The 57,671-nt window shown below is 38.6% G+C and carries 53 protein-coding genes and 1 other RNA gene (1 of these 54 cut by a window edge); 30 read left to right on the top strand and 24 right to left on the bottom strand.

From position 1 onward, the window contains the following. The 3 genes in view from ABS766_RS05155 to ABS766_RS05165 are tightly spaced (at most 45 nt apart) and all read right to left on the bottom strand, a layout consistent with a single transcriptional unit that may run on beyond the window. Positions 1–504: the 5' portion of a hypothetical protein gene (locus tag ABS766_RS05155; protein WP_408084054.1), read on the bottom strand. 222 nt of this gene lie to the left of the window's left edge; the window shows 504 of its 726 coding nt (coding positions 1–504); it begins with the start codon at positions 502–504; its stop codon lies off the left edge, out of view. Between the two features lie 45 nt (positions 505–549). Further along, positions 550–3,039 (bottom strand): TonB-dependent receptor, encoded by a 2,490-nt coding sequence (locus ABS766_RS05160; RefSeq protein ID WP_408084055.1) that lies wholly within the window; start codon positions 3,037–3,039, stop codon positions 550–552. Beyond that, entirely contained in the window at positions 3,023–4,753 is a 1,731-nt protein-coding gene (locus ABS766_RS05165; RefSeq protein WP_408084056.1) for a M23 family metallopeptidase, read from the bottom strand. Before ABS766_RS05165 ends, ABS766_RS05160 begins: the two co-directional genes overlap by 17 nt. 155 nt (positions 4,754–4,908) lie before the next feature. Here ABS766_RS05165 and ABS766_RS05170 point away from each other — a divergent pair, with 155 nt between their 5' ends. From ABS766_RS05170 to rny, 4 genes are all read left to right on the top strand, one after another. Then, a complete protein-coding gene (locus ABS766_RS05170) occupies positions 4,909–5,223 on the top strand; it encodes a hypothetical protein (RefSeq protein WP_408084057.1) in 315 nt (104 codons plus the stop codon). 11 nt (positions 5,224–5,234) lie between these two features. Then, positions 5,235–5,525: a cell division protein ZapA gene (locus tag ABS766_RS05175; protein WP_408084058.1), complete on the top strand. Its 291-nt coding sequence runs from the start codon at positions 5,235–5,237 to the stop codon at positions 5,523–5,525. A 57-nt stretch (positions 5,526–5,582) separates the two neighbouring features. Then, positions 5,583–5,689, top strand: a non-coding RNA gene (ssrS, locus tag ABS766_RS05180) — 6S RNA. An 88-nt stretch (positions 5,690–5,777) separates the two neighbouring features. Beyond that, on the top strand, positions 5,778–7,343 hold the full coding sequence (gene rny / locus ABS766_RS05185; protein ID WP_408084059.1) for a ribonuclease Y: 1,566 nt from the start codon (positions 5,778–5,780) through the stop codon (positions 7,341–7,343). Positions 7,344–7,422: 79 nt separating this feature from the next. On the opposite strand, the gene ABS766_RS05190 is transcribed toward rny, so the two are convergent. After that, a complete protein-coding gene (locus tag ABS766_RS05190) occupies positions 7,423–9,339 on the bottom strand; it encodes an ABC-F family ATP-binding cassette domain-containing protein (protein WP_408084060.1) in 1,917 nt (638 codons plus the stop codon). 54 nt (positions 9,340–9,393) lie between these two features. Between ABS766_RS05190 and ABS766_RS05195 the strand changes: the two genes are divergently transcribed. Then, a complete protein-coding gene (locus tag ABS766_RS05195) occupies positions 9,394–9,801 on the top strand; it encodes a DUF983 domain-containing protein (RefSeq protein WP_408084061.1) in 408 nt (135 codons plus the stop codon). Here ABS766_RS05195 and ABS766_RS05200 read toward each other — a convergent pair. From ABS766_RS05200 to topA, 7 genes are all read right to left on the bottom strand, one after another. Then, a complete protein-coding gene (locus ABS766_RS05200) occupies positions 9,773–10,816 on the bottom strand; it encodes an NAD(P)/FAD-dependent oxidoreductase (protein WP_408084062.1) in 1,044 nt (347 codons plus the stop codon). The two genes, ABS766_RS05195 and ABS766_RS05200, sit on opposite strands and share 29 nt — an antisense overlap. A gap of 64 nt (positions 10,817–10,880) precedes the next feature. Further along, complete coding sequence (gene porN, locus ABS766_RS05205) at positions 10,881–11,807, bottom strand: type IX secretion system ring subunit PorN/GldN (RefSeq protein ID WP_408084063.1); 927 nt, start codon at positions 11,805–11,807, stop codon at positions 10,881–10,883. A gap of 43 nt (positions 11,808–11,850) precedes the next feature. Then, positions 11,851–13,404 carry a type IX secretion system motor protein PorM/GldM gene (gene porM, locus ABS766_RS05210; protein WP_408084064.1) on the bottom strand — a complete coding sequence of 518 codons (1,554 nt, stop codon included), beginning with the start codon at positions 13,402–13,404 and terminating at the stop codon, positions 11,851–11,853. A gap of 56 nt (positions 13,405–13,460) precedes the next feature. Further along, on the bottom strand, positions 13,461–14,096 hold the full coding sequence (porL, locus tag ABS766_RS05215; protein ID WP_408084065.1) for a type IX secretion system motor protein PorL/GldL: 636 nt from the start codon (positions 14,094–14,096) through the stop codon (positions 13,461–13,463). Positions 14,097–14,172: 76 nt separating this feature from the next. Beyond that, entirely contained in the window at positions 14,173–15,558 is a 1,386-nt protein-coding gene (porK, locus tag ABS766_RS05220) for a T9SS ring complex lipoprotein PorK/GldK (RefSeq protein ID WP_408084066.1), read from the bottom strand. 148 nt (positions 15,559–15,706) lie between these two features. Further along, positions 15,707–16,858, bottom strand: a complete 1,152-nt coding sequence (locus ABS766_RS05225; RefSeq protein WP_408084067.1) for a formimidoylglutamase — start codon at positions 16,856–16,858, stop codon at positions 15,707–15,709. A 3-nt stretch (positions 16,859–16,861) separates the two neighbouring features. After that, complete coding sequence (topA, locus tag ABS766_RS05230) at positions 16,862–19,366, bottom strand: type I DNA topoisomerase (protein ID WP_408084068.1); 2,505 nt, start codon at positions 19,364–19,366, stop codon at positions 16,862–16,864. Between the two features lie 206 nt (positions 19,367–19,572). On the opposite strand from topA, the gene ABS766_RS05235 reads away from it, so the two are divergent. The 9 genes from ABS766_RS05235 to ABS766_RS05275 all read left to right on the top strand — a co-directional run bounded on the left by ABS766_RS05235 (position 19,573) and on the right by ABS766_RS05275 (position 29,640). Next, entirely contained in the window at positions 19,573–20,265 is a 693-nt protein-coding gene (locus tag ABS766_RS05235) for a hypothetical protein (RefSeq protein WP_408084069.1), read from the top strand. Positions 20,266–20,349: 84 nt separating this feature from the next. Beyond that, positions 20,350–21,798: a tRNA (N6-isopentenyl adenosine(37)-C2)-methylthiotransferase MiaB gene (gene miaB, locus ABS766_RS05240; protein WP_408084070.1), complete on the top strand. Its 1,449-nt coding sequence runs from the start codon at positions 20,350–20,352 to the stop codon at positions 21,796–21,798. A 150-nt stretch (positions 21,799–21,948) separates the two neighbouring features. After that, positions 21,949–23,235, top strand: a complete 1,287-nt coding sequence (locus ABS766_RS05245) for a sigma-54 interaction domain-containing protein (RefSeq protein ID WP_408084071.1) — start codon at positions 21,949–21,951, stop codon at positions 23,233–23,235. 22 nt (positions 23,236–23,257) lie between these two features. Next, a complete protein-coding gene (locus tag ABS766_RS05250) occupies positions 23,258–23,752 on the top strand; it encodes an LptE family protein (protein WP_408084128.1) in 495 nt (164 codons plus the stop codon). 82 nt (positions 23,753–23,834) lie between these two features. Next, positions 23,835–24,689: a tetratricopeptide repeat protein gene (locus ABS766_RS05255; RefSeq protein ID WP_408084072.1), complete on the top strand. Its 855-nt coding sequence runs from the start codon at positions 23,835–23,837 to the stop codon at positions 24,687–24,689. A gap of 6 nt (positions 24,690–24,695) precedes the next feature. Then, positions 24,696–25,064, top strand: a complete 369-nt coding sequence (secG, locus tag ABS766_RS05260) for a preprotein translocase subunit SecG (RefSeq protein WP_408084073.1) — start codon at positions 24,696–24,698, stop codon at positions 25,062–25,064. 148 nt (positions 25,065–25,212) lie between these two features. Further along, complete coding sequence (locus ABS766_RS05265; RefSeq protein ID WP_408084074.1) at positions 25,213–25,488, top strand: co-chaperone GroES; 276 nt, start codon at positions 25,213–25,215, stop codon at positions 25,486–25,488. A gap of 35 nt (positions 25,489–25,523) precedes the next feature. Next, on the top strand, positions 25,524–27,158 hold the full coding sequence (groL, locus tag ABS766_RS05270) for a chaperonin GroEL (RefSeq protein ID WP_408084075.1): 1,635 nt from the start codon (positions 25,524–25,526) through the stop codon (positions 27,156–27,158). Positions 27,159–27,279: 121 nt separating this feature from the next. Further along, positions 27,280–29,640: a hypothetical protein gene (locus tag ABS766_RS05275; protein ID WP_408084076.1), complete on the top strand. Its 2,361-nt coding sequence runs from the start codon at positions 27,280–27,282 to the stop codon at positions 29,638–29,640. 389 nt (positions 29,641–30,029) lie between these two features. On the opposite strand, the gene ABS766_RS05280 is transcribed toward ABS766_RS05275, so the two are convergent. From ABS766_RS05280 to xrtF, 6 genes are all read right to left on the bottom strand, one after another. Beyond that, on the bottom strand, positions 30,030–30,410 hold the full coding sequence (locus ABS766_RS05280; RefSeq protein ID WP_408084077.1) for a hypothetical protein: 381 nt from the start codon (positions 30,408–30,410) through the stop codon (positions 30,030–30,032). Positions 30,411–30,516: 106 nt separating this feature from the next. Further along, the gene (locus tag ABS766_RS05285) at positions 30,517–30,858 is read right to left on the bottom strand and encodes a heavy-metal-associated domain-containing protein (RefSeq protein ID WP_408084078.1); all 342 of its coding nucleotides are present in this window, start codon (positions 30,856–30,858) and stop codon (positions 30,517–30,519) included. A 34-nt stretch (positions 30,859–30,892) separates the two neighbouring features. Continuing rightward, positions 30,893–33,142, bottom strand: coding sequence for a TonB-dependent receptor (locus ABS766_RS05290; RefSeq protein WP_408084079.1), 2,250 nt, complete (start codon positions 33,140–33,142; stop codon positions 30,893–30,895). Positions 33,143–33,212: 70 nt separating this feature from the next. Beyond that, entirely contained in the window at positions 33,213–33,638 is a 426-nt protein-coding gene (locus ABS766_RS05295) for an HYC_CC_PP family protein (RefSeq protein ID WP_408084080.1), read from the bottom strand. Between the two features lie 37 nt (positions 33,639–33,675). Further along, complete coding sequence (locus tag ABS766_RS05300; RefSeq protein WP_408084081.1) at positions 33,676–34,116, bottom strand: exosortase F system-associated membrane protein; 441 nt, start codon at positions 34,114–34,116, stop codon at positions 33,676–33,678. Continuing rightward, positions 34,094–34,645 carry an exosortase family protein XrtF gene (gene xrtF / locus ABS766_RS05305; RefSeq protein WP_408084082.1) on the bottom strand — a complete coding sequence of 184 codons (552 nt, stop codon included), beginning with the start codon at positions 34,643–34,645 and terminating at the stop codon, positions 34,094–34,096. The genes ABS766_RS05300 and xrtF overlap by 23 nt, the downstream gene beginning before the upstream one ends. A gap of 74 nt (positions 34,646–34,719) precedes the next feature. On the opposite strand from xrtF, the gene ABS766_RS05310 reads away from it, so the two are divergent. The 9 genes from ABS766_RS05310 (at position 34,720) to rpe (ending at position 43,747) form a co-directional block, all read left to right on the top strand. Then, entirely contained in the window at positions 34,720–35,175 is a 456-nt protein-coding gene (locus ABS766_RS05310) for a GAF domain-containing protein (protein WP_408084083.1), read from the top strand. Between the two features lie 198 nt (positions 35,176–35,373). Continuing rightward, entirely contained in the window at positions 35,374–35,643 is a 270-nt protein-coding gene (gene rpsO, locus ABS766_RS05315) for a 30S ribosomal protein S15 (protein ID WP_408084084.1), read from the top strand. A gap of 126 nt (positions 35,644–35,769) precedes the next feature. Next, the gene (locus tag ABS766_RS05320; protein WP_408084085.1) at positions 35,770–38,076 is read left to right on the top strand and encodes a polyribonucleotide nucleotidyltransferase; all 2,307 of its coding nucleotides are present in this window, start codon (positions 35,770–35,772) and stop codon (positions 38,074–38,076) included. A gap of 65 nt (positions 38,077–38,141) precedes the next feature. Further along, complete coding sequence (locus tag ABS766_RS05325) at positions 38,142–38,504, top strand: TlpA family protein disulfide reductase (RefSeq protein WP_408084086.1); 363 nt, start codon at positions 38,142–38,144, stop codon at positions 38,502–38,504. Positions 38,505–38,632: 128 nt separating this feature from the next. Then, positions 38,633–39,511: a hypothetical protein gene (locus tag ABS766_RS05330; protein ID WP_408084087.1), complete on the top strand. Its 879-nt coding sequence runs from the start codon at positions 38,633–38,635 to the stop codon at positions 39,509–39,511. Positions 39,512–39,550: 39 nt separating this feature from the next. Then, the gene (locus ABS766_RS05335; RefSeq protein ID WP_408084088.1) at positions 39,551–40,102 is read left to right on the top strand and encodes an RNA polymerase sigma factor; all 552 of its coding nucleotides are present in this window, start codon (positions 39,551–39,553) and stop codon (positions 40,100–40,102) included. Continuing rightward, positions 40,092–41,786, top strand: a complete 1,695-nt coding sequence (locus ABS766_RS05340; RefSeq protein WP_408084089.1) for a hypothetical protein — start codon at positions 40,092–40,094, stop codon at positions 41,784–41,786. The genes ABS766_RS05335 and ABS766_RS05340 overlap by 11 nt, the downstream gene beginning before the upstream one ends. A 104-nt stretch (positions 41,787–41,890) precedes the next feature. Continuing rightward, on the top strand, positions 41,891–42,754 hold the full coding sequence (locus ABS766_RS05345; RefSeq protein WP_020212501.1) for a sigma-70 family RNA polymerase sigma factor: 864 nt from the start codon (positions 41,891–41,893) through the stop codon (positions 42,752–42,754). A gap of 330 nt (positions 42,755–43,084) precedes the next feature. Next, positions 43,085–43,747 (top strand): ribulose-phosphate 3-epimerase, encoded by a 663-nt coding sequence (gene rpe / locus ABS766_RS05350; RefSeq protein ID WP_408084090.1) that lies wholly within the window; start codon positions 43,085–43,087, stop codon positions 43,745–43,747. 89 nt (positions 43,748–43,836) lie between these two features. Here rpe and ABS766_RS05355 read toward each other — a convergent pair whose 3' ends face one another. Together ABS766_RS05355 and ABS766_RS05360 are read right to left on the bottom strand one after the other, a co-directional pair. After that, positions 43,837–44,019: a hypothetical protein gene (locus ABS766_RS05355; RefSeq protein ID WP_408084091.1), complete on the bottom strand. Its 183-nt coding sequence runs from the start codon at positions 44,017–44,019 to the stop codon at positions 43,837–43,839. 86 nt (positions 44,020–44,105) lie between these two features. Next, a complete protein-coding gene (locus ABS766_RS05360) occupies positions 44,106–44,909 on the bottom strand; it encodes a helix-turn-helix domain-containing protein (protein ID WP_408084092.1) in 804 nt (267 codons plus the stop codon). A gap of 170 nt (positions 44,910–45,079) precedes the next feature. On the opposite strand from ABS766_RS05360, the gene ABS766_RS05365 reads away from it, so the two are divergent. Further along, positions 45,080–47,323 (top strand): TonB-dependent receptor, encoded by a 2,244-nt coding sequence (locus tag ABS766_RS05365; protein ID WP_408084093.1) that lies wholly within the window; start codon positions 45,080–45,082, stop codon positions 47,321–47,323. Between the two features lie 5 nt (positions 47,324–47,328). Here ABS766_RS05365 and ABS766_RS05370 read toward each other — a convergent pair whose 3' ends face one another. Beyond that, positions 47,329–48,291: a GlxA family transcriptional regulator gene (locus tag ABS766_RS05370; protein WP_408084094.1), complete on the bottom strand. Its 963-nt coding sequence runs from the start codon at positions 48,289–48,291 to the stop codon at positions 47,329–47,331. A gap of 190 nt (positions 48,292–48,481) precedes the next feature. Here ABS766_RS05370 and ABS766_RS05375 point away from each other — a divergent pair, with 190 nt between their 5' ends. Genes ABS766_RS05375 through ABS766_RS05395 form a run of 5 tightly spaced genes read left to right on the top strand, consistent with a single transcriptional unit; the run spans position 48,482 to position 50,941 of the window. After that, the gene (locus ABS766_RS05375) at positions 48,482–48,931 is read left to right on the top strand and encodes an SRPBCC family protein (RefSeq protein WP_408084095.1); all 450 of its coding nucleotides are present in this window, start codon (positions 48,482–48,484) and stop codon (positions 48,929–48,931) included. After that, on the top strand, positions 48,928–49,494 hold the full coding sequence (locus ABS766_RS05380) for a dihydrofolate reductase family protein (RefSeq protein ID WP_408084096.1): 567 nt from the start codon (positions 48,928–48,930) through the stop codon (positions 49,492–49,494). The genes ABS766_RS05375 and ABS766_RS05380 overlap by 4 nt, the downstream gene beginning before the upstream one ends. A 27-nt stretch (positions 49,495–49,521) precedes the next feature. Beyond that, positions 49,522–49,977, top strand: a complete 456-nt coding sequence (locus tag ABS766_RS05385) for a VOC family protein (RefSeq protein ID WP_408084097.1) — start codon at positions 49,522–49,524, stop codon at positions 49,975–49,977. A gap of 44 nt (positions 49,978–50,021) precedes the next feature. Further along, entirely contained in the window at positions 50,022–50,399 is a 378-nt protein-coding gene (locus tag ABS766_RS05390; protein ID WP_408084098.1) for a VOC family protein, read from the top strand. 20 nt (positions 50,400–50,419) lie between these two features. Next, positions 50,420–50,941, top strand: coding sequence for a DinB family protein (locus ABS766_RS05395; RefSeq protein WP_408084099.1), 522 nt, complete (start codon positions 50,420–50,422; stop codon positions 50,939–50,941). Here ABS766_RS05395 and ABS766_RS05400 read toward each other — a convergent pair. Further along, a complete protein-coding gene (locus ABS766_RS05400) occupies positions 50,926–51,753 on the bottom strand; it encodes a zinc-dependent peptidase (protein WP_408084100.1) in 828 nt (275 codons plus the stop codon). The two genes, ABS766_RS05395 and ABS766_RS05400, sit on opposite strands and share 16 nt — an antisense overlap. A 38-nt stretch (positions 51,754–51,791) precedes the next feature. Continuing rightward, positions 51,792–54,263 (bottom strand): DUF5686 and carboxypeptidase regulatory-like domain-containing protein, encoded by a 2,472-nt coding sequence (locus ABS766_RS05405; RefSeq protein ID WP_408084101.1) that lies wholly within the window; start codon positions 54,261–54,263, stop codon positions 51,792–51,794. 207 nt (positions 54,264–54,470) lie between these two features. On the opposite strand from ABS766_RS05405, the gene ABS766_RS05410 reads away from it, so the two are divergent. Then, entirely contained in the window at positions 54,471–54,749 is a 279-nt protein-coding gene (locus ABS766_RS05410; RefSeq protein WP_408084102.1) for a hypothetical protein, read from the top strand. Positions 54,750–54,751: 2 nt separating this feature from the next. On the opposite strand, the gene ABS766_RS05415 is transcribed toward ABS766_RS05410, so the two are convergent. Both ABS766_RS05415 and aroQ read right to left on the bottom strand, forming a co-directional pair. Continuing rightward, the gene (locus tag ABS766_RS05415; protein ID WP_408084103.1) at positions 54,752–57,229 is read right to left on the bottom strand and encodes a DUF5686 family protein; all 2,478 of its coding nucleotides are present in this window, start codon (positions 57,227–57,229) and stop codon (positions 54,752–54,754) included. Continuing rightward, on the bottom strand, positions 57,226–57,651 hold the full coding sequence (gene aroQ, locus ABS766_RS05420; protein WP_408084104.1) for a type II 3-dehydroquinate dehydratase: 426 nt from the start codon (positions 57,649–57,651) through the stop codon (positions 57,226–57,228). The genes ABS766_RS05415 and aroQ overlap by 4 nt, the downstream gene beginning before the upstream one ends. Positions 57,652–57,671: the final 20 nt, after the last annotated feature.

Below are 57,671 nucleotides of genomic sequence, written 5' to 3' on the forward strand. Positions count from 1 at the left end.
GTATAAAGAGCGTATGTCATTAGAGTCAACTTTGCCATCCTGGTTAGTGTCAGAATCTACCAAGGTATATATAAGCACCTGTTTCCTGGTTTTATCAGCAAAAGTATTAAGGTATGTGGCTGTTTGTATTTGTATCAGTTCATCAGTCAGCGGACGCATTGCTGTAGAATCTATATGCTGAAATTTAAGGTTTTCAAAGTAGCCTGTAATTTCAAAACGATTATAATTTGATATGGCATAACTTATATTGTTGGTACGGCTGCTGCCATAGCTGCGGCTGTAATCGTCATAAATACGTATATCCCCAACAGGATGTATTAAATATTGTGTACCCTCCATAATAACAGGAAGGTCGGCTATTTTAATTTGCGTAGAATCTGTTTTCTTTAAAGGAGTACGTGCAGTTTCCTTATAGCTTACCTTCGGTTTGGGCTTCTCTTTTTCCTTGCATCCAAAACATAACAAACCTATTACGGCAAATGATAGTACAAACGTTTTTTTCATATCAAACATGATGTTACACCAAAAATAAGCAAAATGTTTCAATAATTATATCTTGGCATACAGCTTAAGGCTAAATACACGGCTGGTAAGATAATTGGGTATGCCATACTGGCTTTTGGTATATACATCGCGCACCCAGGTGTTGGTAATGGCATTTTGGTTGTCAAACAGGTTAAAAATTTCTAACCCAATGCTTAACTCCTCAAAAGGCTTAAGCCAGGTGGCCGACACTTTATCTTTCTTTTGGGCATCAACAATTACATACGAAAAGCCTGCATCTGCCCTCCGATAATCATTAAGCCTGGACTGGTACTGGTAACTATCGGCATAAGATGGAGAGCCACCCGGTAACCCTGTATTATATACAAGGTTGAGGTACATTTTAAGGCTTGGTATAGTAGGCACATAATCCTGAAACAGTATACCAAATTTAAGCCTTTGGTCAGTAGGCCTTGCAATATAACCGCGGTCATTAATATTCTCTTCGGTTTTCATATAACCAAAACTCAGCCACGATTCTGTTCCCGGTACAAACTCACCATTCAGGCGCATGTCAAGCCCGTAAGCATAGGCAACCGCATCATTATTGGCGCGGTAGCGTATACGCACATTTTCAAGTGTATAGGTGTTAACATCGTCCAGCTTTTTATAATATGCCTCGCTAACCAGCTTAAAACGCTTGTTATTTACGGTAAAGCTATAATCGTTAGCGGCTACAATATGTATAGACCGCTGCGCTTTTACATCGGGGTTTACCTGCCCGAGTGAATCACGCAACTCCCTGTAAAACGGCGGCTGGTAATACAACCCTCCCGAAAGGCGGAAAACCATATCTTTTTTCCACTTTGGCTTTATGGCAAACTGTGCGCGCGGACTTATTACTACCTGGCTTTTACTCTCTAAATTATCTCCGCTTACCTGCCATTGGTGTACCCTTGCCCCTGCATTCATATACAATTGCACACTATCGCCAACAACCATACGACGGCTCCATTGGGCATAACCCTGCACACGGTTAATGGTTACAAAATTAAGGGCACGCACATTTTGGTAAGGTACTAGCGGCCCGGTGTAGGGTGTATATGGTTGGTTATTAACCGGCAAATCTAAAATAGGTGCATTAAGTGAAAATCCGGCTGAATCTATAACTTCCCATTCCAGTAAACGGTCCCTGAAATCTTCTCGGGTATACTTAATACCCCATTCTACCAGGTTTTTCTTAATATCATGATAGCCTTTTACTTCGGCATTTACTATAAGCGCATCCAAATCATTACGGGCATGGTTAAGCTGAGAGCCTACCCCGCGCGCAAACTGTATATCACCATAAGTATCACTGCCTAAATTAGTATCTACTTCTCCAAGCGCATATTGCGCCAGTATATCAAAATATTCCTGCTCCTGGGTATGGTAAACAGAGCCTATAAATTTCAGGTCAAAATTGTCTGACACTTTATATTTTGATGTCACCGCACCAAAATATGTACGGTATTCATCTTTTTCGCGCCCGTCATAAAAAATCTGCAGTGCAACAGGGTCATCTATGGTACCAAAATTTGTTTGGCGGGTAAGGGGCTGGTAATGGTATTTATTTTGAGATATATTACCCAAAAAGCTAAATTCCCACTTTTGGTTAGGGTTATAGTTTAGCAATGTCTGCACATCAACAAATGTAGGTTTGTAGTTGGTCTGGGTTTCTTTGCTGTTAACCAACAGGCTGTTGTTGCGGTAGCGGCCACCAATTATACCGCTCCACTTTTTATTTTTTGAAATCCCTTCAACAGTAACTGCTGCCCCTAAAAAACTGGCATCTGCCTGTATGGCATTTTTTTCCGGTTTACGGTAGGTTATATTTAATACTGATGATAGTTTATCGCCATATTTTGACTGGAAACCACCCGCAGAAAAATCTACATTTTCTACCATGCTGGTATTGGTAAAACTCAGGCCTTCCTGCTGCCCGCTACGGATAAGAAAGGGACGATATATTTCTATATCATTTACATATACCAGGTTCTCGTCATAATTTCCGCCGCGCACGGCATATTGGCTGCTTAATTCATTATTACTGTTACCGCCAATAATTTTAATAATGTTTTCCACACCGGGCATTGCCCCGGGAATATTGCGAATGGTTTCGGGAGATATCGATATAACCCCTTCTACCCTTTTTGAACCTGTTTCGGCATTTATTATCAGGCTGCCCATCTGCTCTACGTTATTCAGCATTAAAGAACTGAATTCATACGTATCGCCTGCTCCCATTGTAATTTCTATACGCGACAATTTAAACGATATGTGTTCAAACCACACAACTACCTGCCGGTCTGCCGGAAGCTGTATCTGATAAAAACCGTTTTCATTTGTTGTGGTACGTACAGTACCTTCTATATCTGCATAGTAAATATTTACCCCCTCAATAGGATGGTGGTTTTCATCCAGCATTATACCATATAATAATGGTTTTTTCTGGGCAAAGGCAGTAGCGCCCGTTAGTAATACAAAAAGTATAAGCAGTTTAGTTATTGTTTTCAACAGAGGCAGATTTTTGTGTTCTGAAAAAATGCGTTTCAAAGGTAGTAGAATTTCCCACATTATCGGTTACCACAACTTTTAAATCGTTACGGCCATCATCAGCCACGCCATCACTAAAGTTGTGAAAGATAGTACGGGTTTTATAATCATAATGCATAAGTATCCATTTACCGTTCAGCCAGGCATTAAAGGTAGCAATACCAGAAAGGTTATCACTAATTTTAAGGCTAAAGGTTTTATTACTGCTCAGCCATTTGCCCGTGGTAAAGCTGGGGCTGAAGATTTTTGGCGCAGTGGTATCCTGCATTATCTTAAAATCGCCAAGCTGCTTTACTTTGGCAGAGAGCAGGCTCCCCTCGGTATAGCTGCTATTATAAATGATACGTCTGTTAGATACGCACGCTATAAACGATTTTGATAGTTTTTCGGCAGGCATGCCATCAACATTAAACGATACCGTTATAGGGATGTGCACCGGTACTTTAGGCTCATGTAAATGTAATACCGAATCTTTTACATCAAAATCCATATAAAAACTATCGTAAAAAGTGTGGGCGGGTATATAAACCGATACCCCGTTTTTTGAATAGTTATGCTCCTTATTTACATCTACATAATATGGGGTAACCTTTTGTGGGCTTATATTTTTAGCAAGGGCCTCACTAAACACAATGGTGCCGTTTATAACCGTTTTATTACCATGAAAGTCTGATACCTCAATGCGATAAGGGATTGTATTACCTGGGACAACAGTAATCTGCCCATTAGTTTTATTATCGGCTAAAAGCGAAAATCCCTCCTGGGGGGTGGTAATAAAAAGTTTTTGAAAGCGCTGCCCGCTGTCATAGTATTTTTCATAGTCAATAAGGTCGTTTACATAACGGCCTTCGTCAAACGAAAATTTATCAAAAGTATAGCCAAACTGGGGGGCATCATTTACAAAAACCTGTATTTTATATACCCCGTTGTGGCCAAGGCTGCCCACACTTTTATCTGTAGTGTTTACTGAGAGTCCAATGCTACCCTTTGCATATAGTGTGCCGGCAAGCCATGTACCGTCTTTTTGCTTTTTTACTGCTACCCGCACCGGCTGTGCCGACTCATTTATTACGGCACTGTCGCTTATAGCATAAGCCATAAGCCCATATACATCAGGAGCACTTTTATCAATCATTTTATTCCGGAGGCCAAAAAAGAGCGGATTAATGATTTTCTCTGTTTTGGTATCGCGGTATTCAAAGTGCAGGTGTGGGCCGCCGGAGCCGCCCGTGTTGCCCGATAGTGCCACTTCTTCCCCCATAGTTACAGGCAATTCGCCCGGCTGCGGAAAAAGCTCTATATCAAACGATTGTTTTTCGTATTGCTTTGCCCTTACATATGCATCAATTTTCGGGGCATATTCAGATAAATGGCCATATACTGTAGTATAACCATTTGGGTGGTCTATATACAGGCAGGTGCCGTAGCCATAGCTGGATACTTTAATACGCGACACATAGCCGTTGGCAGCAGCATATACCGGGTAGCCTTCTTTCTGGTTGGTGCGGTAATCCAGCCCCGCATGAAAATGGTTGTTGCGCAGCTCGCCAAACGTACCCGATGCATGCACGGGCAAATCCATAGGTGCGCGAAAATAATTTTCAGGATAAGGCTGCCCCTGAGCAAATGCTGTGGCAGAAATAATTAAGCTAACGGCTAAAAAACGAAATATCATACGGCTAAAATATAAAAAAGCAGGCAAAAACTACCTTTTGCTTTTCTTAAACCTATAACTGTTTATAAAGCAAATTATTACTCATAAAAAATAAATTTTCGAAGATTTTTCGGCCTATCTATTGTTTGTATTTAAAGTAATGTTAACTTTGTGCTTTGTGTAATGAAGGTATGGCTGCTATGGGTGGATTATCTGAAATAGTTGATTCTCTTGAAGGTAGGCTTGATGAGCTTTACAAAAAGATGCTGGAGCTCCAAAAGCAGAATAGTGAACTGGAAAGTAAAATATCCCGTTCTGAAGCGGCCATGAAAAAACAGTCTGATGAAATTGCAGCGTTACAGCAGCAAAATGAATCGTTAAGGATTGCCAATTCATTATTAGGCAGTGATGACAATAAACGAGAAACAAAGCTCAAAATAAATTCGTTAATACGGGAAATTGACTTTTGCATAGCACAACTATCCGAATAAAAGGAATATGGATGACAAGCTTAAAGATAAAAATATCCATAGCTGACAGGGTTTATCCGCTAACGGTAGACCCCGCCCAGGAAGAAGGGCTGAGAAGCGCTTCTAAAAAAATTGATGCCATGATAAAGCAATTTGAAGAGAATTATGCCGTTAGGGATAAGCAGGATGTGCTTGCCATGTGTGCGCTACAGTTTGCAGCGCAGGCCGAGCAAAAAAAAATAACTAATTCTGCAGAAACCGAAGATGCCCTTGAAAGGCTGAAAAAAATGGATGAAAAACTGAGTGATATTCTCAAAAAATAAAAAACGTTCTTTGCATACGTCATAAAGATACTGCCTACATTAGTACATATTTGATAAACTCAACGCCAATTTTTTAAACGGGTGAATCGCCGCTACTAAAGCAAGCTGCCTCAGAGCAGATCCTTGAACAGCGGGTTAGCCTAAAACTTGTCCTTTACGAGTTTATACAATACCTTCTGATGTAGGCTTTTTTTATATATTTTTTTAAAAGAAAACCAATTATATATTTATACATAAACATAAAAAACAACTATGGATGCTACATTATTAACTATACTTATTGGCCTTGTGGGGCTGGCAATAGGTTTCGGCGTTGCAAAGATGATTGAAAAGAAAAGCGCAACCAGTGTTACAGCCAATGCAAGAAAAGAAGCCGCCACTATAGTAAAAGAGGCTAAAAACGAAGGAGAGGCTATAAAGAAAGATAAACTGCTACAGGCTAAAGAAAAGTTTTTAGAACTTAAGGCCGAACATGAGCAGGTTATTTTAGGTAAAGACAAAAAGATTTCTGAGGCAGAAAAGAGAACCCGCGATAAAGAATCGCAAATATCTAATGAGCTGGCCAAGGCTAAAAAAGGTAATGAGGAGCTTGATACCAAAATTGCCGATTATAACAACCGCATTGAGTACCTTGATAAAAAACAACAGGAAATAGACCGCCTGCACAAAAGCCAGGTAAACCAGCTGGAGGTAATATCAGGCCTTTCGGCAGAAGAAGCCAAAGAACAGCTTATAGAAAGCCTTAAGGCAGAAGCAAAAAGCAGCGCGATGGCCCATATACAGGAAACCATTGAAGAAGCTAAGCTTACCGCACACCAGGAAGCTAAAAAAGTTATCATTAACACTATACAACGTGTAGGTACCGAAGAGGCTGTTGAAAATTGTGTATCAGTATTCAATATAGAATCTGATGATGTAAAAGGACGTATTATTGGCCGTGAAGGGCGTAACATCCGTGCCCTTGAAGCAGCTACTGGTGTTGAAATTATTGTTGACGATACACCGGAGGCCATTATACTTTCATGCTTTGATCCCGTAAGGAGGGAAATCGCACGCTTATCATTACACAAACTGGTTACTGACGGAAGGATTCACCCCGCGCGTATTGAAGAGGTGGTATCTAAAACCGCTAAACAGATTGAAGAAGAAATTGTTGAAGTAGGTAAACGCGCCGTTATAGACTTGGGCATACATGGACTGCACCCGGAGCTTATAAAAATTATAGGGCGTATGAAATACCGCTCATCTTACGGACAAAACCTGTTACAACACTCGCGCGAGGTAGCTAAACTTTGCGGTATTATGGCAGCAGAATTAGGCCTTAATGTTAAACTTGCCAAAAGGGCCGGTTTATTACACGATATAGGTAAAGTGCCCGATACTGAAAGTGATTTGCCACACGCATTACTTGGTATGCAGTGGGCAGAGAAATATGGCGAAAAAGCCGAGGTTTGCAACGCTATTGGAGCTCACCATGATGAAATTGAAATGAAATCGCTCCTTTCACCAATCGTTCAGGTTTGTGATGCTATAAGCGGTGCAAGGCCGGGTGCAAGAAGGCAGGTACTGGACAGCTATATACAAAGGCTTAAAGACCTTGAAGATATTGCATACGGCTTTCAGGGTGTTAAAAGCGCCTATGCTATACAGGCAGGACGTGAGTTGCGTGTAATTGTTGAAAGCGAAAAAGTAAGCGATGATATGGCCTCTAACCTTTCATTTGAAATTTCACACAAAATTCAAACAGAGATGACCTATCCGGGCCAGGTAAAAATTACAGTAATCCGCGAAACACGGGCTGTAAATATTGCTAAATAATATTAGTAAAATATATAAAATTTAAAAGCCTGAAAGTGTACACTTTCAGGCTTTTTCTTTACAAACTGGTAACTAACGGTTATGGTGTTTCCAGTTCTTCCTGCAGTTTTTCCCACTCTTCCATTAAATCTTCAAGCTCTTTCTTTTTTTGCTCATAGGCTGCAAAAAAAGAAGCATCATGCATCAACTTTTCAGGGTGGGCGGCAAGGTTACGGTCGTCTTTTTGTATGTCATTTTCAAGTTGCTGTATTGTACTTTCTACTCTACTTAACCTGTTTTGCAGTGTCTTATTCTTTTTCTGGTCTTCAAAACTAAGTTGCTGCTTTGGTTTTTCTTCCTTTTTAGATTGGGACTTTACTACATCCCGTTTTTCAACTTCACGCATGTTCTGCAGGTTACGCTGTTCCAGGTAAAAATTAATATCACCCAGGTATTCTTTTATTTTATGATCTTTAAACTCATAAACAATATTCCCCATACCCTGTAAAAAGTCCCTGTCATGGCTAACAATCAATAAGGTACCCTCATACTTTTGCAGCGCGGCCTTCAGTACATTTTTAGATTTAATGTCAAGGTGGTTGGTAGGTTCATCCATTACAAGAACATTTATAGGCTGCAACAACAGCTTACATAAAGCTAAGCGGTTTCTTTCGCCCCCTGAAAGCACTTTTACCTTTTTTTCAACATCATCCCCCCTAAATAAAAAAGCACCCAGCATATCGCGTACTTTACTTCGGTTGGTATCTGTAGCGGCATTCTCCATAGTTTCAAGCAATGTGATTTCCCCGTTAAGGTGTTCTGCCTGGTTTTGGGCAAAATACCCTAACTGTACATTATGCCCTAACTTGATAACACCAGTATAGTCAATCTCATTTACTATAGCCTTTATAAAAGTAGATTTACCCTGGCCGTTCTGGCCCACAAAAGCAATTTTACTGCCGCGTTCCACCAAAAGGTTAAGATCTTCTAATATCAGTTTGTCGCCATATTTTTTTGTAACATGTTCTGCCTCTACCACTACCCTTCCCGGTGTTACCGATACCGGAAAAGAAATAGCCATAACTGAGTTGTCATCTTCATCAACCTCAATACGCTCTACCTTATCCAGCTTTTTGATAAGCGATTGCGCCATAGAGGCTTTGCTTGCCTTGGCACGAAATTTCTCAATAAGCTTTTCGGTATGCTCAATACTCTTTTGCTGGTTACGTTGTGTAGCAAGTTGTTTTTCGCGTATCTCTTCCCTTAAAACCAGGTATTGCGTATAAGGCTTATTAAAATCATACGTTTTACCCAGCGAAATTTCTATAGTACGGTTAGTTACATTATCAAGAAACATTTTATCATGCGATACAATAACCACAACGCCCGGATAATTCTTAAGGAAATTCTCAAGCCATATAATACTTTCAATATCCAGGTGATTGGTAGGCTCATCCAGCAAAAGCACATCATTGCTTTGTAGTAAAAGCTTTGCCAGCTCTATACGCATCCGCCATCCGCCGGAAAATGTATCGGTAAGCTTATCAAAATCATCGCGTGTAAAACCAAGCCCTAAAAGTATCTTCTCTGTATCACCTACATAATTATATCCTCCCAAAATCTCATACCTATGCGTATAGTCACTCAGTTCTTCAATAAGCTTTGAATATTCTTCGCTTTCATAATCAGTACGGGTAGCCAGCAGGTGGTTTATTTCCTCCAGCTTGGCTTCTGTGTGTTTTATATCAGTAAAAGCTTCATAGGCTTCATCAAGCACTGTACGACCCTGCACAAAATCAATATCCTGGCGTAAAAAACCAATACGTACTTCTTTTTCTGTAGCTATAACACCCGAATCAGGTTTTATATCTCCGGAAAGGATTTTCAGCATGGTAGATTTACCCGCACCATTTTTGCCCACAAGGCCTACACGGTCTCCGGCATTGAGCCTGAAGGTTACTTCTTCAAACAAATAGGTCCCGCCAAAAGAAACCGATAAATTATATATGTTCAGCATTATTCTATACTCTTATTTTTACCGTAAATTTGTAATACAATAAATTTTTTGCAAATGTTAAAAAAAGGATCGAAACTATATAGTATTTTAACAGGAACCTGCCCACGTTGCCATCAGGAAAGTATGTATATAGATAAAAACCCATATAACTTAGGTAATGTATACAAAATGCACGAAGAATGCAGCCATTGTGGCCTCCATTATAAAATAGAACCTTCATTTTTTTATGGCGCTATGTATGTTAGTTATGGCTTAGGTGTTGCTTTTAGCGTAGCAGCTTTTATTATCAGCTATGTTTTTTTAGACAGCTCCCTTAAAACAGCATTTTTTGCTATAATTGCCACCCTTGTGCTGCTTATGCCTGTTAACATGAGGCTATCCCGCAATATATGGATTAACTTTTTTATAAAATACCGTAAAAACTGGCGCGAATTTAAGTCCGGGCAACACGGTTCAAATTAATTTCTCTTTTTACCGGCACTCCTGTTTCAATAGATTCGTACAATTCTTTCGCCATAAAAGGTGCCAGCATTACCCCCCTGGTACCTAAACCATTTAACAGATGTACATTTTTAAACTCATGATGTGTACCAATAAGTGGTTTACGGTCTTTTACAGTAGGCCTAATCCCTGCATATTGTTCTACTATTTCATAAGGGCAGGTAATAATATTGGCAAGCTCATCAATTAGCTCATTACGCGCTGATGTAGTAGGTGTGGCTGTCTTATCATCCCATTCATAAGTGGCACCCACCTTATATAGATCACCACCTACAGGCAAAACAAATAAGGCAGACTTAATACAAACATTTAATTTAAGCTGAGGGGCTTTAATTAATAAGAGTTCACCTTTTGTACCGTTAAGGGGCAGATAGCCAAAATAGGGATTTTTTGATAAGCCGAAACCTTCTGCAAAAACTATATGTTTCGCTTTATAGCCTTTATACTCAATATAATCAGGATAGATATCAAGTGCATTATATTCAAAAGTTTCATTTAAAAAATTATCCTGCTTTAAAGCATAGTCCCAATAGGCAGGAATTAATGCAAGAGTATCTATATAACCGGTATGCAAAACTTTACCAAAGCCAAATGGAGAAGGTATACCATCAAACGTATCATGAATAATTTCAGGATGTAAAAATGGCTGAAGCCTGGGTTTATCTAAAGCCTCAAACCACATGTTTTGCTCTTCAACGGACGCAAATTTTCGATATACAGGTAAAGGATAATCTATCTTAATATCCAATTTATTTTCAAGTGATTTATAAAACGGTTTCATATACATAAGATGCTCATAGGCATCCTGTGTAGGAGTCATTCGTTTTAAAACAATACCATTATACATACCTGCAGCTACAAGGCTGGAATTTTGCGATTTGTCCGAAATCATTAAAAATGATTTAACTTGTTTAGAAAGTGTTTCTGCAAAAGCAATACCGGCAAGGTGCCCCCCTACAATTATATAATCAATCATGGTTCAAAAATAAAAAACTCTTACCTGTTACGGTAAGAGTTTTAAAATTTATATTATAAGGGAATTAATAATTCCACATATCTTGCTCAAAATTACGTATCTTTTCCTTAACACGCTCTGCTTCTAAAAGTTGCATCTGTGAGTTTTCCTGTAGATAATCTTTGATCATCCTGTCTCCATAAACATTTTCTTCTTTAACAATAACACCACTAAAGCGCCTCGCATTAAGAAGGTGGTCAAATGTTATAGGGTTCGCAGAATTTTTCTCGTTAAATGCTTTAGCTTCGTGAAGTATATCACGTGCAGCCGGATAAAACACCCAGAAAAGTGGTATTGGCTCAGCTTCAGATCCCTGCCTCATTTTAGTAAGGGCATCTACAGCCATTGGGCAAATACCTAATATTCTGTATTTAAGCTCACCTTGTCTTTTATCAAAGAACCATACACCAACAACTTGGTATTTGGTTACATCAGCGGGTTCAAGCCTTGAAGTGTCATAATGTTCAGCGGTAAGTACACCCTCAGCTCTAAGATCAGCTTCTTCTTTACCAGGATTTTGGTTAAGAATCTGAATACCATAAGAGTTAAGTTCTTCAAAATAAAAAACCGATTTTATATCCTGCTCAGTTTTTTTAGTCTGAAAATAAGAATCTTCATAAACTTCGGTAAGCCTGCCGTCTTCAATAGCCGTAATTAGAACTTTGAATAGCGATCTTCTCTCATCCCCAAGGTCTTCCTCAATTGGAAAATACAGTGGGAAATTAATACGCTGGTCAAGATCAACCACTTCCCATACTTTTTTCGCAAACAGCACATCTCTGTCACCTACATATCCATAAGGCAGTGGCTTATCGTGGTCAAGCGCTTCTTGTTCTGCCGTTTTAACACCTATTTCTTCAGGTGTTTTGGCATTTAAAAGGTTAGACTGGGCAAACGCCGTAGCCGAACCTGCCATAAATAAAGCCGCTGCTATAAAAGTTTTGCTATTCATAATCCAAATTTATTTATAAAGAAAAAACGCTTCTTTAAACTAATTATTGTACTTCCCAGGTAAATGCACCTGATTTTTGAACTCGGTATCCACCAGCACCTGGCAAATCAACTTCAATATTACTAATAATAACAACATCTCCACGTCCAGCACCATTAATCGCTTTTAATGCTGCGGCATTAAACTTGTTACCTTGACAAATAATTGTTGGACTTCCAGGAACAAATACTTCAAAAGATTTAACAATTGGACTAAGGTCAAAGACAAAGTCCGGAAATACTGCATTAATTGTAGAATTAGAAAGGTCATTTTTGTTACCTTTTGCAGAATTACGCTTACCTCTAAGTTCTGGTACTGGTTGTGGTATATCTCTAATTAAAAATTCTTTTTTATCAGCAACTTTACTACCATCTGGTAAAGTAGCAACAACATTAATTGTAGCTTTAGTACCAGAAACACTCGTTACTTTCCAGTTGTATTTTCCAGTACCAGTTCTAGACCAAGAACCAGGAGCTGAAGCATTAACATTATTATCTGATACACCTGCAAAAGAAACCGTCATTGGGTTATCAACACCGCGGTAAACTGAGTTCATTTTATCAGCTGAAATCGTAGCCGAATTTGGTTTAGGAACAACTACATAATTACCTTCAATTGGAATCTTTTTCTGTTCACCACCTTCGGTAAAATAGAAATCACCTCCAATTTTATTTTCACCAAGACTTCCTGCATTAAATTTGAAAACCGCCTGGCCATTCTCAACTTTTTGTTGAGAACCATTAACAACAACTTTATCTGGTACAGTTTTGTCATCATAACGTCCAAGAACAACCCTACCAGTAACGGGTTCGCCAGAAAAGAAAGCTGACTTATCAGCTATCACAATAGCTTTATAATTATCAACAGATGCAGTAGTTAAAGCAGCCTCACCAAGTGCAGAACTGTAAATAGAAGACTCAATGTTTTCAACATCGTTCTGCATTGCAGAAATTTGGGTTACTGATGCAATTGCAGGAAATCCTTTAAAATGGTAATCCAACCACTTTTTAGTTACTCCTTCACCGTCTTTTACATCCGCTGTATTAAACTTACTGTTAACATCACTTATAACACCTTTAAGCTTTTTGTTATCTCCAATAGCAGCAATCATCTGCTTTTTATAGTTCTCAATTGCGTCAACAAAAGCTTGTCCTTCTTGTGAGTAACCGTCCCCTTTAAACCATTTTTCATCAATATAGTCACCCTTATCCATTGCTTCGAAAGGCAATTTACCATTCTCTTTTTCATACTGGGCTACGATATTGTTTTTAGATTCTTCAAGAAATTGGTAGAAAGCTGAAGATATGCTCTTAACTTTATCAGCCACTACTTTTGCAGCGGCATATTCACCCCCACTTTCATCAGCTTTCTCAACTAAAGCATTATATCCTGCTTCATTTGTAGAAACAGCTTTTCTATTAGATTCTTCAAATTGTTCGTTCATTAAGCCGAATGCCGAAAGTACTTCTTTAGACATATTTAGGGCCATCATTGCGATGAAAACCAAGTACATTAGGTTTACCATCTTTTGCCTGGGGGTTAATTTTCCTCCTGCCATTTATATATTTTCTCTATTTTAAGTAATGAAAATTAATTTATTTAATCCTAAAAGGATTAACCCCTGTTGTTACCCATTGCAGACAACATACCACCGTAAACACTGTTAAGTGAAGCAATGTTTTTAGTCATAGCTGTCATTTCCTGCTGTAGCTTAGTAGCATTTTCAGCAATTACAGTATTAGCTTCTGCATTACGCTGGGCACTTTCTAACTGTACTTTATATAAGCTGTTTAAAGATTCCATCTGGGCAGCAGCCATAGACATTTCTTCGCTGTATTTCTTTTGTGAAGCAATAGAATCTACAGTTGGAGAGATACCTTTAGCAGCAGATTCGAAATTTTTGATGCTGTTACCAAGGCTTGCCATAAGCTCACCATCTATTTTAGCTTCTTTTAAAAGGTTATCAAGTTTTTTAGAAAGAAGGCCCTGAGTATCTTCTGCAGTTTCTTTTTTAACCTCTTTTTTCTTTGGGTCGCCGCCTGCTAATTCAGGATAAACTAATGACCAATCCAAATCCTTATGTATTGGTTCAAATGCTGAAAGAGCAAAAATGAAAGCTTCGGTACCCAATCCTGCAATAAGCATTGCACTAGCATATGGCCAATGCATTAATTTAAAAAGTGCTCCAATAATTACAACCGCTGCTCCAAGACCGTAGGCCATATTCATAACTCTTTGTGGTAGTGCCATAATAAAAAATAATTTAGTTTTAGTTAAGTAATAGATTTTTAATTAAATATTTCGCAAAAAATGAATTGGTTTAAAATTAGCGCATTTGGTTAGCTGTGTTTTCAGTACCCATATAATCCTGAACCGTCCTGAAACCTATGTAACTCCTGGCTGAGTCAGCATATTCCCAGTCCCTGGTACTTACCTGAAGGAAATAAGCTACATCTTTCCAAGAACCACCGCGTATTACTTTACGCTCATTAGCCTGGTCTGGCACATTAGGGTTCATTGTAGACACATACTCATAAGATGAAGCATCATAGGAAGAATCAGTCCATTCAGATACGTTACCCGCCATATTATACAGGTTGAAATCATTAGGCTCAAAAGCGTCTGCCTCTACAGTATAAAGTGCTCCGTCAGCAGCATAGTCTCCCCTGTTAGGCTTAAAGTTAGCAAGAAAACATCCTGTATCATTTTTGGTATAAGGTCCACCCCAAGGATAAGTAGCAGACTCATATCCGCCGCGGGCAGCATATTCCCATTCAGCCTCAGTAGGCAAACGGAAAAAGTTAACAAACTGTCTTCCTTTTTCTTTCTGGTAGGCATTTTTATTCAACGTTCTCCAGGCACAAAAAGCTTTTGCCTGATCCCAGCTAACACCCACTACAGGATATTCACCGTAAGCGTCATGCCAAAAATAGTCACTGTGCATAGGGTCGTTATAAGAGTAAGCAAAATCTTTTATCCATACTGTAGTATCCGGATAAATCGGCACCGGTATAGTTTTCAGGTACTTACTCCTTTTATTACGATAGTTTTTAGAATCGTCTTTAGCAGCAGCATCTATATCCATCTGGCTGTATTTATAAACCAGTTTAGAAACATCCATGGTTTTAAGCCCATTATATGATTCTGACTCCGGTAAATACATTGAATCCATAACCTCTACATAATATTCGTCCGGATATTTTTGCGGATCTTTGATTAGCTTTGGTTTATGGTTTAGCTTGCGGCCTGCGTAAAAATCATCATCAGTGCCAAGGCTCCAATAGTTGTCATACATATACTTATCATACGCCGACTGCTCCTCACCTTCGCCTGCCTGATCTTTAAATGCATATTCACCAATGCCGCCACCGCCTGGCTTCAAGCCCTGCTCGTCTGCCAATATAGCTAAACGTGTGCGGATAGTAGAATCTTTAACCCACTCTACAAACTGGCGATACTCACTATTGGTTATTTCTGTTTCATCCATATAAAATGAACGTACGGTTACCGTTTTAGTGGGGGCATCCATAACATTGGCCAAATCATCGTCAGACTTACCCATAATATAAGCGCCTCCGGGAACCAAAGTCATACCGTAAGGCTTCTCAGGCCTCCACTTCTTTCCTCTCACACCTACAAGTTCCCCACGATCACTGGAACCACAGCTGATTAGTAATGATAAAGTTGCTGTTAATGCAATGAACTTCTTCATAAATTCGGGTTATTAAGTAATTCTATTTTTTAAGGGCGTAAACCTATTTATTTATTTTTAAAAAAACAATTTTTTTAATAAAAAATCCTGTTTAAAGAATAAGATTTCGTTAGTTAAGCGTTTTTACTGCTTATTTACAACAAAAATGTTAAATAATATGTTTTCTTTGAGCTTTCCATAATTTTTCCGGGTACTCATTATCACACGCATTCAGGTAATCCTCATAACTACATGGTAATAACGTACTACGCATTATTTTATTATCAGTACCCTGTATTATTGGCAACTCAATCCACCACCTGTCTGTCTTGTCACTTTTAAAAAACACCACATCACCCTCTTCCATCGGAACTATAAATTTAATATAGTTTTCACGGCTTACAAAAGGATATTCGTCAGATCTGTAATGCACTCCTTCTATAAAATACCACAACACCTGTGATATTAATACTGACTCCTGTTTTGTGTCTGCATGGTTAAAGATTCCAAAGGATGTTACCTTGTCACTTATTCCTGCATATCGTGCTAATGTACAAATTTCTTTGCCATCAAAACCGTTTGGGTTAAATTTAACAATATTTCCTGAATCGCCAGACTTTACCGAAGTCATGTCAACAGACACAAAATCAGCATCTCTAAGCACCGGTTCGGCTACTGAAATATTGCGGCATACTTCACCTAACCGATAGGCATCAAAATACAACTTATCCAGTAAATCTATTTCTTCCTGCGAGTTATAATATGTTTGAAAACCTATATTACTGTAATTAAACAAGTTATTAGGCTCGTCTACTATAATGCGTGTAAGATATGAACGCGAGGAAAGCGGCTCATTTTCACTGCCAAGATCAAAACGGCTGTCTATAGAAACATAATTCACCATTTGCTCCAGGCGGTCATAAGCCCGGTATACTCCATATGCCATATCATGAGAGCCTCCTATAATTATAGGTATAATTTTATTTTTTATCAGCTCTGCAACAATTTCTTTTATTGCATAATAAGTATCAGTAAGGGTTTCGCCTGCCGTTATGTTTCCTAAATCAATTATTTTTTTATTCCAGTTGCCCGGATAAAGGCTGTAAAATTCCCTGCGTATATAATTAAGGTGTATGCCCTGCTTTTTTTCTCCCTGCCCCCTGTTATCTAAAACTCCTATAATAGCTATACCGGCACCATCAATATCAGGCACACCGCTCTCATTATGAAAAACAGCCTTAGCTGCCAGTGATTGGACCGAAAGCCCACCGGCATATTCTAAAAAAGATGCATCAAGCGGTTTTAAAAATTCAAAAGCCATAATTTATTTTTTTTTAGCAGGAGCTTTTTTAGCGGTTGTTTTTTTAGGAGCCGCTTTCTTTTTGGCAGGTGCTTTTTGGGCAATCATTTCTTTAACCTGGTCAAGGGTAAGCTTTTGAGCATCTACATCTTTACCAAGTTCTATTTTTGTTTTACCCTTTAAAATTACTGAACGGCCCCAACGTGCTTTTTCTACCTTAATACCTTCTTCTTCCCAGTTATGTATTACCTTATCTTTATCTTTTTGAAGTTTATCTTCAATAAGCGATACAATATCCTGATGCGAAAGGTTATCAAAATCGTATTTTTTACTAACATTGATAAACATCCCGTTCCACTTAATAAAAGGTCCAAAACGCCCAACGCCTTTTTGTACAGGTTCGCCCTGATAGTTATCAATAGGCGCATCTGCCTTTTGCTTTTCTTCAATAAGCTCTTTTGCCCTTTCCAGATTAACATCCATAGGATCTTCGCCCTTTGGCAGGGAAACAAACATTTTTCCAAAGCGCACATAAGGACCAAAGCGCCCGTTGTTTACTTCTACCTCTTCGCCTTTATAAGTACCCAGTGTTTTTGGCAGCATAAACAAGGTTAGCGCTTCTTCCAGAGATATAGTACTTATATTATGCTCCGGCAACAGGCTGGCAAATTGTTTTTCATCGTCTTCTGCATCGCCAATTTGTGCCATTGGCCCAAATTTACCCAAGCGCACACTTACCGGTTTGCCGGATTCAGGATGTGTCCCCAAAATACGCTCGCCCGATTCTCGTTCAGCATTTTTCTCTACATCCTGCACATTGGGGTGAAAGTGGCTGTAAAAATCCTTCATCATTTTAGTCCAGTCCTCATTACCCGATGCTATCTCATCAAAATCCTCCTCAACTTTTGCGGTAAAGTTATAATCCAGTATAGTTTCAAAATGGTTTACCAGAAAATCATTTACAATAATACCTATATCGGTAGGCACCAGTTTACCTTTATCAGAGCCTATATTTTCTGTAAGCTGTGCTTCTTTTATATCTTTTCCTTTTAAAACAAGCTGACTGTAATTTCTTGGTTGCCCCTCAAAAGTACCTTTTTCTACATAATTCCTGTTTATAATGGTAGAAATGGTTGGTGCATAAGTAGATGGGCGACCAATACCAAGCTCTTCCAGTTTTTTTACCAGCGATGCTTCTGTATAACGTGCAGGTGGCCTTGAAAAACGTTCGGTAGCCGTAATACCTTGTAACTGTAATTTTTCTTTTACACGAAGCGCAGGCAGCATACCTTCCTGCTCTTCATCATCGTCATCATGCCCTTCAAGATATACTTTCAAAAAGCCCTCAAACTTTAACACTTCGCCCGAAGCGGCAAACACCTCATTATGGTTGCTTGCTTCTATTTTTACATTGGTACGTTCCAGTTGCGCATCACTCATTTGCGATGCTAATGTACGTTTCCATATAAGGTCATACAGCCTTGCCTGGTCTCTGTCTAAATTTACGGTATGCTGTGTCATATCGGTTGGGCGTATAGCCTCATGCGCTTCCTGCGCACCTTTACTTTTGGTAGCATAGTTACGTGGCCTGCTGTACTCTTTACCATAACTACGGATAATTTCCGCTTCGGCAGCCTGCATGGCTTCCTGAGACAGGTTTACACTATCTGTTCTCATATAGGTAATAAGCCCCGCCTCATATAAGCGTTGCGCTATCATCATGGTAATACCTACCGGCATATACAGTTTACGGGCAGCCTCCTGCTGTAAAGTAGAGGTAGTAAACGGTGCTGTAGGCGATTTTTTAGCCGGTTTGGTCTCCAGGTCGGCTACTGTATAGGCAGAGCCTATATTTTTATTAAGAAAGTCATGAGCCTGATCTTTTGCAGAAAAATTCCTAGGCAGTTTTGCTTTAAACGATTTCCCGGCTTCATTAGTAAATTCTGCCGTTATGGTATATGATGCCTCTGTATTAAAATTTTGTATCTCACGCTCACGCTCAACAATAAGGCGTACAGAAACCGACTGTACCCTGCCGGCCGAAAGCCCGGTTTTTACTTTTTTCCACAATACGGGAGAAAGCTCATAACCAACAAGCCTGTCCAGCACACGGCGCGCCTGTTGTGCATTTACCAGGTTATAGTTTATACCCCTTGGGTTTTCTATAGCTTTAAGTATGGCCGATTTTGTAATCTCATGAAAAACGATACGCTTTGTTTTGCTTTTATCAAGCTTTAATTCTTCCGCCAGGTGCCAGGCAATAGCCTCCCCTTCGCGGTCCTCATCGGAAGCCAGCCATACCGTTTCTGCCGATTTTGAAAGATCCCTGAGCTTTTTAACCAGAGCCCTTTTATCAGGAGACACCTCATAAGTGGGGGTAAAGCTATGCGCTACATCTACCCCTATCTCTTTGCTGGGCAGGTCGGCAATGTGCCCGTAGCTGCTCTCAACCTGGTAGTCTTTCCCTAAAAATTTCTCTATGGTTTTTGCCTTCGCAGGCGACTCAACAATCACTAAATTCTTTGCCATACAACATTTGTTTGGTCGCAAAAGTATAGGATTTTTTTAAATATTAAATTTCCGGCAATTCAAAATATATGTTTTTTTATTAAACCTTAACGTTTAAAAGCCTGCTTTTAAACAATATCCGGGCTGGCTAACGCTGTAATTATTAATTATTTTTATAATTTTATAAATACTCAAAAACAAGAATAAATTTAAATTAGCTAATACAAATGAGAAATCTATATATTAAAACACTTTTCCCTTACAATTGGTGCCACATAAGAAAAATTAAGATATATGATGATAAAGGTACCTTGCTGATAAAAGTAATGCACGGTGAAGAGCCAAAAGTTTTGCTGCCTGAAGATTGCCGCAGTGTTACTATAAAACTGGACTTTTATAAATCAGTCATCCCTGTGCCAGCTAATGGTGAAAATATATTTTTAGGTATTTACATGGACTTTAGGGATAAATTTCCACACAAATATATTGATACACTAAAACGCAAGCTTATTACAGGCCATTTTATGAGTGAGGAGGAGTACAACGCTTTTAACCTTTCATTCTATACCAACGCTATGGAGTTTATACCCATCTCAAAAGTAGATAAGCCTGCTGTACTGTTAGGCATTATTATAGCTTCTGTTTTAGTGATACTATCAGTAATACAACAGCAAAACCCGTATAAAGAAATTGTTTTTCTTATAGGGGCATCCAGCATTATATCGCTTTTAATGATTGCTATAGAAAAACAGAAGATACTGCTTTATGATTACAAAAGCCGTATTATAGCTACAGCGGCAGCATTTGTGCTTGCATTTTTATTTCTTACACCGTTATGGTCTGTAAACATGCTCATGTTTATCTTTATCAGCCTTTTTATACTACGGGCAGTAGCTATCTGGAAAACCATAAAAATTTAATACAACAATATCTGTCAACTTGGCAGTATATTAATTTTATGGCTATCTTTGCCAATTCAAAAAAAGTATATGCAGTAGTGTATTATGGAAAAGATAATGGAAGAAAGTAAACAAGGACAGACCCTTGTACTGGAGCAAAAACAGGAAAATACCAAAAAACTTTTTATAGAGAGTTACGGTTGCCAGATGAATTTTTCTGACAGCGAAATTGTAGCCTCAATTCTTGCTAATGAGGGCTATAATACCACCCAGAACATTGAGGAGGCAGACCTTGTATTGGTTAATACCTGCTCTATTCGTGATAAGGCAGAGCAAACGGTGCGTAAAAGGCTGGACCAATATAACAACATAAAAAAAATAAACCCCGGCATGAAGGTGGGCGTGCTTGGCTGTATGGCAGAACGCCTTAAAAGCAAATTTCTTGAGGAGGAAAAGATTGTGGATATGGTAGTTGGCCCAGATGCCTATAAAGACATACCAAACCTGCTTAAAGAAGTAGACGAGGGCCGCGATGCCGTAAACGTGATACTATCTAAAGAAGAAACCTATGGCGATGTAGCGCCGGTAAGGCTTAACAGCAACGGGGTTACAGCTTTTGTATCTATTACCCGTGGTTGCGATAATATGTGTACATTTTGTGTAGTACCCTTTACCCGTGGGCGCGAACGTAGCCGTGAGCCACAAAGCATTATGGAAGAAATACAGCAGCTTTGGGACAAAGGGTTTAAAGAAGTTACCTTACTGGGACAGAATGTTGACAGCTACCTGTGGTATGGCGGCGGGCTTAAAAAAGATTATGACAAAGCCAGCGAAATGCAAAAAGCAACTGCAGTAGATTTTGCACAGCTGCTGGATATGGTTGCCGGAGCATTCCCTAAAATGCGTTTCCGTTTCAGCACCTCTAACCCGCAGGATATGCATCTGGAGGTAATTGAGGTAATGGCCAAACACCATAATATATGTAAGTACATACACCTGCCTGTGCAAAGTGGCAGCACACGTGTACTTAAAGAAATGAACCGCCAGCACACCCGAGAGGAGTATATGGCGCTGGTAGATAATATTTACCGCATCATCCCCGAAATTTCACTTTCTCAGGATATGATTGCGGGATTCCCGACGGAGACCGAAGAAGACCACCAGGACACCCTTAGCCTTATGGCGCATTGCCAGTATGATTTTGGGTTTATGTTTGCCTATTCAGAGCGTCCCGGCACACTGGCTGCGCGTAAACTGGTTGATGATATTCCGGAAGAAGTAAAAAAACGCAGGCTTACAGAAATTATTAACCTGCAAAGAGATATAAGCCTTGAACGTACCAAGCGTTTTGTAGGGCAAACAGTAGAAGTACTAATAGAAAAAGAATCTAAACGCAGTAATGCCCACTGGAGCGGACGAAACTCGCAAAACACCACCGTGGTTTTTGAAAAAGGCAATTATAAGCCGGGCGACTTTGTAAATGTAAAAATAACTGACTGTACCTCGGCAACCCTTATTGGTGAGGCCGTAGGGTATAGTGAAAAGATGAATTAGTTTACATAGTTTAAGGTTTAAAGTTTCAAGTCTTTCACGAATCATCTTTAAAATCTAAACCGATAGCATAAAAATAAAAGTATCGCTTAAGTAACAGTTTTTAAGAATATACAACTTGAAACCTGAAACTTTAAACTTGAAATAAAAAACATGGAAAGCGTACAAGCCATAAAACAACGATTTGAAATTATAGGGAATGACCCACGCCTGAACCGTGCCATAGAAAAGGCCATACAGGTGGCACCCACCGACATATCAGTACTGGTTACCGGCGAAAGCGGTGTGGGCAAAGAGAGTATCCCAAAAATTATACATGCCCTCTCCCACCGCAAGCATGGTAAATACATTGCCGTAAACTGCGGTGCCATACCTGAGGGAACTATAGACAGTGAACTTTTTGGTCATGAAAAAGGTGCCTTTACAGGCGCAACAGGAGCCCGCGAAGGATACTTTGAAGTAGCCGATGGAGGTACTATTTTCCTGGATGAAGTGGGAGAACTGCCCCTTACCACTCAGGTGCGGCTGCTACGTGTACTGGAAAATGGTGAATTTATTAAAGTAGGCTCCAGCCAGACACAAAAAACAAATGTACGTATAGTGGCCGCCACAAACGTACAAATGTTTGATGCTATAGAAAAAGGCAAATTTCGCGAAGATTTATATTATAGGCTCAGCACTGTAGAAATCACCCTGCCACCGCTGCGTGATAGAAAAGAAGATATTCACCTCTTATTCCGCAAATTTTCTTCAGACTTTGCCCACAAATACAAAATGCCACCTATTAAGCTTGAAGATGATGCGGTACAGGTACTGCAACGCTACCGCTGGGGTGGAAACATCCGCCAGTTGCGCAACGTGGCAGAGCAGGTTTCTGTTTTAGAGACAGACCGTAATATATCGGCTTTTACACTTAACTCCTACCTGCCCGAAGGGGGTAGTAACCTGCCGGCTGTAGTGGGTGCTAAAAAACAGGACAGTGACTTTAGTAACGAACGTGAAATTTTGTACAAGATATTGTTTGACATGCGCGGTGATATTAACGACCTTAAAAAGCTCACTATGGAGCTTATGCAAAACGGCAATAGCAGCAAAGTACAGGAAACCAACAAAGGGTTGATACAGCGTATATATGGCGGACAGGAAGAAAACCGCCGCGAATATGAGCAACTGCCCGGCGGGCCGGTGTATAACAATGCCCCGGCACGGCATGCCGAACCTGTTGTAGAGCATCATCATGAAGAGGAAGAAGATGATGAAAACAATTATCTGTATACCGAAGCCGTTGAAGAAGAGGAAACGCTGCGCCTGGACGAAAAGGAAATTGAGCTTATAAAAAAAGCCCTGGAGCGCAATAAAGGCAAACGCAAAGCTGCTGCAGATGAATTAGGTATAAGTGAACGGACGTTATACCGTAAAATTAAACAATACAATCTATAAACAAATGGGATATTTTAAATATATGAAACGTTTTGCCGTACTCGGGGTATTTTTTATATTCTCCGGTTGTGGTGTTTACAACTTTACAGGTATTGGTACTATAGATGCAGAAACCTTTCAGGTGAATTATTTCCAAAATAATGCTGACCTTATAGAACCCGGTATTGAACGTACTTTTACCAGGAGGCTGCAGGATTTGATACAAGACCAAACCAACCTGAGCCTTACTAACTCAGGAGGTGATCTGGTTTATGAAGGTGAAATTACAGATTACCATATTGCCCCGATGACTGCTACTGCTGACCAGCGTGCAGCACAAAACAGGCTTACCATATCAGTTAACGTACGTTTTACCAACAAAAAAAAGGAGGATGACGATTTTGAAAAGCGTTTTAGCTTTTATTATGACTTTCCAGGCAATAACCTGCCGGTTGGCTCTACATTAAATACAGGGATTGATATAATTTTTGAACGTATAACCCAGGATATATTTAATGCATCGCTTAATAAATGGTAGAATGTTATAGTTTACAGTAAACGGTTGCCAATTTTAAAACCGATTTTTTGTAGACCTAACTATTAACTGTTAACCAATTCATTTGACAACAAAAGACTATACATATTTACTAAATAAGCCTTATTCGCTCACCGAAAAGCAGACCATAGAACTGGAAAACATCCTTAATGAATTTCCTTACCTGCAAAGTGCACGTGCCATATATTTAAAAGGGCTGTATAACCGTGATAGTTTTCGCTATAACAGCGAGTTAAAAAAAACTGCCACCTATACTACAGAACGCCAGGTATTGTTTGATTTTATCACCTCAGAGCATTTTCGGAGTATACAAAAAGATTTTCTAACAGAGGAAGAAAATACCATAACCGGTATAACCGTAAAAGATTCTGAACACATAAAAGAATCGCAGGCGCAAAAGGTACCGGAACAAATAGCCGATAAAAAAGAGCTTTCGGTAAAACGGTCTATAAAAGAGGCTGCAGGCACTTCGGAAGATACAACAGAACATGATATTACCCAAAAAGAAGCCAAACCCGCGGGTACCGGTAAGCCCTTGCAGTTTGATGGCAACGAAAAGCATTCGTTTGCAGAATGGCTGCAACTCTCTAAAATAAAGCCCATAAACCGTAACAACACGCAGGATGAGCAGACTGCACCACTAAAGGCCAAACTGGAACTTATTGATAAATTTATAGATAATAACCCCAAAATTGCCCCGGTAAAAAACAGCCCTTCGCCTACTGCAAATGTATTGCCGCAAAGTGGTGACGCCCCGGCATTAATGACAGAAACACTTGCCCGGGTATACCTCGAACAAAAAAAATATACCAAAGCCATACAGGCTTATGAAATATTAATTTTGAAATATCCGGAAAAAAGTGCTTTCTTTGCACACCGTATTTCAGAAATAAAAGATTTACAACAAAATAATAATTAGACAGCAATGATAAATTTCACTATTTTTTTGGTACTTATAGCCATAGTTTGCTTTTTGCTTGTGGTAGTTATAATGGTACAAAATCCTAAAGGCGGAGGGTTATCGTCTACTTTTGGCGCATCTCAAACATTAGGTGGTGTGCAAAAAACAACCGATTTTCTTGACAAAAGTACCTGGACACTGGCTACCATACTTGTGGTTTTAATCCTGTTATCAAGTTTAAGCTTTTCTTCAGGTTTTGCTAATGACAGCCTGACGGATGATTCTGATGTACCTGCTGCTACAACAGAAACACCAGCGCCAATAAACCCTGCAGATAATACTGCTGCACCTGCAACTAATGAGGTTGCACCTGCCACACCCACCGCAGAATAATTTTGAGAATATCATAATAGTAAGCATATAAAATGCCAGCCTGTCAGTAGTGCTGGCATTTTTTTTACCTCAAAATGTCAGTTTATTCAATTGGCATAGTTTCTGACAAAAACAAAGCAATCAAATTTTAAAATTAAAACGAATTAATATGGCTTTAAACATTAAACCACTTTCAGACCGTGTTCTTGTTGAACCGGTAGCTGCAGAAACACAAACTGCTTCAGGGCTTTTTATACCCGACACTGCTAAAGAAAAACCTCAAAAAGGTGTGGTGGTTGCCGTGGGTAACGGCACTAAGGACCATGAAATGACTGTAAAGGTTGGCGATACAGTATTGTATGGTAAATATGCAGGCACTGAACTTAAATTTGATGGTAAGGATTATCTTATCATGAAAGAAGATGAAATATTTGCAGTTATCTAAAAAAAGTTTAATAGTAAAGTAAAAAAACAAACAAAATGGCAAAAGAAATAAAATTTGATATTGAAGCACGCGACGGTTTAAAACGTGGTGTTGACGCTTTGGCTAATGCCGTAAAAGTAACCCTGGGCCCTAAGGGCCGTAATGTTACTATCAGCAAATCATTTGGCGGCCCAACCGTAACTAAAGACGGTGTAACTGTTGCTAAAGAGATAGAGCTTGAAGATACCCTTGAAAATATGGGTGCACAGATGGTTAAAGAAGTAGCCAGCAAAACCAACGACCTTGCGGGTGATGGTACTACAACTGCTACTGTACTTGCACAGGCTATTGTAAAAGAAGGCCTTAAAAACGTTGCAGCGGGCGCTAACCCTATGGATCTTAAGCGTGGTATAGACAAAGCTGTTGAAGCTATTGTAGCTAACCTTAGCGAACAAACCAAAGAGGTTGGTACATCAACCGAAAAAATAAAACAGGTTGCTTCTATATCAGCTAATAATGATGAAACAATAGGCGAGCTTATTGCTGAAGCTTTTGGTAAAGTAGGTAAAGAAGGTGTTATTACAGTTGAAGAAGCTAAAGGTACTGATACGTATGTAGACGTTGTTGAAGGTATGCAGTTTGACCGTGGTTATCTTTCGGCTTACTTTGTAACTAATTCAGAAAAAATGGAGGCTGAACTAGAGAGGCCATACATTTTATTATATGATAAAAAAGTATCTTCTATGAAAGATTTGCTTCCGGTTCTTGAGCCTGTAGCACAATCTGGAAAACCGTTATTGATTATAGCAGAAGATGTAGACGGTGAGGCTCTTGCTACACTGGTAGTAAACAAACTTCGCGGTGCACTTAAAATTGCTGCTGTTAAAGCCCCTGGCTTTGGAGACAGGAGAAAAGCACTTCTTGAAGATATTGCCATACTTACCGGCGGTACCGTAATAGCTGAAGAGCAGGGATATACCCTTGAAAATGCTACAATTGACATGCTTGGAACCTGCGAGAAAGTGACTATCAATAAAGATAACACTACTATTGTAAATGGTGCAGGTAGCGAAGACATGATTAAAAACCGTGTTAACCAGATTAAGTCTCAGATAGAAGCTACTACATCTGATTACGACAAAGAAAAACTTCAGGAGCGCCTTGCCAAACTTGCAGGCGGTGTAGCTGTACTTTATGTAGGTGCTGCCAGCGAGGTAGAAATGAAAGAGAAAAAAGACCGTGTAGATGATGCATTACATGCAACGCGTGCAGCTGTAGAAGAAGGTATTGTTGCTGGTGGTGGTGTAGCTTTGCTTAGGGCAAAATCAACATTAGCCAATATTAAAGCAGAAAATGCCGATGAGGCAACCGGTATACAAATTGTAGCCCGTGCTGTTGAAGCTCCATTACGTACTATTGTAGAAAATGCCGGACTTGAAGGCAGTGTTATAGTAGCTAAAGTAGGCGAAGGTGAAGGTGCTTTTGGTTATAATGCCAAAACAGATGAGTATGTAGATATGCTTGCAGCAGGTGTTATAGACCCTAAAAAAGTAACCCGCGTAGCGTTAGAAAATGCTGCTTCGGTTGCAGGTATGATACTTACTACAGAATGTGCTTTAATTGATATTAAAGAAGATTCCCCTGCCGGTGGCGGTATGCCAATGGGAGGCGGTATGCCTGGAATGATGTAATAAAAGATCATTAGATATACGAAGGAGCGCAATTGCGCTCCTTTTTTTGTTAAAATTGGTTTTGTATATAGAGAAAAAGAAGAAAAAAAATATATTTACAATACTAACCAATAATTGCAAAATGAAATCACTACAATTTAGGAGTTTTTTACTCCTGTGTTTTACTATGTTTTTTTGTGTAATCTCCACAGCACAAAACGACAAATTAAAAATTGAAAAAGCCCTTACAGATTACTTTTTTCTTGAGCGGGAAAACATACACGTGCAATTTGATAAAACCACTTTTATGACCAGCGAAGAGGTTTGGTTTAAAGGTTATGTGTTTCATCGCAAAAAAAATGTTCCCTTCTTTAGTACCATAAATATATTTGCCTCACTTATGGATGAAAAAGGCACTGTTATAGAAACAAAATTATTATATGGTAATATAGGGAGTTTTTCAGGCAGCTTTAAATTAAAAGATACATACAAATCCGGTCATTATTACTTACAGTTTTATACCAACTGGATGAATAATTTTACCGAAGATGAATCGGCAGTGTATCATATTACTATTATCAATAGCGAAACAGGTGCCGGGAACATATTGGCCAAAGCGCCTGCCGACAGTATTAAAATTTCATTACATCCCGAAAGCGGTATACTGCTGGAGGACAATAATAATGTTTTGGGATTAAAAATTGCCGATTGCAACAATGAACCCCTACCTGTTACTTTTGCTGATATTGTGGATCCTTCAGGAAATAAAATAAAAACAATACCGGTAAATAGTTTAGGCTATGGGCGCATAGAAATACCTATGGGTACACCACCAGGGTGTAAAGTAACGGTAACTATAGATGGTAAAGAATATAATGAACCCTTGCCTGAAGCTAAAAAAACAGGGTTTATTATTTCAACCAACAGTTATGCGCTTACTGATAAAACACTGGTAACTTTAAAAACCACCCCACTTACCCTTAAAGGTAATGGAAATCAGCCTTTATACTTAATGGTACACCAAGATGATAAAGCAGTAATTTATGATGTTGATTTTGCTAATAATACAGAACTTAAACTGCTTTTACCCAATACTGACCTGGTAGAGGGTTTAAATACCATACGGCTGTTAGACAGTTCTATGAAGCAACTTGCAGAAAGGTTAGTGTATGCCTATCCTGCTGCAGATATGCCCCATACCGAGGTTAAAGCGGAGAAGCAGTACAGCGCCCTAACCCTTAACGGTAAAGCAGGCGCACCTTTTATGAACCTGAGTATATCTGCCTTGCCGGAAGATACCCGTGCTTATAATGAAGATAATGATATTTACAGCTCGTTTAAAATATTACCTTATATAGAAGGCCACCCCAAAATAAGCGGTAAATATTATTTTACAACAATATCAAAAGGTAAAATGTTTGAGCTTGATCTGTTTTTACTATGCCAAAAAGATAAATATCAATGGCATGATATACTTAACAATCCTCCTAAAAGCAATTACACTTTTGATATGGGGCTAACACTTCAGGGCTCTTTACCCAAACAGTATTCAAAAATTAAAAGTACAAAAATAAGGCTCTATTCATTATCGTCAGTACTTGATGAATCAACCGATGTAGATGATAAAGGAGAATTTACATTTGATAACCTTATAATACCTGACTCTTCTGCGGTTATGTTCACCCTTATTATCCCCGGTAAAAAAACAGAGGAGATAAGCCTTAAACCCAAAATGCCTAATGTGTACAGGCCTTATATAAAAAAATACCAGCCACCTGTACGGTGCTATACCCCGATAGCCGAAGACCAGGCACAAATGCCAATGGTATATAAAGACCAGATACAACTGGAAGAAGTTGTGGTAGAAGGTACGCCGCTTAAATATGCCAAAGCAGCAGCTAACCGTAATTTAACCGGATATAAAATTACCGATCGTGAAATAAACAGTTTTAACAGCATACTGAATTTTATAAAATTCCGCAGCAGCTTTCAGGTTAACGATAATTCTGTAAATGTAACCATATACTCCAGCAGGAATGTATATAGTATAAATGCAGGCCGCCCAACACCTATCATATATTTAGATGATATGCAACTTCTGGATTATGATATATTAAGGACAATAGCGTTAACAGAGGTTGAAGAAATTTATATGAATGCACACGCTATAGTGCCTTCTGTGCGCAACCATATGGGTATAATACGCATTTACCGTAACCATGATTATAAATCAAACTCAAAAGGCAGTGGTTTAACAGAAGTTATTATTGAGAAAGGTTTTTCGCAAACAATACCCTTTGCAAATGTAAACTACTCGTCTACCAGCGATGAAGGATATAGTAATTTTGGGGTTATTGACTGGGAACCCGAAATAATGGCACAGGAAGACAGCTCTTTTGAAACCGCCATACCCATAACAGGCCAAAATGAGATAAAGCTCATCATAGAAGGCTTTACTGCCGATGGCAAACTGTTATCAGAAATAAAAACTATTAAGTTGTAAATGTAGTATCATTAGAGCCATACCACACCCCTTACCGAAGTTATGCTTATATTATGCTGTACGCAGCCAGGTCCTGCTTATAAACGTAACGTAATTAGATTCCTCCTAACTACGGCTATATGGCGAATATTTTACCTAATTTTATGATAGTTATTTAAGGTGTTTAAACCTTAAATATAGCACAAACCCTAAAATAAAAAAAAGGAATACCGGCTATGCAAACAGGCAAATGCATTACGCCGGTATTCCGGGCAATTAACAACTTATAATTTACGGCAGGAGTTAAGCTAACTGTTAAACAGTTACACTGTAAAGAAATTTTAAAAGAGAATAATTCTTACTAATAACTTACAGCGGCCCGATAGTAAAACCTGCCTTTTGTAGTGTAATTAATTAATAAGATGGAATTTCCAAATACAAAACAATTTGTATAATGGAATGGAAGAAATTATTGTAGGTAATGAAACACTTGTAAAAAAGTGTTTATGTGAGGCTAAAGCATTAAACTGAGGTAGTGAATACCCTTCAAATATAAATTTAATGTCATCGGCATCAGTATCGGTTAATTGATCTGAAAAGTCAATGGTATCATCGTCGTTAATAGCAAACGAAACTATTTTCTTTTCTACTTTAGTAAACGCCGCTTTATACTTATATGATTGCGAAACCGGTGAAAACGTATTGGCTAAGCTGGAAGCAAAGAAAAACAACATAAGCCAGAAAGCGACTATGTTTTTTGGGTTATCCCCTATTTTCTTTAAACTATCCATTGTGGTTTTTTAAGTATAGTAATGCAAATTTATGACACAAAAATTATAAATCACTATTAATTATAATAAAAATGCCCTGAAAAATTTCAGGGCATTATAATAATATTTAGCTTCTTTTATACTGGCAGCACATGGGCAACTTGTTATAATCTTCTTTAACAGCCTTTGCTTTATCCGTATCATGGCCTGACTTTGCAACTGCATTACGAACATCTTCTGCACTGCACTTATTTTCATCAACAGTAAGGTGCAGTAGTTGCTCATCTTCATTCCATGTTGCCATTTTAACTCCTTTTACATTAAAAGCAGCTTTTTCTATGCGCTTTTTACATTGCTCGCAGTTACCTTTAACTTCAATATCGTATTTGGCATTTTTATCTTTTTTTTGCTGTGCCTGCACGTTTAGGCCTGCCAGCATGATCAAAACTAAAAAAACAATTTTCTTCATTATTATAATGTTTAAAGTTTAAATATATAAATTTTTATTTTATCCTGAACCTTAACCCGGTATAATACATTTGGCCAAAAACCGGCGCATATACCATGCTGGTGTCAAAATATGGGCCAAAAGGGTCGTCTGAACCTAAAATAGCTTTATTTTGCCTGTAATTACCAATATTTTCGCCACCTACATAAATTTCAAACACATCGCTAAATACCATAGTAACCTGGGCATTCATTGTAGAAAAAGCCGGTGAAAATTCGCCAAGCCTATACTGCTCCGGGTTACTGTCCGTAAACGGTAATCGCTGCTTATCTAGCCAGTTATAGGTAAAATCAAACTTCCACTGCTGTCCTTTATCCTTCAACTGCGTTTCGTAGGCTATATTGGTAAAAAATCTGTTTTTAGCCTGTAAAGGCTTTTGATAAGAGCCGGAATTATAATCTGTTTCAACATCATAGTATTTATAGGCCGTGCGTAAATCAAGCCTTGGCAATACTTCATAATTAAAATCTACCTGAAGGCTGCTGGCGTAGCTATTCCCCCTAAGATTGTAAAAAGATACTGCCTGTGGTGAACCATATACATCTACTACTATCTGGTTCTGGAAATCGGTACGGTAAAAATCTACAGCTATATCGGCATTACGGTTAAAAATATGGAATTTCTGTAAAAAACTGGCGCCGTAGTTCCATGCAGTTTCCGGGTCAAGGCCATACAGCATGCCCCCTGCCCCAGTAATATTAAATGCGCGGGATGAACCAAAATACTGTTGGTTTTCAGCAAAGATATTAGCCGCCCTTTTACCCCGACCTGCCGAAAGGCGCAGGGTACCACTTTCCCATGGGGTATAGCGTATATGTACACGTGGGGTAGCAAAAACACCAAGGCGGTTACTTACATCAAAACGCCCCCCCAGCACCATACTAAAATTATCATTATTATCATACGTGTACTGGAAAAATGCCCCTACAGAATTATCAATTCGGTCATAATTACGGCCATTACTGCCGGTATTAATGTATGCAAACTCATTATAATTATCATAAGTAGCATTAAGCCCGGTTGAAAATTTATTGAGCGTGTTATTAAAAATAGAGCTAAAAATAAGGTTGGCAAAACCGCTTTTTTGGGCAATATCATATTGGTTAAACCCAAAATACGATTCCTGATTATGATAATTAAATGCCGTTTGCAGGCCAATACTCTGGTAAGGCATATCGGGCCATACATACCCTATTTTTGCCGATGCATCAACCTTATCGGTATTAATTTCACTTCCCCAGTGGTTAGTGGTAAATTTATCGGTATCCGGGTTAAAAGCAGTTTCTCCCGCTTGCTTTTCATCACGCATATACCGGAAGTTTATAAAACTTACCCAGCCTTTTTCGGCATCTGTATACTGCCAGCGGTTCATAATGTTTACCTGCTTACTTAACGGCATATCCAAAAAGCCGTCATTATTCATATCATTTTTATTAAAAAGCCCATTGCCGTGTACCAATAAAAGGGTATTCCATTTATCAGACACTTTTTTGGCAAAGTGCGTATTCAGCTCAAAGCGGCTTCCGGTATTACCATATACGTTTAAAAAAAACCGCTCACTCATCATGGGTTTCAGCAGTTCATAATTAATCTGACCGCTAATGCTTTCATAACCATTTACTACCGGACCTGCGCCCTTGGTTACCTGTATATTCTGCACCCATGTTCCCGGTACAAAACTCAGGCCATAAACCTGGCTTGCCCCCCGCACTGATGGCAGGTTTTCTTCTGATATCAGTATATAAGGGCTGGTAAGCCCAAGCATTTTTATCTGTTTGGTGCCTGTTAGTGCATCACTAAAATTCACATCTATAGATGGGTTGGTTTCAAAACTTTCAGCAATATTGCAACAGGCCGCTTTTAGTAGTTCGCTGTGCCCCATATTTTGCATATTTGCGGCACTTACACTATTGCGTTTCAGGCTTTCAAGCTTTTTATTTACAATAACCTCGCCCAATTGGCTATTCTCAGGCGTAAGCTGGTGGTTTACATACCGCGGTGTATGTACATGCAATGTATCTGTTTTATAGCCTACATAACTTATTACCAACATCATATCGGCGGGAGACTTTTCAATTTCAAAAGTGCCATCGTCAGTAGTGGCGGTAGCTTTAGTAGTATTAAGCCAGCTTACAGTGGCGCCGGGCAGCGGAGTATCTTTTTCATCAAGGACTTTACCCTTAATGGTTTGCTGGGCCTGTAATAGTGCAGGCAGCAACAGTAAAATCATGAATATTTTACGCATAAAAAAAATTTAATATTAATGAACTCAGTTATTCCCACAGCATTGGGAAATGGTATCAGAAATATTAAAATCAGGCGTATAGGGTGTATTGGCAATAGAGTTTATAAAGTGGCGGTGCGGTGCTTTCCGCATAAAAGGCAGGGGCGTCTTTACCGTTACCGGATACTTCCTCATACACAAATAAATTCAGCGGTTTGTAAGCATTGGCAATATAAAAAGACCCTAAATCCAGTTGGAGTGATTTTACAATTGCCTTATCACTGTCATCCTGAATTTTTACGGTATGGTTTTTACAGCATTTTTTTTCGGCTGCTGCTTTAGCACAGCAACCCATAACTTTCTTTTCCGTTTTTTGCATAATGCAGTTCTCGGTCTTATAAGAAAGTGTTACCTCTGAAACCTGCCCGTGGCAGTAATGCACATTAAGCGCCAGCCCTATATTGCTAAACAATATAAAAGCTGATAAAATAAAGCTAATATGGCATTTAAGTTTCATCAGTGCAAATTTACGTATTTTTTTTAAAAGGACTTTTTTAAGGTTTAATATACCTCTGGTAATAGAATGCCGGAACAAACAATAGTAACAAAAGTGGTTGTATTAAAAACCTACGCACATAAAACACTAAAAGTAAATCGGGATAAGGGGTGCTTGTAATTATAAAGAAGGCCACACATAAAAGTACAAACAAAACGATGTACAGTATTGCCGACAATTTAAACACCTGATAATTTTTAAATATTATCCATATAATAATGAGAGAAAAAACAGTATTAAGAAGATAACGGAATGCAAGGCCGTAAAATAGCCTCATTTTATCAAATGGCGGCAATACTTTACCTCTGCCCAATTTAAAGAAAGCAATTAAGGGATCATAAAAAAGCTGTTCCTGAAAAATGCGTATACACACCAGCCCGGCCAGCATGATTACTATAACTATTATGTCTATTACACTAAGCCTTAGTTTTTTTAACATTACCCGAAAATTTTATTACCCATATTACCCACAGTACAAAAACAACCCCATATATAAATAAAGGAAAAACAACATCATGTAGTATTTCTCCATACTCCGGATAGTAAAACAAACCAAAATTTAATAGTGCGATACGTGTTACATTTAAAATATGGATAACAACAGCACCGAATACAATATACAATGCTGTTTTTTTTAAAGTTGATGAAAAAGCTACCACAAAAGCGGCAAATAATATCATTACATTAACTGCATTACAGCCCTCTACTACCCGGGCAACAGAACGGCCATTAACAAAAAAGCGGTATGAAGGCTCTGTATAAAGGCGTTGTATAGAGGCATTTTCACCAAAAAAAATCATAATATCGCGAGACTGCTCTGCCACCAGGCGGGTCATGCCATCTGGTTCAAAAAGCGCTGCATCAAACTGCATAAGGTAAAGCCTGTATAATAGAGAAAGTAATAGATAACTACCGGCAAATTTGAGGAGAAATAAAAAGAAAGGCTTATTAGCCCGAAACATATCCATCAGTTGTTTTTTAACAAAAATATATAAATCCTATCAGGTATTATAAATACTTTTGTGTTAAAATATTTATTAGAATGACCTACGAAGAATTAGAAATAAAAGTTACCGATATACTGCAGCACGAAAACACCATACGTGATGAAAAATTAATGCAGGTTTGCCATCTTCTTAAAGACAATATGGCACAATATGACTGGGTAGGTTTTTACTTTAAAAACGAAGATAAAGAAGAACTTGTACTTGGGCCGTATGCCGGCGACCCAACTGATCATACGGTCATACCTTTTGGCCGTGGTATTTGCGGTCAGGTAGCAGTATCCGGCAAAAATTTTGTTGTGCCCGATGTTGCGGAACAGGATAATTATATAGCCTGCAGTATTAATGTACGGTCAGAAATTGTAGTACCTATTTTTGTTAATGGCGAAAATATAGGACAGATTGATATAGATAGTAATATGAAGGATGCCTTTAGCGACCTTGATGAGCGCTTTCTGGAATTTGTGAATAAAGAAGTAGCAAAGCTCTTTTAAAAATAAGTTTCAAAGAGGCAAAGTTTCAAAGTTAAAATAAAAGTAGAACTATAATTCCTTTTTAATCTTGTAACCTCCTAAAGATTAAAAACTTTACTTCTTTGAAACTTTGCCACTTGCAGAAACAGAAAATTTGTTTACCTTTGCCGCCAAATCGGGATACACCCGTTGCATAAAAATTATTTAAACAATATTGGCATGTACTTGACAAAAGAAGTAAAAGCGGAAATTTTCGCAAAACATGGCGGAAACGAAGTAAACACAGGTTCGGCTGAAGGGCAGATAGCGCTTTTCACCTACAGGATTAACCACCTGACTGAGCACCTTAAAAAAAATCGTCATGATTTTAATACAGAGCGCTCACTTGTTAAACTGGTAGGTAAAAGAAGGAGCCTTCTTGACTACCTTAAGAAAAAAGAGATTAACAGGTATCGTGAGATTATTAAAGAATTAAACATCAGGAAATAATCAGATTAAGAGGCGCCCGCGCGCCTCTTTTTGTTTCTTATATTTTGTAGAAAAAGTTTTGGTTTTTCATTGGGTACTACAACAACAACACAACAAACCCATTGTTTAATCAAAGAATAAAAACGTATGATTCCAAACGTAATTAAGGAAACTATTGATTTGGGTGACGGCCGTACCATTACCGTAGAAACCGGTAAACTGGCAAAGCAGGCAGACGGATCTGTAGTTGTGCGCATGGGCGACGCCATGTTGCTTGCTACCGTGGTTTCAGCAAGGACAGCTGCCCCCGGTATAGATTTTTTACCCCTTACGGTAGATTACCGTGAAAAATTTGCTGCCGCTGGCCGCTTTCCCGGAGGCTTTTTTAAGCGCGAGGCAAGGCCAAGCGATAGCGAAGTGTTAACTATGCGCCTTGTAGACAGGGTGCTTCGTCCATTGTTCCCGGATGATTATCATGCTGAAACGCAGGTAATGATTCAGTTAATGAGCCACGATGAAGAGGTTATGCCCGATGCACTTGCCGGTTTTGCTGCCAGTGCTGCCATTGCAGTATCAGACCTACCCTTCCCTACCCTTATTTCAGAAGTACGCGTAGGCCGTATAAATGGCGAGTTTATTATAAACCCAAGCAAAAGCCAGCTTGCAGAAAGTGATATTGATATGATGATAGGCGCAAGCCTTGACTCTGTGGCTATGGTTGAGGGTGAAATGAAAGAAATATCTGAAGCTGAAATGGTTGAGGCTATAAAATTTGCCCACGAAGCCATTAAAGACCAGATTGCCGTTCAGGAAAAACTTAAGGCTGCCGTTGGCAAAACAGTAAGGGAATATGAAGGTGAGCCTAACGATGACGAATTAAAGGCTAAAATTTTTGAACTGAGCTATGACAAGTATTTTGACATAGCAAAAGAAAGCTCTGCAAAGCATGAACGTTCAGAAAAATTTGCAGAAGTAAAAGAGGAAGTTCAGGCGGCCTTTGAAGAAGATGAACTTTTAGAAAAAGGCGAGCTAATAAGCAAATACCTTAAAAAAGCACAAAAAGAGGCGGTACGTAATGTAATATTAGACCTTGGTTTACGCCTTGACGGACGTAAAACTAATGAAATACGCCCAATTTGGTGTGAGGTAGATTATTTACCCTCTACGCATGGGTCAGGTTTATTTACAAGGGGTGAAACCCAGGCGCTTGCCACTGTTACCTTAGGTACATCTCGCGAGGCTAACGTTATAGACCTGCCAACAGAGCAGGGCGAAGAACGCTTTTACCTTCACTATAACTTTCCTCCGTTCTCAACCGGTGAGGCAAGACCTTTAAGAGGAACATCAAGGCGCGAAGTAGGCCACGGTAACCTGGCACAACGTGCACTTAAAAATATGATTCCGGCCGAAACGCCATACACCGTACGTATAGTATCAGAAGTTCTTGAATCTAACGGTTCATCTTCTATGGCTACCGTATGTGCCGGTACACTTGCGCTTATGGATGCCGGTATACAAATGACAAAGCCTGTATCGGGTATTGCCATGGGGCTTATATCTGATGATGCCACAGGCCGTTGGGCAGTACTAAGTGATATACTTGGTGATGAAGACCACCTGGGTGATATGGACTTTAAAGTGACAGGTACTGCAGACGGTATTACCGCCTGCCAGATGGATATAAAAATTGAAGGACTTAACTATGAGATAATGGAAAAAGCCTTATCTCAGGCTAAAGATGGCCGCCTTCACATACTAGGTAAACTTACCGAAGTAATAGCCGAACCAAGGGCTGAAGTGAAACGCCATACACCTAAAATTATTAAAACTACCATACCTGAAGCCTTTATTGGTGCGCTTATCGGCCCTGGCGGAAAGGTTATACAGGAACTTCAAAAAACTACAGGAACAACCATTGTTATCAATGAAATTGACGGCGTAGGCGAAGTAGAAATTTTAGGTACTAGCCCAGAAGGTATTCAGGCTGTACTTGATAAAATTGACTCAATTACCTTTAAACCACAGGTAGGCGAAAGTTATGAGGTTAAGGTAATAAAGCTACTTGATTTTGGTGCTGTGGTAGAATATACTCAGGCTCCGGGTAACGAAGTGTTATTACACGTAAGTGAACTTGACTGGGCACGTACCGAAAATGTAACTGATGTGGTAAATATGGGTGATGTATTTAATGTAAAATATATTGGTATAGACCCTAAAACACGTAAGGAAAAAGTATCGCGCAAAGCGCTGATGCCAAAACCTGAAGGTTACAAAGAACGCCCTCCACGCGAAGACCGTGGCCCTAGGGACTTTAATCGTGACAACCGTGGTGGTGGAAGAGATAACCGCGGCGGAAGGGATGACCGTAACTCACGTGACCGTGGCCCAAGGGAAGACCGCAGAAATGACACCCCGAGGGATGGTCAGGATAACGGCCAATCTAAAGATTCTTAAACAGCATTTTTAAGCTTAGTTATATTAGTAAACCTGCCATATTCTGGCAGGTTTTTGTTTTTAGAATGGTAGATATTATCCTAAATGTATGGGCTACCTGGTGCGGGCCATGCAAGGAAGAATTTAAACAAAAGGAGGAGCTATATAGTTTGCTTGCCAAACAGGGTGTTACACCCATTTACATATCTATTGATAAAAATATGCGGGATGAAAGCTGGAAGAAAATGATTAATTATTATGGCTTAAAATCATACCATGCCCGGACAAATGAAATTTCAGAAAATGATTTAAGAAAGTTATTTAACAATAATGGGAACATTCTTATTCCGTGGCATATACTTGTTAATGAAAATGGCACTATCGTAAACAAGTATGCCCTAAGTATAGATAAACCTAACGATTTAAAACAAAAGTTGGAAAAACTTTAATTACTGAGTTATACCCCTATTTCATAGTAAGAGCAGGAAATATCAATCAATGCTTAATTTTTTTATTTTTTTACGCAACCTTTCTATTCATGACAGGACTATAGAGTATAAACATTAAAAAAATTGCTATGAAAAAGAAAGTTTTTATGTTAGGCATTACTGCTTTACTTTTTACAGCATGCACTGATAACGACAATCAACCAATTGATGATGAAAATGCTATGATGCTTGATAAGGTTGTACAATATTCACCTTCAAAAGCTGAATATGATTCAGGTATTTCAAACGGGTTTTCTCTAAAACTTGTCAAATATTATCAGGATAACAGAATTGTAGCAGATACACTTTTTAAAATGAGCGGAAGCATGTATAGAAGGTGTGAATATATGTACACATCTAACACATATATAAAGAAAGAATATGATGACAACAATAATCTGATGACGCAACAAGTAGCTACTTTAGATGGACAGGGGCGAATAATATCAATTGTTAACAACTCCTTTTCTATATGGACCGGATCAGGATATACCTTGTCCTCAGAAAATGAGATAGAGTTTACTTATAACAGCAACACTATAACGAGATCCTTAATACCACAGGGCAATGAAACACCAATGGCTCCATTAATTTATGATTTGAATAGTTTCGGCATCATTTCCGAATACACAAATTCCGGGTCTATGCCGACAATAGATGGCGACAAACTTGTTAGCGGTAATTTTAACGGTATCACCACTACTTTTAGTTACTACCCTAACCCCATGCCCGAAAATTTAGCAAAAAACACAGTTGAGCTAAATAACAGGATACTTATGGAAGGATTATATATACTTTCAACCGAAGGAAATTACTACCTTCAGAACGCTGGTCTGGTAAATTATGATAAACAGTTCAATACCTATAGCTATATCATTTATGACAAAGCTGAGACCATTGATGCAGCATCATACGGTGCTAATTTCTATGATGAAGCTGCTTACGAAGCTTTTTACTACTATAATTAGTATGAGTATTAAATTATAAATCTATTTCGGGCAATATAATTGACACCAGATAAAATTATAAAAGGGTGCATTAAGAATAATGCAAAGGCTCAGGAAGAATTGTACCGGCAATATAAAGACGTACTTTTTGTCCTGTGCCTTAAGTATTGCAGAAATGAAGCTGAGGCTCAGGATAATCTTCATAATGCTTTCATAGAAATTTTTACCCGTATTAAAACATATAGCGGAAAAGGCTCTTTTGAAGGATGGATGAAAAGAATTGTAATTAATAAAGCTATAGACAGCTTTAGAAAAAACATACTGCTTGTACCTGTAAAAGATAACTTACCGGAAGATACAGATGTAACCGAAACCGAAATGAATGTATCGGCAGATTATATACTGTCGCTCATACAACAACTGCCAGACCAATATCGTATTGTATTCAGCCTTTATGAGCTGGACTCTTATTCCCATAAAGAAATAGCACAAATGCTGTCTATTTCAGAAGGAACTTCTAAATCCAACCTACATAGGGCCAAAACCATACTAAAAGAAAAAATTACTAAGGGCCAGGGCTATAATAATTATAATGTAAGCAATGGAAAATAAAAAAGATATAGGCGCGGCATTTAAGCAAAAGCTGGACGGTTTAAAAAAATCGCCGCCTGATGCTGTATGGAATGCCATTAATGCTGAATTAAAAGAGAAAAGGAATAAAAATTTTGTGCTGTGGCGTAAAATATCACTGGTTGCCCTCGCTATTATCCTGCTTATTATAATAGGCGTGCCCTATGTTTCGGAAGAAAATAACCCTATTGCCAAACCTAATCAAAACAATACTATAAATAACACCAATTACCCATCTGTAAACATCAAAGAGAATACTGACAAAAAACCTGAAAATAAGCCTGCAATTACTAATGATAACACAAGCCCTAATAAAAAAGGTGATGCTGCAAACAGCAACGCTGAAACAATAAACAATACTGCTGGTAATAAAGCTATCGATAATAAAAATAAGGCCGGGGCAGTAACCTATACCCAAACAGAAAAAGATAATGCCGCAAACCGTAAAGGCAATGGTAAAATAAAAAACAGTAACAGGGCAGAAACAACATCCTTACAATATAATACACCACAAGCTACAGGGCGTGCATCAACTACACGTGCCAATAGAACAGAAAGTAATAACAGTGCTGCCGGATCTGCTGGTTCTGGCGCTAATAAACCAATTAACAGCCCTACAGGTAATAGTAATGCAAAGCAAGAAGTTGTTGTTATACGTGATGCACAAATCCAAAATAAAAGTGCAACAGCATATAATTTCCCTACACCTCAACAATATGCAGGTCAAAACAAAACATCTGCAAATGATAATACTTCTGTAACCGGCTATTCAGATACCATAACACCTGCCAATATAATTTTACCCTATAATAATACTGTACAGGACCTCATTTATATTATAAAACAAGACAGCATTGCAACAGAAGCAAAACTTATTGCTGAGGCACTTTTATTACAGGAGGATGCAAATGAAAAAAAATCAGATAAAGAAATATCCGGCTATAAAAAATTTTATGTCTTTGCAAATATTTCCCCTACAAAATACTACATCCCAAAAAACAATTCGCTTATAGATGCTTCACTTGATACTAATAGTACAGCTATTAAAACAAATTATGCCTATGGTGTAACGTTAGGCTACAACTTTAATAATACATGGGGCATACGCACAGGTATAAGCATAATAAATATTGACCAGACTACGCATGATGTACAATTACAAAATACTTATATCATACATGAGCCTACAGATGATTACCCTGATGGCCAGATAGAAATAATACCTCCTGCCGAATACACCGGCATTAATTATGCCTCCGGGCAATCTAATGCATCATTAGCCGAAATGACACAAAATGCACTTGTATTTAATTTAATACAAAATACAGGGTTTATAGCAATACCTTTAGAGGTAACTTATAATTTACATAACAAACGATTTGGCATAAATGCTTTTATGGGAATCAATACCCTTTTATTAACTGAAAACAGTGTCATTGTTAAATCAAACGCTCTTTCAGGCAACGTAACGCTGGGCAGTTTAAAAGATGTGAATAAGATAAGTTTTAGCAGCAGTGGAGGTATTTCTGTATATTATAAAGTCACCCCGGCCCTTCAGTTAAATGTTGAACCGGTAGCAAAATATTATTTTAACACATTTGCCGGAGTAAAACCTTATTCATTTGGTATACAATGTGGTTTGCAATATAATTTTGACTTTAAATAACTGTTATATGTTAAAGTTTAAAAAAACATTACCTGTATGTAACTTTTTCGGGCCTGGTTACGTATAACTACCTGAACATTTAAATTAAACTCAGGAATTTTTACATGAGACAGTTAAAAATTACCAAGCAGGTAACCAACAGGGAAACTGCTTCACTTGACAAGTACCTCCAGGAAATAGGAAAAGTAGATTTGATTACAGCAGATGAGGAGGTAGAACTGGCACAACGCATTAAAGCTGGTGACCAGAGGGCTCTTGAAAAACTGACAAAGGCAAACCTACGTTTTGTGGTATCGGTAGCAAAACAATACCAAAACCAAGGGCTTACCCTGCCCGACCTTATTAATGAGGGTAACCTTGGCCTTATAAAAGCCGCACAGCGTTTTGACGAAACCCGTGGTTTTAAATTTATATCGTATGCCGTATGGTGGATTCGCCAGAGTATACTACAGGCACTTGCAGAGCAATCGCGTATTGTGCGCCTTCCTTTAAACAAGATTGGTTCTATCAACAAAATCAATAAAATGTATGCTCTTTTAGAGCAAAGCAATGAGCGTGCACCAAGTGCCGAAGAAATTGCCAAAGAGCTTGATATGACCGTGAATGATGTAAAGGAGAGCATGAAAAACAGCGGACGCCACCTTAGTATGGATGCGCCCCTTGTTGAAGGTGAAGACTCTAACCTTTATGATGTATTACGCTCAGGAGAATCTCCAAACCCGGACAGGGAACTTATACATGAGTCTTTACGCACCGAAATTGAGCGTGCACTTGAAACATTAACCCCGCGTGAGGCTGATGTGGTAAGGCTTTACTTTGGTTTAGGAGACCAGCACCCGATGACACTTGAGGAAATTGGTGAAACTTTTGACCTTACCCGTGAGCGTGTACGCCAGATTAAGGAAAAAGCCATCAGGAGGCTTAAGCATACTTCGCGCAGTAAGATTCTTAAAACTTACTTAGGATAACTAAAAAGCAATCATAAAAAGACCACCAAAATTTCATGTTTTGATAAAAATTTGTATTTTGGCGGTCTAAATTTGTACTTAGGCTAAAAAATATATAAAAGCACTAACAGTTCAATAACTGTTCGTTTTTTGATTGATGATTGAAACTCCGGCTGATTACCGGAGTTTTTTATTTAACTAACTCAAACTAAAAAACGGCAAATAATACTGTATAGTATATTTTTTTGTAAGAAAATTATCAAGTAGACTATATATTATTTGCCGGTTAGGGAGCTAAATCTAAAATTAAAAAAGTCCTATCTTTGCGCCATAAAAACACAACAACGATAAATGAGAGATATACTTATTGCCCCGTCAGTACTATCGGCTGATTTTGGCAACCTGCAACGTGATATTGAGATGATTAATAACAGTGAGGCCGATTGGTTTCATGTAGATATTATGGATGGTGTTTTTGTACCCAATATATCCTTTGGTATGCCGGTACTTGAAGCTATTAGCCGACATGCCAAAAAAACTATAGATGTGCATTTAATGATTGTTAACCCAGACCCGTATATTAAAACTTTTGCAGCACTGGGCGCTAATAACCTGAGTGTACATTATGAGGCCTGCACGCATTTGCACCGCACCCTACAGGCAATAAAAGCAGAAGGTATGAAGGCAGGTGTCGCCATTAACCCACACACTAATGTTAACCTGCTGGAAGATGTAATCAAAGATATTGACCTTGTGTGTGTAATGAGTGTAAACCCGGGGTTTGGCGGGCAGTCTTTTATTGAGAATACGTATGATAAAATTCGTAAACTGAAAGAACTCATCATAAAAAATAATGCCCCTACCCTTATCGAAATAGATGGCGGTGTAAATGATAAAAATGCAGCAGCACTTGTAGCCGCAGGGGCAGATGTACTGGTAGCCGGTAACTTTGTGTTTAAAGCACCAAACCCGCCACAAGCTATTTCGGGCCTTAAACTGGCTGCATCAAAATAATAATAATACAGGTCCCCTCTCTCTAGCAGAGGGGTTTACTTATTTATAGAAATAGTTCTAAAATACGTTCTGCTACTAAAATAAAAATCTTAAACATTGTTATTTTGTTTTTTGGTTGTTAAACTATAAGCAATTGCTAATCCTATTGTTGCTCCTAAAATCATTGATGAAAAAATATTACTTTTAAAAAAGTATTTCACTGCCACTGCTATTGAAATACAAATAGCATAAGAGAAAAAAATCACGAGTAATAATCTCACAGTACGTTTCATATCTATAGTTTTATTAGTTGTGTATAGCAAATATAGTGTGTGATTTTACCCTAAAATTGTAAAATTGGGACATACCCCCTAAACACTCATTCTTCAAAGTGCCAGTAAAGGGCTTCCTGTCCACCAAGATGTGTAAGGTGGTGTAGCAACGTTTTAGGCGATTGCCGGGTAACCGATTTAAAATGTTTTATAAAGTGCGCCTGGTCATAATATAAATTATACAATGCAACATCAGTAAGAGAAGCATCATCATGCTGTTGTGAATAATTTAAGGCATTGCGAAACATCACCATTTTTTTATACTCTTCTACCGAAGCACAAAAATGTTTTTTAAATAACCGTAATAACGTTTTTCGGTTTATTCCTGTCTTTTCGCTCAACTCTTCCACCTTAACGGTACCATTACTGTTTAATACCTGCATTAGTGCCGCTTTGGCAATGGGTTCCTCAAAACCGTTATATATACTTTCAAAAAAAACATCGAGCATTTCTCCCTTCTTTTCAGCATCCTGCTCGGCATATACCTGCCCTAATACTTTATGAAGCATATTGCCAAAATGGTCAAAATAATCAAAAGGAGGGTTAAAGGTGTACGTGCCTAAAGGCTTTTTCAAAAAATGGTTTATACCCGCCGGGTTAAATACAATGCCTATTTTATTAAATGGGCCGGATAAATCAACTTTAGCGCTATGGTGTGTGTTAACCGAATATAAAACAGTAAGGCTTTCTTTTTGTGACGTGCTTACTTTTGAACTGGCCTCAAATAGCTCTACATCAGAATTTTTATAAACGGTAAGTGCATGGTTATAATTAGGGTAAAAAGTAAAAATACGATGAAAATGTTCACTATCACTCCAATGAAAATAATAGTACGCAATGTGTTTTGCCACAATTGCTTTTTTAGGTTTTAACGTAATTAAAAATTCATTTTCCATAGTATGCATGCCAAAACCCTAAAATAATAATTTTTGACACATAACTTTAATTAAATTTAATCTAAAATAATTTTTAGATTAAGCTAAATTTATAATTTTGTATGACAAATTTTAAATTTAAGATAATGAAAATCCTGTTACTGCTTACTCTTTTATTTTATAACTGTTTTGCTCAGAAAAGTGTACTAACCGGAAAAATATCAGATAAATCGGGCGGTATACCGGGCGTAACTGTCATTATAGATGAAACAGGTGTTTCAGCAGTTTCAGATGATTCCGGAACATATAACATAAATAATATCGCCCACGGCAACTACACTATAACCTTTAGTATGGTTGGTTACAGTAAGCAACAAAAAAAAATCAAACTATTATCCGGCGAAACACAGGTTTTAAATATTACACTGTCTGAAGAAACGGCAGCACTTGAAGAAGTTGTAATTACAGGCACCATGAGAGAAGTGCGCCGGGCTGATAGCCCCATACCAGTAGAAATTATAACTCCAAAGCTGTTTCGTAAAAACCCAACAGCAAGCCTATTCGAATCGGTAGGTATGATAAACGGCGTGCAGCCACAGCTAAACTGTAATGTTTGCAATACGGGCGATATACATATAAACGGTATGGAAGGCCCATATACACTTATACTAATTGACGGTATGCCTATTGTAAGTTCGCTTTCTACTGTATACGGGCTTAACGGAATACCCAATAGTATTGTAGAACGTATTGAAGTTGTAAAAGGTCCCGCCTCATCGCTATACGGCTCAGAAGCTATGGGTGGAACTATAAATGTAATTACTAAAAACCCGCTAAAAGCGCCTGTGGTAAGCGCCGATTATTTTATGACCAGCTGGGGAGAGCATAATATGGATGCTGCTGTTAAATCCTCAACCGGAAAGGCTACTTCAATATTGGGTGTTAATTACTATAACTACGCCATACCTACAGACAAAAACCATGATAATTTTACCGACCTTACCCTGCAAAACCGTATATCAATATTTAACAAATTGCAGTTTGAGCGTAAAGAAAACAGGGCTTTTAGCCTTGCAGCCCGTGCTGTTTATGAAGACCGCTGGGGTGGCGAAATGCAATGGAGCAAGCAATGGCGGGGTAGCGATAGTATTTATGGTGAGAGCATCTACACAAAACGTATTGAATTTATAGGATTGTACCAACTGCCTTTTACAGAAAAAATATATACCCAATTTTCATATAACTGGCACGACCAGAATTCCTGGTACGGGGACACGCCTTATATGGCAAACCAGCAAGTAGGTTTTTTGCAGGCGTACTGGGACACAAACTTTGGAGAAAAACATACTTTTTTACTGGGAGCTGCAATGCGCTTTACAAAATATGATGATAATACCCCCGCTACAGCCAACTCAGATAACACTAAGAACAGACCGCAGAATACACCTTTACCCGGCCTGTTTATTCAGGATGAATGGGCAATTAATGATAAGAACAAGCTCTTGGGAGGCTATCGTTTTGACTATGATAAAAACCACGGTGGTATACACTCACCCCGCATTGCATACAAATTTTCGCCCACAAACATGCATACGTTCCGTACCAGTTTTGGTACCGGCTTCAGGGTAGTAAACCTGTTTACCGAAGACCATGCCGCCCTAACAGGGGCACGTGATGTTGTAATTACCGAAGCGTTGAAGCCTGAACGCTCTTTTAACAGCAACCTTAACTATGTATTTAACTGGCCCGCTAGTGCTTTTATACTTAATGTGGATGTTACAGGGTTCTACTCTTATTTCACTAATAAAATTGTAGGCGATTTTGATACTGACCCCACAAAAATTATTTATGATAACCTGAATGGACATGCTATATCGCAAGGCGTTTCTACCAATGTGGAACTTATGTTTAATTTTCCGCTAAAAGTAACGGCAGGCATATCTTATATGGATGTTTTTCAGGCAGAAGAAAATAGCATGGGTGCAGAAGTGAAGAAACAACAGTTACATGCGCCTAAATGGTCTGGCAACTATATTATGACTTATACGTTTAATGACAAATATAGTGTTGATATTACCGGAAATTGGTATGGCCCTATGCGCCTCCCTATTCTGCCAAATGATTATCGCCCGGAATATTCTCCCTGGTATAACATATCCAACATACAACTTACTAAGAAATTTACTTATGGGCTGGAATTATATGGTGGTGTAAAAAATGTTTTTGATTTTGTACCCCAATATGCACTTATGCGCCCTTTTGACCCTTTTAATAAATATGTTAATGACCCTGTTGCCAATCCTTACGGTTATACGCTTGATACCAGCTACAACTATGCTTCACTACAGGGAAGGCGTATGTTTTTAGGAGTGCGCTATAACTTTTTTTAAGGGTTTTATACCAACTGTCCGCTAAACTTGCGGCGGTAGTTAGTGGGTGTCATTCCCACTGTTTTTTTAAACAGCGTCCTAAAAGTTTTCAGGTCGTTATAGCCTGTTTCCAGCATTATCTCATACACGCTACAGGTAGACTGTTCTAATAGTTGCTTTGCAGCCTCTATTCGGGTGCGTTGCAGGTATTCTATAGGGGTTATGCCGGTAACCTGTTTAAAACGGCGTACCAGGTTGCGACGGCTCGTTGGTACATCGGTAATCAGTTCTTCAATAGTAGCGGCTCTGCTATAATTTTTATGTATCTCTTCCTGTGCCTTTTTAACCAAATCGTCTCCATGATTATCTGTCGGCGTAAAAGAGCCAAAATAATTTTGACGGTTTCGGTCTAAATCAATAGAAAACATTTTGGCAGCTTTAATAGCAGTTTCCTTACTTCCATAAATTTCAAGCAACAGCATCAATAAATGAAATGTATTGGTTGCCCCGCCACTGGTATAAATACCATCCTGACCGGTTACTACAGCTTCTGCCTGTAGCTGTACTTTAGGAAAAAGTTTGGCAAAAACACCTTCGGCATTTACATGGGTAGTTGCAGGGCGGTTGTCTAACAAGCCCGATGCGGCAAGTAAAAAAGCGCCGGTGCAAAAACTGGCAATAGCTGCCCCCCCGGCGTGCTGCTGTTGCAACCAGGGCAGCCACCCATAGTTATCCTTCAGTACAGTAGCTATATCATTATTGGCAAAGGCAGGTATAAGTAATAAATTATAATGCATAGTACCGGGCTGCACGGGTGTATAACCGGGATATTGGTGCGTATCATACCCAGACAAATACAACAGGTTAATTTTAAACGGAGGCATTTTACCTGCTTCAGAATAAAAATTATTAGCAGATTCAAAAACATCCAACAGGGCAGCCATACTCAGCAGCCTGTGCCCTTTAGTTGCTAGTATACCTATATACATAACGGATTGGTTAGAAAACAAATATAGAAAAACTTTGTCCTGAATACCCCCTAAAATTGACTTTTTATCACATTATCCCATCCATAAATAACATATACATTTGTTATATATCAAAAATTCCAATTACAACTCGACACTAAAACCCTGACCTTTTACTTTTATACCTCAATTAAACCTAAAAGAATTACAAATGACACCAACCAAAACAATTAAGACTGAAATAAAGATTAATGCCCCAAGAGAACGCGTTTGGGAAGTATTGATTAAAGATGAATATACACAGCAATGGTATACCGAATTTTGCGAGGGCAGCAAGGCAGAAACCACCTGGGAGGAGGGATCTGCTGCGATATTTACCGATAGCAATGGTAATGGCATGGTTACTACTATAGCTGTAAACCGCCCCACTGAAGAACTTATAATACAATATGAAGGCCTTATGATAAATGGTAAACCGGATTATGACAGCCCACAGGCAAAAGAGGTAAAAAAAGGCTATGAAAGCTATTTGCTTGATGAAAAAAACGGTATTACCACATTGCGCACCGCAGCCGCCATGAGCGAAGAATTTTTTGAAATGACAGGCGATGCATGGGAAAGGGCTAAGGATAAAATTAAACAATTGGCAGAACAAAAATGAGAAAAATAATTGCACTATTGCATGTAAGCCTTGACGGTTTTGCAACAAACGCAAACGGTGAAATGAACTGGATTAAATTTGATGAAGAATTGTTTGACTTTGTAGGTAAACTGACTGATAATGCCGATACGGCATTATATGGCCGTATTACTTATGAAATGATGGATGCCTACTGGCCCGGAGCTGCAGATAAGCCTAACGCTACGAAGCACGATATTGAACATTCTGAATGGTACAATAATGTAAATAAAGTAATAGTGTCCGGCAGTATGAAAGGAACCGAAAAAAACAAAACAACTTTTATAGGAGATAATGTTACCGAAGCTATAAAAGAACTGAAACAACAGGAAGGAGGCAACATATTGCTGTTGGGCAGCCCCTCTGTACTTAGGCTTTTAACAAAGCATAATATAATTGATGAGTACCTGCTTTTTGTGAATCCTGTATTATTAGGAAATGGTATTGCTGCCTACCCTGAAAACATTGAAATGACAACACTTGAACCTGTTGCCCCCACAACTTTTAACTGTGGGGTAACATTGTTACAATTCACCAAAAAATAACATAAACAAACAATTAATATAATTATTATGACAGCTCTTAATCCGTACTTAAATTTTAATGGCAACTGTGAAGAAGCCTTTACCTTTTACAAGAAAATTTTTAAATCAGAATTTGCCAACTTCATGCGCTTTAGTGATGTGCCTGCCGGTACACCTATGGATGGATGTGTTGAAGGCGAACCGGGTAATGATGATGCTAACCTTATTATGCATGTAGCCCTGCCTATTGGCAATAATGTACTAATGGGCAGCGATGTACCGGGCCATATGCCTGCTGCCATTACAGGCAATAATATAACACTGAGCCTGAGCCCTGAAAGTAAAGAAGAGGCTGACCGCCTGTTTGCTGAACTATCTGAAGGAGGAAAAGTAATAATGCCTATGGACACCATGTTTTGGGGTGATTACTTTGGCATGGTTGCCGATAAATTCGGAATAAACTGGATGATAAACTTTAGTACACAGCACCAACCTCAGCAATAACCTACAGGCGGCAATAAATTGCCGCCTGTATTAAACTATGTATTATGTTAGGTAAGTCAAAAGCATTTAGTACTTTTTCGGTGCCTGATACTGAAAAAGCAAAAGATTTTTACGCAAATACCCTCGGTATTAAAGTAAAGGAGGGTATGATGGGTATTTTGGAACTGGACATAAACGGCAGTACACCTGTAATGGTATATCCCAAGCCCAATCATCAGCCTGCTGTTTTTACCGTGCTCAACTTCCCGGTACCTGATATAGAAAAAACTGTAGCTGATTTAAAAGAAAAAGGTATCTCTTTTGAGAGTTATAAGCTTGAAGATTTTAAAACAGACAGCGATAACATAATGCGTAATGGCGACCATAAAATTGCCTGGTTTAAAGACCCATTTGGCAATATACTTTCTGTTGTAAAAGAATAAATCCAACAAAACAATTTATTATGTATAACAAAACAATCAATGCGCTTGATAAAGTGATGATGGATACCATTGCCCTGATTAAAGGCAGTAACGAAAAGCTAATTAATACTATACCATTTGAAGGAAGCTGGACGGCAGCACAGGTTGCCAGGCACCTGATAAAGGCAGCAACAGATATGCCTGCATTATTTATAAAATATGCCCCGGAAACTGACAGGCAACCAGACGAAAATGTTGCCGAAATAAAAAGTATATTACTGGATTTTGACCGTAAAATGGTATCGCCGGATGGTATAGTACCTGAAGAAAAGTATTATACAATAGAGGAATTAATTACTGATACCGATAAAATAAGGCAGGAAAACCTTGAAGCACTTAAAACAGCACAGCTTAATCAGGTGCCTACATTACAGGATTGGAATCCGTTAAATGGATATACAAAACTGGAATTACTACATTTTGTGTTATACCATACACAAAGGCACAACAGGCAAATTAATAAAATAATAGAAAAAGTGCACCAGGGTCAGCCTTCTTTGTAATTAATCATACGTTTTACCATTTCATATAATTCAGGCAGTTTTTGGCGGAACGCATTAGGGGTTTCAAAAAAATACTCAAAAATCACCGCCATAAATTCATGGTGGTTGGTATAGGCATATTCCCTGAAATAGTGTGCGTTTACTATACGCTCCCTGTTTTGGGGCACAGAGGCATACTGTATAATTCTGGTAAACATCTCATTATAAATTGTGCCCGATGTTCCGCCACGGTTGCTTAATGAAGAAATGTGTAAAATATGCGCAAACTCATGAAGGCCCAGGTTAAGATTACTGGTATCAAAATCTATCCCCCGCTGAAAATGTTCCCACGAAAATACAACGGCTTTTACCCGGGGGTTAAACTCCCCCTGGTGGTAATCGCCGTTTTGTGATTCAAATACAGAGGGATATATAATTATCACCTCAAATACATCTGGCAGGTAATTGCGCATACCAAAAGTAAGCATAATGGCTGTGCCGGCTATTTTTACTTTCATTTCTTCGGTAACATGCAATCCGTCGCGTCCTGCAAAACGGTATTTTTTTATAAACCGGGCCACACGGTGCCTGAAATACTTTTTACGCCTTGCCGACAACCTTCTGTAAAACCTGAATTGCTTTTGCAGGAGGGCATCGGCACCCGGGGGCAGTTCATTGTTCCATACATACAGGTGTACGTATAGCGGCTTGTTAAATATGGCAATGTAAACTGACTCAATAAAATTCCTTACCGAATAAAACACAAAATACAGAAACAATGCTAATGTGGCTAATCCCACAATAATGATGACGATAACAAGAAGATTTTCCATATACAAACGCCACTTACGGCACAGTGCCTAAAAGCATATTACTCAAAAATATTAAGGAATTTTAAGCCGAAAACAATACCATCCGTCTGAAAACCTCCCTGATAAGCCCTTACATAATCAATCCTTAAAAGGCGGAAAGCGCCTATACCAATATTATCAAAGCCTGCCGTAAATTCATGATAAGGTTTATAATCGGGTGTAGCTATATTGTGGTAACCAATAACCAGATTCCATTGCAACGCATCAAGCAATGGAATTTTATTCATTATAAAGCCCTTAAAATTATGTTCAAAGTGGGCTTCAAAATACTGGTCGTTAGTACTATGGCTATAATACGGCAACAGGTTAAAACGGTTTAAATACGTTTCTTCGGTACCCACATGGGTCTGGTTACCGTTAAAATGTTTGTAATCTATAAAAGATATATTTTCGGCGTTAAAAAATTTGCCTGCCTTAAGGTTCATACCAAAATCTCCTTTATTGCCAATAGTTTCATTATACGTAGTACGTATGGCTATAAAATCATAATCATATCCCGATACGGTTGATGAAAATGCCTTTTGGTACATAAATGCTATACCTGGGTAATTAACATCGGTAACTGGAATTTTACCGTCTGGCCGGCTTATATATTTTTGCCCGAAACGAATGTTTCCGGCTATAGTAGCCCGCATTAGTTCATGCTTCTGAAACGGTGCAGAAACAGGGTTGTCTGGTTCTAATGGATTATTAGAGGTATAATCATGGTCGTTTTTTATAAGCACATAATCGGTATTGTTAAATAATGGGCGCCTCCGCAGGTATTCTACTGTGCCACTCATGTTAAGGCCATTAAAAATCCAACGGTTATGAGAAATACGCGCAAAACCCAGGTCATACAACTTCATATAATTATCCTTAAAAAACAGGGTACTTAACGAGTTTATTAAAGGCGATATAGGTTCTGCTGCATTAAACTGCTCTATGCTATTACCCCCTTTTACATAAAACGTACCTGACTTGCCCAAATTTAAAGTTGCACCCCCGTTTACCCTTAGGCGGTCTTCGGCAAAACCATAATTAAAATTACTAAACATAGAGAAATGCCGCATTTTCTTTTTATTGTTATGGCTGAATGATAACTTAGTATCTAAGTTCCAACCCTGAACGGTGTTAAATTTTGGTATTTGCATTACCCCGTCATAATTAAAAAACGTGGTACGGGGTGCATTGCGGTAACTATAGCCCATAACCACGTCATAAATATGGAAACGGTTCAGTTCACGTAATATAGAATCTTTATACTGCGGCGATTTGCGTATTTCGAGTATGCTGTCTTTTTTCTTATAATCTCCCAATTCTTCTACGCTCAACGGCACAGGCCTTATGGAGTCCCAATAGGTAGAGTCTTTTTTATTGGCATTATCGTCAAAAGAAACAATCTCTTTACTGAATGTTTTTTTATCAAACTCTTTATGAAATACATAATTGTTGTATACATGCGTAACCTTACCGGAAAAACCAATGCCCAGCATCCCCGCATTAAAATCAAAACTCTGGGAATTTTTTGCCCATAAACCATTTTGTGAATTATAGCTAAAGTTTTGCTGCAGGTTAAGGTTGCCAAGTATGGGTTGCCGTATACGGTAGCCTTTTATGTCCAGGTCTATGGCATATAAGGCCCAGCTATCGTTCACAATATAAATATAACCTTCAAAAACGGGTTCTTTATCGCGGCGGGGTATTACCTTAATTTTGTTTATTTCATGGTTGGTATCATCAAAAAAACTGCCTTCAAATTTAAAGCGGTAATAGCCAAAGGCATTATTAGCCAAAGGCGATATCATATTAATATCAAACTCTATATAATTATTATAAAAATTATAAAATGTACCCTCTGCCGTATTATAGCTAAAGCCGCTATCGTTACCACTTATTTTACTGGCTACAATACGCTCTTTTAGTTTATCAGGCTGCTCAAAAGTGATATGCGACACTGTTTCTGAAAGGTAAATGATACCGCTGCCCGTTGAGTCAAGTACATCTTCGCCGGTTTCAACCTTCATGCCCATAATTTTTTCCGGCACATTTTTCACCCTGAAAATTCCTTTACTATAAAAATCGGCTTCAAATTTTCCTGCCTTTTCAGAGTTCTCTTTTTTATGTGCAATGGCCTGCCTCATTATGGCATAAGCGGGGTCTTCCTCATTGCTTATTACAAGTTCTTTTAACTCGTAGGTTTCATCTTCCAGGGTTACATCAAGCGTATAAGGAAATGTCTCTACAGTTACGGGTACACGCTTGGTTTTATAGCCTATAGAGCGGAAGAGTAAGGTGTATTTACCTGTTTTTTTAAGTATAAGTTCATAATCGCCCTGATCATTAGCTGTAGTGCCGGTATAGGTGTTTTCAACCGTAACACTTACAAACGGAATGGTTTGCCCATCTGAAGAGGTTACTTTACCACGCACCTGACTATATGCTGTAACAGAAATAATACATAAAATGAGAGTGAGAAATTTATTGGCCATGTAGATTTGTTAGGTTAATGTTTACAATATAAGACGAAATAATATTAGTTGAGGTTGCCTGCAAAAAATAATTACACTTTTAACGTAACGAATATTACGTGAATTTCTTACAAAAAACATATTTGACTGTAGTTTTAGCCAACAGAATGCAAAAATTTATGTGGCATAATTTTTTAAAGTAACTTTGGGTTTTAATTAATGCCCCTGATGAAAAAGCTTAAAGAAGAAACACTACGCAAAGATACTACAGTTGCTAAAGTGCAATTTGATAAAGAATGGTTTTATTCTGTGAAAGATGTAGCCGATTACCTTGGTGAAGACCTTACCGGGGTAGAATATATACAACTGCCTGTTGTAATTGACGGCATTACCTACACCATGAAATGTGCCGCCTGGGATGATATTTTGCGTGTAGTGCAAAAGGAGCCGCTGGAAGATTTCAGGACAAGTGTTTTATTTAACCGTAACGCAAAGGGGAAAAAATAAGGCTATTCTAAAAAATCTATAAATGTAAGGCCAAACAGCACCCCACTATTGGCATTGCCCCCCTCATAAGACCAGATATAATCAAACCTTAAAAAACGGGCTTTGCCCCACCCCAGGTTATCCAAGCCAAGTGTATATTCCATATAGGGTTTATGCTCCGGCACTGCCAGAAAATGATAGCCCGTTACCAGGTAATAGTTCAGTTTATTTAGTACAGGAATGCTGTTTAGTAAATAGCCTTTAAAATTATGTTCAAGGTGTGCTTCAAAATATTGGTCATTAGTGCTGTGGGTATAATAGGGCAAAAAGTTGAACACATTAAGGTAGCGCTCGCTTTTGCCTACATGGGTCTGGTTACCATTAAAGTGTCGGTAATCCGTAAAAGCAATGTTGTCTGAATCAAAAAATTTCCCGGCCCTGAAATTAGTGCCCAGTTCACCCTTATCACCTAATACCAGGTCATAACTAACGGCCGCTGAAAGATGGTTAAAATTATAATCTGAAATACTGGAACCGAACCCTTTTTCAAAATTTATATTGATAAGCGGCAGCTTTTTGGTAACAATAATTTCGCGCCTCGATGGGGTTGTTATATATTTCTGTCCAAAAGTAATGGCAAAACCTGCCGAAGCTATATACATAGAATGTTTTAAAAAAGCCGGTGTTTCATAATCATAAGGCAATAATGGGTTGTTAGACGTATAAGGTTTATAAATATCTTTAAGAGTAGAAAAATCAGTATTATTATGTAAGGCATGCCTACGTGTATAAGCAGCCGAACCTACAAAATGAATGCCATTAAGCACTTCTTCTTCATATGCTAACTTTAGAAAGGTGTTATCATACAACTTCATGTAATTTTCCCTGAAGAAGAGGCTGCTGATACTATTTACTACCTTATTTATGGGTTTTTCTCTATTGTACTGCTCTATACTGCTACCCCCGCTAAGAGATATGGTACGGTTGGTAAAGCTGTTGAACTTGCGGGTTATAAAGCCTGTAGCCCTAAAGCGCTGTTCGGCAAATCCATAATTAAGATCAGTACCAAATGAGGTGTAGTTGCTGGTGCCGGACTGCCGCTTGGTAAAGTAAAAACCGGGGCCGAGCCAGTAAGCCTGTACCGTATTAAATGCCAGCCTCCGGGCAATACCTGTATAGGTGACATCCCAGTTTTTGTAACTGTTATGGTAGGTATAACCTAATGCCACAGCATGCCATTTAAATTTATTACGGATGGCATCAATACTATCTTTATAGGCTTTTGTACCACTTAACTCTTCAAAACGGGCTTTCCTTTTATAATCATCAAGCTGTTCTGTAGTAAGGGGCAGTGCGCGTATCCCCTCCCAGTATGCATCATCTTTTTGGTTGGCATCTTTTTCAAAAGATATTATCTCGCTGCCAAATTCCTTCGGCCCAAATTCAGGATTAAATTTGTAATCTGTATAAAGATAGGTATACATACCAGTAAGCCCCATGCCCAAAATACCCGCCTCAAAATTGAGTATCTGGGCGCTTTTTACCCAAATATTATCATTACTGTTATAAGCAAAGATTTGCTGAATGTTTATAGTATTTATATACGGTTCTTTAATACGGCTCCCTTTAACGGAAAGCGATAACGAATACAATTCATACGTACCTTCTACAATATATATATCGCCTTCTACAACCGGCTGGCTGTCTACTTTAGGCACAACCTTTATTTTATGCACCTGCTTATAGCCCTGTATGTAAAATGTATTTTCCAGCTCATAATCATAATAGCTTAGAGCATTATCCGCCAGGGGCGATACCACATTTACTTTAAAAGGCAAATAGTTACTATAAAAATTAAAATGAGCATCTGTTGCCATATTAAAACTATATCCTGTATTATCGCCACTTACACGGCTTGCCGTAATATGCTCATACATATCATCAGGACTGTTGAGTTTTAGTTCTGACAAGGTTTCTGAAAGGTAAATAATACCGCTGCCTGTTGAATCTAAATAGGGTTTAAGGTTGCCTATTTGCTTTTCTAATACTTCTTTTGGGACATCTTTTAGACGATATTCTCCTAAAGAATAAAAGCCCGCTGTATATTTCGCCGATTTCTCTGCATTGCTCTTTCTGGCAGCAATAGCGTTTTTCATTATATCCAGAGCAGCTTCCTTATTTTGTGAGGTGTTTGTTTCGGCCTGATTTTGGTAATCTTCACGTTGCAATACTATATTTTGTGTTACTGCATTGCCTGTAACCTGAACATTCTTAGTGGATGGCTTATAGCCTATGGCACTATATAGTATAGTGTACTGCCCGTCATCCAGGTTAAATGTATAGTTACCATCGGGGTTTGTTAATGCTGATTTATATGTGTTTTGGGCGCTTATAAGTGCAAATGGTATAGCCTCTCCGTTCTCATTGGTTATTTTCCCTGTTACCTGGGCATTACAGATGAGGTAAACAAAAAACACAAATAACGTCCATAGTTTTTTCATTCGGTGTGTAGTATAAATGATTGTAAGGCTAATTCATAACTTTTTAAGCCAAAGCCTATTATTACACCAGCCGCTGCTGGTGAAAGGTATGACTGGTGCCTGAAACTCTCTCTTGAAAATGTATTAGATATATGTACCTCTATAACAGGGGTTGTGACAGCCTTTACAGCATCTGCAATACCTACAGAAGTATGTGTATAAGCTCCTGCATTTAGTATAATACCGGTATAGCTAAACCCTGCCTCCTGAATTTTACTGATAATTTCGCCCTCGATATTACTTTGAAAATATGAAAATTTTATGTCGCTATACTTTTGGCGCAGTTGTGCCAGGTAATCTTCAAATGTACGCCCGCCATATACTTCAGGCTCCCTCCTGCCCAACAGGTTTAAGTTTGGCCCGTTAATAATAAAAATATCCATTAAATTACTCTTTATAAGGT

Source organism: Flavobacterium rhizosphaerae (assembly GCF_046000445.1).
GTDB lineage: Bacteria > Bacteroidota > Bacteroidia > Flavobacteriales > Flavobacteriaceae > Flavobacterium > Flavobacterium rhizosphaerae.

Coding starts and splice junctions, on each gene's coding strand:
- ABS766_RS05165 (WP_408084056.1), bottom strand. CDS start 4,753: ATGATATTTCGTTTTTTAGCCGTTAGCTTAATTATTTCTGCCACAGCA.
- ABS766_RS05175 (WP_408084058.1), top strand. CDS start 5,235: ATGACAAGCTTAAAGATAAAAATATCCATAGCTGACAGGGTTTATCCG.
- rny (WP_408084059.1), top strand. CDS start 5,778: ATGGATGCTACATTATTAACTATACTTATTGGCCTTGTGGGGCTGGCA.
- ABS766_RS05190 (WP_408084060.1), bottom strand. CDS start 9,339: ATGCTGAACATATATAATTTATCGGTTTCTTTTGGCGGGACCTATTTG.
- ABS766_RS05195 (WP_408084061.1), top strand. CDS start 9,394: ATGTTAAAAAAAGGATCGAAACTATATAGTATTTTAACAGGAACCTGC.
- ABS766_RS05200 (WP_408084062.1), bottom strand. CDS start 10,816: ATGATTGATTATATAATTGTAGGGGGGCACCTTGCCGGTATTGCTTTT.
- porN (WP_408084063.1), bottom strand. CDS start 11,807: ATGAATAGCAAAACTTTTATAGCAGCGGCTTTATTTATGGCAGGTTCG.
- porM (WP_408084064.1), bottom strand. CDS start 13,404: ATGGCAGGAGGAAAATTAACCCCCAGGCAAAAGATGGTAAACCTAATG.
- porL (WP_408084065.1), bottom strand. CDS start 14,096: ATGGCACTACCACAAAGAGTTATGAATATGGCCTACGGTCTTGGAGCA.
- porK (WP_408084066.1), bottom strand. CDS start 15,558: ATGAAGAAGTTCATTGCATTAACAGCAACTTTATCATTACTAATCAGC.
- ABS766_RS05225 (WP_408084067.1), bottom strand. CDS start 16,858: ATGGCTTTTGAATTTTTAAAACCGCTTGATGCATCTTTTTTAGAATAT.
- topA (WP_408084068.1), bottom strand. CDS start 19,366: ATGGCAAAGAATTTAGTGATTGTTGAGTCGCCTGCGAAGGCAAAAACC.
- ABS766_RS05235 (WP_408084069.1), top strand. CDS start 19,573: ATGAGAAATCTATATATTAAAACACTTTTCCCTTACAATTGGTGCCAC.
- miaB (WP_408084070.1), top strand. CDS start 20,350: ATGGAAAAGATAATGGAAGAAAGTAAACAAGGACAGACCCTTGTACTG.
- ABS766_RS05245 (WP_408084071.1), top strand. CDS start 21,949: ATGGAAAGCGTACAAGCCATAAAACAACGATTTGAAATTATAGGGAAT.
- ABS766_RS05250 (WP_408084128.1), top strand. CDS start 23,258: ATGAAACGTTTTGCCGTACTCGGGGTATTTTTTATATTCTCCGGTTGT.
- secG (WP_408084073.1), top strand. CDS start 24,696: ATGATAAATTTCACTATTTTTTTGGTACTTATAGCCATAGTTTGCTTT.
- ABS766_RS05265 (WP_408084074.1), top strand. CDS start 25,213: ATGGCTTTAAACATTAAACCACTTTCAGACCGTGTTCTTGTTGAACCG.
- groL (WP_408084075.1), top strand. CDS start 25,524: ATGGCAAAAGAAATAAAATTTGATATTGAAGCACGCGACGGTTTAAAA.
- ABS766_RS05275 (WP_408084076.1), top strand. CDS start 27,280: ATGAAATCACTACAATTTAGGAGTTTTTTACTCCTGTGTTTTACTATG.
- ABS766_RS05280 (WP_408084077.1), bottom strand. CDS start 30,410: ATGGATAGTTTAAAGAAAATAGGGGATAACCCAAAAAACATAGTCGCT.
- ABS766_RS05285 (WP_408084078.1), bottom strand. CDS start 30,858: ATGAAGAAAATTGTTTTTTTAGTTTTGATCATGCTGGCAGGCCTAAAC.
- ABS766_RS05290 (WP_408084079.1), bottom strand. CDS start 33,142: ATGCGTAAAATATTCATGATTTTACTGTTGCTGCCTGCACTATTACAG.
- ABS766_RS05295 (WP_408084080.1), bottom strand. CDS start 33,638: ATGAAACTTAAATGCCATATTAGCTTTATTTTATCAGCTTTTATATTG.
- ABS766_RS05300 (WP_408084081.1), bottom strand. CDS start 34,116: ATGTTAAAAAAACTAAGGCTTAGTGTAATAGACATAATAGTTATAGTA.
- xrtF (WP_408084082.1), bottom strand. CDS start 34,645: ATGGATATGTTTCGGGCTAATAAGCCTTTCTTTTTATTTCTCCTCAAA.
- ABS766_RS05310 (WP_408084083.1), top strand. CDS start 34,720: ATGACCTACGAAGAATTAGAAATAAAAGTTACCGATATACTGCAGCAC.
- rpsO (WP_408084084.1), top strand. CDS start 35,374: ATGTACTTGACAAAAGAAGTAAAAGCGGAAATTTTCGCAAAACATGGC.
- ABS766_RS05320 (WP_408084085.1), top strand. CDS start 35,770: ATGATTCCAAACGTAATTAAGGAAACTATTGATTTGGGTGACGGCCGT.
- ABS766_RS05325 (WP_408084086.1), top strand. CDS start 38,142: ATGGTAGATATTATCCTAAATGTATGGGCTACCTGGTGCGGGCCATGC.
- ABS766_RS05330 (WP_408084087.1), top strand. CDS start 38,633: ATGAAAAAGAAAGTTTTTATGTTAGGCATTACTGCTTTACTTTTTACA.
- ABS766_RS05340 (WP_408084089.1), top strand. CDS start 40,092: ATGGAAAATAAAAAAGATATAGGCGCGGCATTTAAGCAAAAGCTGGAC.
- ABS766_RS05345 (WP_020212501.1), top strand. CDS start 41,891: ATGAGACAGTTAAAAATTACCAAGCAGGTAACCAACAGGGAAACTGCT.
- rpe (WP_408084090.1), top strand. CDS start 43,085: ATGAGAGATATACTTATTGCCCCGTCAGTACTATCGGCTGATTTTGGC.
- ABS766_RS05355 (WP_408084091.1), bottom strand. CDS start 44,019: ATGAAACGTACTGTGAGATTATTACTCGTGATTTTTTTCTCTTATGCT.
- ABS766_RS05365 (WP_408084093.1), top strand. CDS start 45,080: ATGAAAATCCTGTTACTGCTTACTCTTTTATTTTATAACTGTTTTGCT.
- ABS766_RS05370 (WP_408084094.1), bottom strand. CDS start 48,291: ATGTATATAGGTATACTAGCAACTAAAGGGCACAGGCTGCTGAGTATG.
- ABS766_RS05375 (WP_408084095.1), top strand. CDS start 48,482: ATGACACCAACCAAAACAATTAAGACTGAAATAAAGATTAATGCCCCA.
- ABS766_RS05380 (WP_408084096.1), top strand. CDS start 48,928: ATGAGAAAAATAATTGCACTATTGCATGTAAGCCTTGACGGTTTTGCA.
- ABS766_RS05385 (WP_408084097.1), top strand. CDS start 49,522: ATGACAGCTCTTAATCCGTACTTAAATTTTAATGGCAACTGTGAAGAA.
- ABS766_RS05390 (WP_408084098.1), top strand. CDS start 50,022: ATGTTAGGTAAGTCAAAAGCATTTAGTACTTTTTCGGTGCCTGATACT.
- ABS766_RS05395 (WP_408084099.1), top strand. CDS start 50,420: ATGTATAACAAAACAATCAATGCGCTTGATAAAGTGATGATGGATACC.
- ABS766_RS05400 (WP_408084100.1), bottom strand. CDS start 51,753: ATGGAAAATCTTCTTGTTATCGTCATCATTATTGTGGGATTAGCCACA.
- ABS766_RS05405 (WP_408084101.1), bottom strand. CDS start 54,263: ATGGCCAATAAATTTCTCACTCTCATTTTATGTATTATTTCTGTTACA.
- ABS766_RS05410 (WP_408084102.1), top strand. CDS start 54,471: ATGAAAAAGCTTAAAGAAGAAACACTACGCAAAGATACTACAGTTGCT.
- ABS766_RS05415 (WP_408084103.1), bottom strand. CDS start 57,229: ATGAAAAAACTATGGACGTTATTTGTGTTTTTTGTTTACCTCATCTGT.
- aroQ (WP_408084104.1), bottom strand. CDS start 57,651: ATGGATATTTTTATTATTAACGGGCCAAACTTAAACCTGTTGGGCAGG.